We start from the raw sequence: 57,671 nt of genomic DNA, 5'->3' as shown, positions 1-57,671 counted from the left end.
GTGGTTCTTCGGATCATGCGAGTTTCTGGAAACGTGGCTATAAGGCGATGCTCGGGATTGAACGACAATTGACACCGACATATCACACTACGGGTGATACGCTTGGACCTCATCTTTATACCAACTGTGGAGTTAATCATCTCCCCTTTGCCACCCAGGTGATAAAGACCGGTGTTGCTGCCCTCGCAAAACTTGCGGTGCCGATCCATGTCGTAGGTATTAATGAAAAGAAACCTTTATACCAAGCGGCAATTTTAGTTCAGCCAACGATTGGGAGGCGTTTCTTAATTCGTGAGCAAATGTCTAAAGAAAAAGGGGAGGTGCTATTCATATACAACGCCCTCGGGCAGGTTGTCCGAAAGTTTGAAGACTACACCGGTGATGTGATATGGAGCGGCGACGATGATAAAGGGAATCCACTACCCACTGGAGTTTATTTCGTGGGTATAAATAACGAAAAGAAATCGGTAGTTTCGCGATTAATTCTATTCCGCTAAGCAGTTATTTAATAATCAATATCTTACCTTTTTGCTCAAAGTCTTCGTTCTTAAGTCGATAAAAATATACGCCACAAGGCAGATTTCGTATTACCAGTTGCTTATGAGGTAAGATTAATTTCTGGTAGTAATTGAGCCTTCCTATTACGGAGTATAACCTTATTTCGGTCCCAGCAGGTACATCTTTCAATATCAAGTTTTTCTGGATCACAGCGATCTGAATAATTGGTGGTTTGATTTCTTTTTTCTCGAGAATCCCTATAATGGTATCTGAAAAATTATAGGCAATTACACAAAACCAGGGTACCGAATCTATGCCTGTGCGGAGCATCCAGTTGGTGGTGTGATTGGTCCCAATCAATTTGGTAGAACTTATAATATTACCTGCAGGGTTTAGTTTGCTAATCAAAAGAGAATCGGCATGCCATTGGGTATAATAAGAGACACTCTCTACTTGACAGGGCGTGATGCCCCAATTTAACATTCCCTGGGTTTTTGTCTGTTCAACCCATATCATATTTGTATTCTCGGCCCGGGCTAAGGCACTGACGAGAAATGTTTGTTGGTGAAGTGTGCTATCAATTCTGGTAAATCCGATTACGCCATCACTGTTTCCAATTACCTTTATACCTCCCAAAACCACAGTATCCCCGGCTGTCCTCCCAGCAAATATTTTGGTCCCCTTTGAGTTAACCTTAAATATCGCTTTTTGTGAATTCCAGTGAAATTGATTGAAAATTCGATCCCGGGGTGAACTCGGTATCGATCTGCTCCAGTAGTTTCCGGCGTAGATATCCCTTATTATTTGCTCCAAATTGAAACTCGTCCAAGGAGTTCGTTCCAGATCTTCAGGATGGATATCACGTAAAAAGGCGAGTGCTGCCATTCTTAATAAAACAAAATGTATTGGTTGCCCAGCAGCATCAAAGAAAGGCCTTATTCGGTTATTAGAAAAGCCCCCTTCAGAATGGGCAAAAGCAAAGTTAATGATTGCATCATAATCCCGGAGCGCGGCATAACTAGCAAAAGGTAAGAGGGTCACATAACGTGATTCACAGGGTGCCGGATGTTGCCATTCGGTTATTATCATTGGTTTCTGTAGTGCAGCACATTGATTCATATAGGTAAAAAACCACTCTCCATTACTACCTTCGCCAAAGTATGAATTTGTTATCCGGAAATCAAGGGTATCCCAAGGTTGGTTGGGAAATGTGGGATGGTCAAAATAGGGATGGGCATCCAAAACTGGGACGATATTCGCCCAGGTGTACTGATGGAGCTGGTTCGCCCAGAAGTATGATGAGGTAATCAACGCTTGGACATGGAGGGTATCATTTAGCAGGGCAGATATCCTTTGATAAAATTTGCTCTCTTTTTCATAAAAGAATCTTATCTGATCAAAATAACGGTAAGGCGAATAATCATACCGATTACTCCAGCGCACCAGTCTTATGTTTCGGGTTGCCAGACTTTCGCCCGGATCTAATATTATGCTAAATGGTGCCTTCCGCAACTGCACGTCATCAATCCAGACCCGTCCGGTATCCAGTCCGAGATTAAAAGTTAGCTGGACTGTATCAGAGGTTCCTGAATAAAATGGCAAAATGTAATTTTGGCCAGAGGTTGTGAGATTCACTGTTGTTGAATAATAGACGGTCCAGGGTGTTCTATTCCTTTGGATAACAACATCCATACTCCGATTCCTGCTCGACTTCGCCTTAAAACTGAGACGATAAGTGGAATCAAGAGTGATGGTGAATCCCGATTGCAGCAACTGGATATGCCAGGAATACTGCCCAGGCGAATAAACATGGACAAAAACGGCTGGCTCCTGGCTTAAACCGGCATTCTGCACACCCCAGTAGGAATTTCCACTGAATTGATTTAACCACCAATATCGTGGAACACCATTTAGGGTATCAGAAAATTCACCATTGATTATCTTATTAGGACCCGTGGCTGTATCACCGCCTGACCAGACGCGAATTAGGGTGGAATCCCAGTGGTATCTATTATATAACCAGTCATTCCACTGGTTCTGGAGATCAGTTTTATAAAATCTTGGGAGATAATAACTTGATTGTGGGTTATCCCAGTTATCCCAGAAATAATGGTCAATGAGAGTTCCTTCATTCATTGGATTGATAAAAACTAAGGCAGGTTCATTTTTGTAAGCGATGCCAGTATAAGGATTTATATGATTGAGCAGGCTATCGGGATAATCACGAAATAATGCATAGGCCGGTTCATAAAACATATATATCCTTTTTACAACATCCAGGGAACGGTTTACACTATCGTAATAGGGGATACCATCACCAGATTTAAAATAGCGGATACTGTAAAGATCAATGGCTGAATATATCCCTTTTTGTTTCAACTGATAAAACAGATAATCAAACCTATCCAAAACTTCATGATTAAGCCTTCGGGTAGTATTAGAACCGGGTGCGCTCGTCAGGGCACCATCAATGTGATGGAAACGGATCATATTGAAACCCTGCTTGGCAATATGAGAGGCAATTTGATTGCTCACCGATGGGGTAGGATAGGTGGCGGAAAAGCAAAAATTCGTTCCGAAAAATTTTGCACGGACACCATTGGCGAAATATAGATGGCCATCAGGCTGGGCAATGACCCGGCCGTGGACACCGGCTGGGGGCTGGAGGATAAATCTTCCTATGTGGGTTATGTTATTAACTGTATCCGGAAACGGGGTTACAAAATTAAACCAACCCTGTTTAGGAGTGATATACTGGGCATAAATGAGATTTATGAGAACAAAGAAAAATATCCAACACATTTTCATCGTTCCTCCTTACAAGGAATTATAAAAATTATTATTGCAGTGTCAAGAGTTGCTGTTGTAGTTTGTGGGAATATTTCCATTAGGAAGTTGTATTAATTAATAAAAGGAGGCTAAAATGAAAATACTAATTTTGATTTCAATCATACCAATGATAATGCTTTTTGCCCAAAAATCGGACTCGGCGATGAAAGATTATCTTGATCGGCTTAAGATCGGAAAGCCAATAGAATACAAAAATCTTAAAATTTATCCGCTGGAGATGACAATGATAACAGGAACGAAAGGTTTTGTTACCCTTGATGAGGCGACGGATAAAGGGTGGATTAAGATAAGGGAAATCGGTTTGGGAAATGTAAATCAGGTAGAGATAAAGAATTACGGTGATGAGCCAGTATTTATTTTAACGGGTGAGATGATTACGGGTGCGAAACAAGATAGAATGATAAAAGAAGATATTCTTTTGCCGCCAAATAGCGGTTGGATAAAAATAGAGGTTTATTGTGTGGAACACGGCCGGTGGGTTGAAGTATCAAAAGAATTTAAAAGCAGTGGGCTGGTGGTTCCAAATATTGTGAGGCAGCGGGCAAAGTTGAGTGAGAGCCAGGGAGAGGTTTGGGCAGAAATTGCTCGGACCCAGGACCGACTTGGTGTTGTTTCTGGAACTGGGACTGTCAGGGCAAATTACGAAGATAAAAAAGTTCAGCAGACAATAGAAGATTATGTAGAAGGTTTTGAAAAGATACCGAAGTTATCAGACTCCACAATCGGGGTGGTTGTGACCACCGGGGATAAAATCATCTGTTTAGATCTTTTTGCCTCTAATGATTTGTTGCATAAACTTTGGAAAAAATTAATAAAATCCTATGCCATGGATGCAATTGGTAATGCAAAGAGTAGAATCACAAAAGAAAAGATAGAAAGATTTATCGATTTGATTAGCGCGGTACGATTGGTTTCGAAAAGCAATCCGGGTTTAGGCGATTTGTTCTCATTAGAGAGTGAGCATGGCAAGGGTGCCGCACTTGTCTATAAAAATTTAATTGTCCATATGGATTTTTTCCCGGCGATCAACAGAGACCAGGACTCGGATTTAAAACTGGATTTCCGCCGGCAGCAACGAAACACAGATTAGTGGGGGTTAAGTTGGTTAACCGGATTAGTCGGTAGAATTTTTTCTTGTCCAGAGAAAATTCGTTTCATTTATTTCATTTGGTTAGCTTATTAAATTTTTATAGTTGAGAGAAATAAGGTTGGAGAGATGATATTAGCTTAGGAGTTTAGGGAGTGCAAATATTTATAACTCCAGCAGAATGTATAAAATCTTCATAGCCAGTTGAAATGTGTCTGTTTAGAAGAGGGAGTGAGCTGGCATTAAAAATCGTGATGTAAATGGATTAATTCCAACTTGACATAGTATACAAAATCGCTATATTTAAATATGTTTAAGCGAATCAAAGAGGATATCGAGACAGTATTCGCACGCGATCCGGCAGCAAGAAATTTTTTTGAAGTTTTGTTCTGTTATCCTGGATTGCATGCGATCTGGCTGCACCGGGTGACGCATTTCTTATGGTGTCACAATTTCAAATTTCTTGCTCGCATTCTATCCCACATGAATAGATTTTTGACAGGTATCGAAATCCATCCGGGTGCTAAGATTGGAAGGAGATTTTTCATTGACCACGGTGCAGGTATTGTAATTGGTGAAACTACTGAGATTGGCGATGATGTATTAATATACCAGGGTGTCACCTTAGGTGGTACGAGTCTGGAAAAGAAAAAACGCCATCCGACAATCGGCAATAATGTAATAATTGGCGCCGGGGCAATTGTGCTAGGACCAATCCGGATTGGGAATAATGTGCGGATTGCCGCGGGTTCAGTGGTGGTTAAAGATGTGCCCGATAATGCCACGGTCATCGGCGTGCCGGGGAGAATCGGTTTAGGTTTTACAGCTGAAGAGATTCAGAAACTGGAACACGGCAAATTACCTGACCCGATTGCGGATGCTTTACAGTTTGTAATGAAAGAGCAGGAAAAACTCCACAAAAAAATTAAAGAACTGGAAAGAAAATTAGATGAAATACTGAAGTGATTGTTGGGTATTTTTGTTTAATCCATGCTCGTCCTTTAACCTTCTTTACAACATCCCGCAAACCATCGACAAGCTACTGCTATATTTTGATCAGGGTAAAATTTTTTCATCGTTTGAATTTAGGGGTCAGAAAATTAGTACACTAATGGTTTAAGAGGAATTTATTTGTAATACGGAAGATAAGCCTTTTTAATGTTAAAAATCCCATTAAAAATACTGCTGTAAACATCCGGGTATTCTTTTGTCAATTCCATCAAAAAGTGTCGGACTTTTTCTCGTTTGGAAAATTGATAATATGGACATTTGTTAATATTTTCGGGAATTTTTAGGGACTGGGCAATTTTGATGAGATATTCTTTTTTGAGATAATAAAGCGGCCTTATGAACAAAAAACGCCCCTGAATTACTGATTGGGCGGGTAGAAATGTTGATATCTCGCCATTATAGATAAGATTTAAAAGCAAAGTTTCCACAACGTCCTCAAGGTGGTGGGCGAGAGCAACCCTGAAGATATTTAAAGAGTCTGCGTATTCCAGGAGACGATGGCGGCGTTCTCGGGCGCAAAAGAAGCATTTCTTTTCTAACGACTGCAAACGCTCCTCAATTTTTACTTTTATAATTTTGCATGGTAAATTTAATTTCTCGCAATATTCCTCAATATAGCTTGTATTCCAATTCGGAAAATCAGGATAGATATGACAGGGTTTGATGTCCCAGTTTTGATTAAACCTTTTGTTGTATTCGTTTAAAAGGAACAAAAGGACAAGACTATCAGTACCTCCGGATACTCCAACCACTACTCCGGCTTTTTTCTCTAAAATCTGGTAATGAAGTATCAACCGCCTTATAGCGGTGAATGCCGGGCTTAACAGGTGAGTTATGTCAGACAAAAATTTTTATTTGAGAACGATCAATTGTTTTATCAACACACCCTTTTTGGTTTCCAGCCGATAGAAATAAACACCGTTAGGTACCGGTAATCCTTTTTCATCATCAGCATTCCAGGGGATGGTGTATGTCCCTTTGTTATAAAATCCGTGAGCGAGAACCTTCACCGGTTTCCCGATGAGATTATAGATCGTGAAGGTAAGATACATAGGCTCGTTAAGGGTGAATTCGAACTCGGTGTAATTTTCCACAGGATTCGGTCGATTTTTATGCAAAATCACGATCTCCGGAGAGGCGGAACGGATAGGAGAGAATATGATCAGTTTCTTCTCATTCGGATTGAAGAGGAGGAGGTTATTATTGGTGAGATAAGGGTAAATTCGTGCCTCAGGCGTGATGGATTCATGGACGATGCTGACTTCGCGTTCACCCTTGTCATTGAGTACAATGATGGAATCTTTAACCAGTATGTAACTTTTCTCGTCGAAACCGGTGGTAAAGTCTAAGATGTTTTCCGGAGCACTGTATAATAACTCGTTTTTAAAGTCTGTAGGTGCTTTCAGATCCTTACCCGTCCAACGATGTATCTGATTGTTATTCATGGTATAAATTACGATTTCACCTTTTCCATCAATCCGGGGACGAATTGAGAATTTTTTGAGGTTGGTGGTCAAACTTCCAATGATTTCATTTCTCTCAATGAAGATAATCCGGTTGGGTTCGCCGATTGCCAGCACTTCCTTACCACCGATCTTCAATAGTTCTGCCTGGAGCGGATTGAGCAAAGGCACGGGAATGTTATTCACCTCGCCACTGGGGGAAAGCACCGAAATCTTATTGTTGGCATCCACAATAAAGAAGTCGTCATCCACGGCGAAAAGCTTCGCTTCCCGAATTTCTGAGAATAGGCTGAGATTTCTCTTCCCGGGTTCAAGCCGAGAAATCGAAGATTTGGTCAAAATCCAGATATTACCATCAGCTCCGACTTTTATGTCATTTATCTGGATTCCTTTGGGTAAGCTAAATTCATCCCGCTTCTGCCATTCAGCACCGGCCAATAAAAAAATAAAAGCGATCACGATTAATTTTTTCATAAACCTCCTTGTTAACCCAATGTTTTTTTGTTTTCTTGACGCGGAAGTAATTGTTGATAGTCTCCATTTATGGAATATTATAATTAATTTTTTCCCGTTGTCAAGAGGACTTCTTATTACTAAGGTTTAAAATCAAACGGAATCTGGATCGTCTGTTCAAATGGTTCGCCATCCTTGGTAGCAGGTTTAAATTCCCATTGTTTGGCCGCCGCCAGTGCCGCTTCCTCACATGCTGGATTGCCGAAACTGGAATAGATAGTGGCAGATTTAACCTTGCCATCAATGCCAACAACGACTTTCACTATCACTTTGCCGGTAGCACCAATTGCCCGTGCTGCCTCCGGATATTTAGGCAGTACTCTTTTGATTGGTTCCGGACGGGTAATTACTGAAGGTTTAGGCGGGGTCACAGGAGGGGGAGGGGGTGCGGCAACAGTGGTTGTTTCTTTAGATGCTGCAGCTTCTAAAAGTTTTTCTGGCGATACCGTAGGAGGCGGTTTGGGGGTTTCCTCTCTCCGGGTAGTGGGGGGTGGAGTGACAGGAGCGGGAGTGGTAGTGGCAGGAGCTGCTGGAGGAGGAGTAACTCCGGGAGATGATGTGGGAGGAGTGATTTTTGCCACGACAGCCACGCGCCTTTCTGCTTCAGGAATCCAGTAAGTATAGGCATTGGCAAGGGAAATTCTTTCTTCAATCCCTTTTACCCTTTTATAATTCGCAGCGACATCGTTGGGAACCACAAGGAAGGTATAGGGTTGATCTTCATAGATGATCCTCTGAAACTCGCCCCAGATTTCTTTAGCCTTTTTCCGGTTCAACACCAGTGTTCCAACTTCAATGAGTGAATCGATCACTGGATTCCGATAGCCAACGAAGTTGAATCTACCCCGATTCGGGTCCGAGTGCCAGTAAGGGTATGGATCGATTTTATCTCCCACACTCCAACCCATGATGAAGCCGTCAAACTTCCGACTTATCAGGGCAGAGATGAAGGAAGATACATCCATTGTTTGAGCGTTCACTTTTATACCGAGTTGGGAGAGATAGGTTGCGACAAAGTTAAGAATCTGGACGCGTTCCGGATTTTCAACATTGGTAATTATTGTCAGGGTAAAATCTTTGCCATTTTTATCGATGATTTTATTGCGGTTACGGTCTTCAAATCCCTTGCTGGTAAGAATCTCTTTCGCCTTTACGGGATTGAATTCTATAGGATTGATATTCTCATTGAATGCCCAGGATGATGGGGGTAAAGGACCTAGTGAAATCTGTCCCATACCTAAAAGCACATCGTTTAGAATCTGGGTTCTATTTATCGCCATGGTCAAGGCTTTGCGAATTTCTTTATCCCTCAGAAACTCATTCGCTAAATTCCATCCAATGTAAACATAACTATTTCCAGTTTGCGAAACGATATTGATATTCTGATTGCTGGATAATCTTTTGGCATCCGCTGGAGTGAGATTCAAGATTATGTCAATATTCCCCTGTTCAAAATCTGCAATCATTGCGGGTGCATTATTATAGTATTTGATCGTGATCTCATCAAGAGGTGGCCTTCCACGGTAGTAATTTTCATTAGCAATAAGAACCAGACCTGACCCGGGCACCCATTCTTTAACCATATAGGGACCGTTGCCCACAATTTTGGTCGTTCCGAACTCAGCACCATATTTTTCATAAATATGTTTTGGAACCGGCATGATATCCGAGTCGGTAAGCAAATCTGCATAGACCTGGCTAAAGGTGAATTTTATGGTGTATTTATCAAGCAATTCCACCTTTTTGATATATTTGAGTGAAGCGATGAAAGGATAATTGGTTTTGGGGTCTTGCATTTTTTCATAGGTATAAAGAATGTCTTCAGCCGTCACTGGTTCACCGTCCCACCATTTGATATCTTTTCTCAAATAATAGGTGATGGAGGTGAGGTCTTCTGAAAACTCCCAAGAGGAAGCTAATTCGGGTTTCATCCTTCCGGTATGCGGGTCCTGACGATGTAATCTCATGAATAGCAAATCAAGAATCTCATTGGATCCCAACATTGAGGGTTGCAAAGGAGAGAGTACACTGGGTAAATCCATTGTGCCGATTATGAGCTTTCCACCCTTTTCGCCTTTTAATAGTTCCTCTTTTTTTGCACAATAAAACACCAGACATAAAGATATTATCAAAAGACAGGGCTTTTTCATCCGCTACCTCCTGGTTATATATACATTATATTCCAAATTTTATTTCCGTCAAGGCAGAGTTTTAAAGAAGATGAAAATCAATCATTGAAGAGAGTGGTTTTGAACCAGGCGATAACTCGTTTAAGTCCTTCATCAAGATCTACCACCGGTTCCCACTTGAGAATTTTTTTAGCTTTAGTGATATCCGGGTTTCTCCGATGCGGGTCATCTTCGGGAAGGGGTTTGTGAATAAATGTGCTTTGACTGTTACACAGAATTTTTATCTTCTGGGCAAGCTGGAGGATGGTGAACTCTTTGGGATTGCCCAGATTGATGGGCAAGGGATAGTCAGTTTCGGCCAAACATGCAATACCTCTTATCAAATCACTGATATAGCAGAAACTGCGGGTTTGGGTTCCATCGCCAAAGATGGTAATTGGTTCATTTTTCAATGCCTGTTCGATGAAGGTTGGGATTACCCGGCCATCGCCCGGACGCATCCGCTCCCCGTAGGTATTGAATATCCGGACAATATTTATCCGCAAGTGATATTTCCGATGATAGGCAACGGTCAGTGCTTCCGCGAATCGTTTTCCTTCATCATAAACCGAACGCACTCCAACCGGATTGACATTTCCCCAGTATTCTTCTACCTGGGGATGGATTAGAGGGTCGCCATATACTTCGCTCGTTGAAGCCAAAAGGAAGCGTGCGTTTTTGTTCCGGGCGAGTTCCAGCATATTGATCGTCCCCAATGCGGCGGTTTTCATCGTCTCTATCGGATATCTTAGATAATCAAATGGACTTGCTGGCGAAGCGAAGTGGAGGAGTAAATCGATATCCTCTTTTAAGCCCGGAAAATCGCAGACATCGCCTTTTATAAATCGGAATTTTTTATTCGAAAAGTTGTGTTTGATATTCTCCTCGCGGCCGGTAATGAGATTATCAAGGGCGATGACCTCGGCACCTTGGTTTAAGTAGTAATCGACCAGATGAGAGCCGATGAAGCCGGCACCTCCAGTGATCAATACTTTCATCGACCTATCCCAGCATATATAAAACCGATTTTTCTCATTTCTTCCGGCTCAAAGACATTCCGGCCGTCCAAAAATACAGGCTGCCGCATCCGCTCTTTTAATTTTTTTAAATCTAATTTTTTAAATTCGTCCCATTCGGTGACCAGAATTATCCCATCGGCATTTTCTGCTGCTTCGTACGGATTTCGTGCATATTCGATATCGGGTATTATTTCTTTGGCTTTTTCCATGGCTACCGGGTCATAAGCTCGGACTATGGCACCTTCTTTTCTTAGATCGTTGATGATGGTTATGGAAGGCGCAAATCTCATATCATCGGTATTGGGTTTGAAAGAAAGTCCAAGAATACCAATTTTTTTGTCCCGCAAATTCCACAACAGGTCTTGGAGTTTCTTTGTTACTCGGTGCATCTGTTCTTCGTTGATTCTTTCTACTTCCCGCAATAACCGAAAATCGTAACCAAGTCTTTCCGCAATCCCGATGAATGCCTTCAAATCTTTAGGGAAACAGAAACCGCCGAATCCCACACCGGCATTCAAAAAATCCCGGCCAATCCGTTTATCAAGCCCGATGCCTTCTGCCACTTTGAGAATGTCGGCACCCGAACGTTCACAGATGATGGAGAGGGCATTGATGAAGGAGATTTTCATTGCGAGAAAAGAATTAGAGGCATGTTTTATCAACTCGGCACTTGCCAGGTCGGTGATGATTTTTGGGGCGTTAATTGGTCGGTATAATTCTAACAATAGATTTTTGGCTTTTTCACTTTCCACACCCAGTACAATTCGGTCTGGCTTTAAGAAATCCTCAATTGCTGAACCTTCTCTTAGAAATTCAGGATTGGAGGCAACATCAAATTCAACCTTTCGTTTATTGAACCGCTCTACAATTGTCCGGATCCAACGCCCGGTTTGAACGGGAACGGTGCTCTTTTCCACAATCACTTTGTAATCTTCCATTGCTGCTCCAATTTCACTCGCCACTTTTTCCACACTGGAGAGGTCGGGTTCGCCATTTTCTTTTGGGGGGGTACCCACGGCGATGAAAATAAAGAGCGATTCGCACACACCTTCAGCAATGGAGGTTGTGAATTTCAATCTTCCTTCTTTTACATTTCTTTCCACCATCGGAAGCAATCCCGGCTCATAGATGGGAATTCCTCCACTCTTTAAAATCTCAATTTTTTTGACATCGTTGTCGACACATATCACCTCATGACCTATTTCGGCAAAGCAGGTTCCTGAGACAAGACCGACATAACCCGTGCCAATCATACATACTTTCATATTCCTCCTTTTTTCTTCAGATTTTCAGAAGTTGGAGGCTTTCTATAAAAAATAAAAAATATTCCACCCAAAAGCGACCACAAGAATGCTAAAAAAAATGAGACAAGCGAAACGGTAAGGGATGTTTCGCCATTCAAACCCGCCCGACTGAAAAGCAAAACATAGGCATTTTCCCGAACCCCGAGGGCATTAAAGGAAATCGGGAGCATGGAGATGACATTTATTATCGGCAGATAGATAAAAAAGGGGAGAATGGAGACTTGAAAATTACCCATACTGCGCAGGACCAGAAAAGGAGAGAAGGCAAGGAGTGCTTGGATAATGATTGATTGCAACAGGCAGATAAAGATTACCTTGTAGGCACTGCCGAATTCGGTCATCGTCCGGTGGAGGTTATTTATTTTTTCACCTAACCCGAAGACTTTTAAATGAGCCAGGACCGGTTGGAGAAGAGAATAAGCGCGCTCTGAGAAGAGGAGGGAGGTGAGAAGAGTAAGTAGGATGAGCCCTATCACCATGAGGGATAGAAATTCACTTCGTTTCTGCATTAAATAAAGATAAAGCACGGCAAAAAGTCCAAAGATGAACAAACCAATAAATCCCAGCATGCGGTCGGCAATTACTACTGCAATTGCATCGGTTTTATTATTTTTCATTGTATAAAAGACCCTCATCACATCTCCCCCTACTGTGGTGGGTAGAAAGTTATTAAAAAAAAGGGCAATAAAATAGATGATTAAAGAATCTTTGAAGCGAATATTGATTTTTCGATACTCAAGCAGCACCTGCCAGCGCCAGGTAGAAACGATGATGAATAAGAGATAGGGGATGAGCGCAAGGAAAAGATAAATCATTCGCATATTTTTCAAATTGGACAGGATTTTTTCTGCATCAAGCTTTATGAATAGAAGAATGATTAATCCACAGCCAATCAAAATCCGCAGGATTGTCCAGAGGATGCCTATGTTTTTCTTTTTTTTGTCCCCTTTATCAAATTCACTCATTAATTATTGCGTGCCTCAATTTTCTCTAAGCGGTCAATTATAGCTCGGATTGCTTCTCCGATGAGGCCCAAGGCGAAAAAGAGGATACCAGAGACGATAAGAAGAATTACTAAATAAAGCAATGGACGGAAACCATGTCCGAAGAGCCGGAGAATGATGGCAACAATACCAATTAGGATTCCCAGAAGAGTTTGAAACATCCCGGCAGTTCCAAAATAAAGCAGAGGTTTTCTCAAAAAGGATAATTGGAATTTCACCGCAAGCAGATCAAAGAACCCAATGATGATGCGGCTCTTTTTTTGATACTTGGGTGTACCATATAAGCGGGGTCTTAATTTTACCGGTATTTCTTTTATCAAAAATCCGTACTCCGAAGCCAGCGGCACGATATATCTATGCCAATCCCGGCGCAGGGGGATTGTTTCGATTACCTCGCGACGGAAAGCCTTGATTGCATTCATATCATGCACTTTCAGATTGAATAATTTTCGACCACACCAGTTATAGATGCTGGAGACGAATTTTTTTTCATATTTCCCCTGTTTCCATCCGGTAGCAACATCCGCATCTTCTTTTACAATCAAATCTACTAACTTAGGAACATCCGCAATGTCAAATTGCATATCGGCATCGTAAATCACCAGAATGTCAGCATCGGTAGATTGGGCACCGGTGATGAGGGCCTGGGTTTTGCCTAAGTTCCTTTTGTGTCGGACAACTGTAAGATAGTCTCTTTTATATCCTTTTAAAACTTCCTGGGTTTCATCCGTGGAACCATCGTCAACGAATACAATCTTATAATCGGGGTGTTCTTTTATAAAAACGTCCAACATTGCGATAAGGTGTGGTATATTTTCTACTTCATTATAAGCCGGGATGAGAATACCTACCTTCATACCTTTCTTATTATATCTAATCAAAGACAAAAGTCAAATAGTTTATAGCACATCCATAGCTGGTGGTTTTGAATTTGCTAAAAAATTACTGATTTTTTTCCACTTTTGTCAAATTATTTTTATGCACTGGATTATTAGAGGTAGCCGCACCCTTTAGGGTGCGAGATACCCTCAGATTTAAAAACATTTATCCGCAGGCTAAAGCCTGCGCCTACCATTTTACCGGTTAACACCCAAAGAATTTCAGGTTGGCATTTTTTATTTATACAATGCGAAAGCCTTTCACAACGCTAAATCATTGATTACCATTACAAATGCTTTATAGATGGAGAGTACTCAGAAAAAATTAGGATTGACTTTTTGACAAAATTGGATTATATTATATAATGCAGGTTTATATTGAAGAAATCGGGCGATATGAAGGTAAAGAAGTAGAAATCAAGGGTTGGCTTTATAATAAAAGGTCCTCGGGTAAGGTTCGCTTTCTGCTCATCCGTGATGGAACAGGTATCATCCAGTCGGTGATCAGCGCAGATGAAGCCAAACCAGAAATCTTTGAAATTGCTGATAAAATTACCCAGGAATCTTCGCTAATCATAAAAGGTTTAGTGCGTCAGGATAGTCGTGCACCCGGAGGATTTGAGATTGTTGCTACCGATTTGAAGATTATCCAGCTCACGGAGAATTATCCTATTACCCCCAAACCCCATTCGGTAGAATTTCTTTTACCCATTCGCCATCTCTGGCTCCGTTCCAAGAAACAAAATGCCATCCTGAGGATAAGACATACCGTGATCAAGGCGATAAGAGATTTCCTGGATAACCGCGGATTTATCTGTGCTGATACTCCAATACTGACTCCCGCTTCAGTGGAAGGAACGACCACCTTGTTTCCGGTTGATTACTACGGAGAAACTGTTTATTTGACTCAGAGTGGTCAGTTATACAATGAAGCAACCGCCGCCGCCCTCGGGAAGGTTTATTGTTTTGGTCCGACCTTTCGGGCAGAGAAATCGAAAACCCGGCGGCATCTCACAGAGTTCTGGATGGTAGAACCGGAGGTAGCTTATCTGGAACTTGATGGCTTGATGGAGCTTGAAGAGGATTTTGTGGTCTATATCGTAGCACGCGTCCTGGAACAGAGAAAAGAAGAGTTAAAGATTCTTGAGCGTGATACGAGCAAACTGGAAAATATCAAAAAACCCTTTCCGAGGATCACCTATAAAGAGGCGGTGGATTTAATTCATAAGAAAGACCCGACTTTTAAATATGGTGAGGATTTTGGTGCACCCCAGGAGACCTTGCTTAGCGAAAGCTTTGACCGCCCGGTGCTGGTTCATCATTATCCAGCCCAATGCAAGGCATTCTATATGAAGAGGGATCCTACCGATGAGACACTTTCGTTGAGTGTTGATATGCTTGCTCCAGAAGGGTACGGTGAAATCATTGGAGGAGGGCAGCGGGAGGATGATTATGAAATTCTCTTAAAAAGAATTAAGGAATATAATCTGCCTGAGGAGGCATACCGGTGGTATCTGGATTTGAGAAAATACGGAACTTGTCCCCATAGCGGCTTTGGTTTAGGTTTGGAGCGGACTGTTGCTTGGATTTGTAAAATTCCACATGTACGCGAAGCTATTCCTTTCCCCAGGATGCTGGAAAAAATATATCCATAAGAGAGGTGGCATGGTCTTTATAATTTTGCTTTTTTCAATAATCCCCTATCCCAATCAGCCAAACTGGGAATCTATTGATTCTGATTATTCAACAGGTGGAGCACTTGTTGATGTTGATTTAGATGGTGACCTTGATTTTATCACCGGAAATGGCAATGACATGGCGCAGAATAGAAATAAAGTAAACTATAACTATAATGACACACTCCAGCGGATAGCGGGTTGGCAATCTTCTGATGTAGGCTATAATGCCCATATCAGTTTGGGCGATATAAATTACGATGGTTATCCGGACTTGGCAGTAGCCAATTATGGCGACCCTTATACTCCACAATATGACAAATTTTATTATAATTTTTCCGGAACTTTCCAATCCAGTTCTTCATGGCGACCTCACGACCGCGATAATTCATTCGCCTGTGCGCTCGGGGATATGGATGGAGATGGAGATTTGGATCTGGCAGTGGCTTGTGGCGAATCGTATGGTGATAGCGCCCAGAAGGCTAAAGTTTATCTAAATCAAAACGGTATTTTTGATACCATGGCGATCTGGGAATCAAATATCGCTTCTTACTTCTATGATGTCGCCTGGGTGGATATTGATAATGATGGTGATTTAGATTTGGGACTTGCTGCAGAATTGGGTCCAAATTTGATATATCGTAATACCAATGGTATTTTAGAATCCATGCCCTATTGGTACTCAGCCAATTCATTAAATACCTTAAAGCTTGCTTTTGGCGATATAGATAATGACGGAGACTTAGATATGGTATGTGCCAACAATGGGCAGCTCGGCGGGCAGAGCAATTGTCAGTTATATCTTAACAACGGAACAAATTTATCACCAAATCCTTCCTGGACCAGTCAGAACCTAACTTATTATTCTTGTGTTGCCTTGGGCGATGTAGACCAGGATGGCGATTTAGACCTTGCGGCTGGTGGCTGGTGGGAATCAGTGAAGGTGTTTGAAAATCTCGGTGGCACATTCCCTTTGACACCATCCTGGCAATGGAGTCCATCAAATCCATATCAACTGGTCTGTGAAAACATTGTTTTTGGCGATGTTGATAATAACCAACCGGCAGCAATCATAAATGAACCGCATATTGTGACACCAACGAGGCGAGTTTTCTATCTAAACAAACGCTGGATAAGGAATATCACAAGAGTGAGAAGATCAAGTGGTGACTTGAATAGAAATCAGTACTGCTTTTCATATACGGATGGCTGGCTATCAATTGCGAATATTATTACTCAACCAGAAACAATCTGGGTTGATTATACATATTCAAAAAACCTTGATCTGCTTGTTACCAACTGGCATCAAACCAGGGGTAATTTTTTATTCTTGAATACGTTGAATCAAGGTATTGCTCAAACCCGTGATAGGGAATTGACGGATTTTCATTTTTCCAATCCTAATAACGGAAATTTTGTGATCAGAACAGATCTACCTGTAATAAGAATTCAGGTATTTGATGCTTCGGGCAGAATGATTCAGGAACAGAACGGGAAAAAGGTGGAGATAAATGCACCGGGCGTTTATTTTATTAAAATATATTATCCGGATAACCAAATATGGACTGAAAAACTGGTGGTAATAAAGTGATTTTTTCTGAAGGCGGCAATTAAATTCCCGCGCAATATTTTAATCAAAATTGAAAAGTTCGTGGAAGCGGAATTCAAAATTTTCGGGATGGTATTCACCCCGTTCTTTATTTAAAATATAATTTCCTCGATATTCTTTTTTTATGATTTTTTGTAACATTTCAATGAGATAGTCTATTTCCTCTTTGGTGTTGTATATTCCGAAACTTATGCGGACTGCTCCAGGAACTTCGGAACGGTCACGATTTATTATCATCTGTTCAATCTTTTTTGCCTCTTCTGGTGTAACACCAAGCAGACATTTGACATATGGATGGGCGCAGAAACAGCCGTTGCGCACCCCGATTCCCCCTTCGTAACTTAAGATGGCAGCGACCAGGGCATGGTGCATACCTCGGATGTTGAAAGATATCACCCCGAGGCGGTTATGGGCATTTTTGGGATCACGGTCACCATAGATGATTATTTCAGGTATTTCATTCAATTTTTCAAGGGCATAAGCCGTCAGTTCCGTTTCATGAGCAATGATCTGGTCAAAACCCACTTTTTGAATCAATCTTATCACTTCTGCCAGAGCGACGACACCAATTATGTCTGGGGTTCCAGCTTCTTCCCGTTCCGGCAGGTCTTTCCAGTAGGCACTTTCCAGATCCACGATATCGGCCGTCCCACCTCCGACATCATCCGGGGTGCCATACAAAAAGGCTGATTTATCACCCACCAGCACCCCTATACCATATGGCGCATACATTTTATGTGCCGAAAAGGCAAGATAATCAATGTGTTCCGGATCGCTTTTAGGTTTCATGTCAATAGGCCGATGGGGAGCCAACTGGGCGGCATCTACGGCGATCTGGGCACCTATTTCATGGACTCGACGGGCAAATTCATGGATGGGATTGATATATCCGGTGACATTGGAAGCGCCGCTGACTGCCACAAGTTGAATCCTACCCGCATATTTCTTTAGTTTTTCATAAAAGTCATTCTTGTCGATCGTCCCATCGGGATTTAATTCCACATGAATGACTTGAGCAACCTTGCGCCAGGGTAACTCATTAGAATGGTGTTCCATAATCGTCGTCAGGACGATAGGCTTCTCTTTACCTAATGCTGGACATTGTAACCGACTGGAAAGCTTGTTTATCGCTTCGGTGGTGTTTTTACAGAATATTACACAACAGTGCTCATCGGCTTTGACAAAATCAGCAATGATATTTCTTGCTTCTTCGAAAACCCAGGAAGAGATTTGCGATTTAAAACCGGTGCCACGGTGGACATTGGAATACCATTTCAAGAATTCACCAACTTTTTTCTGGACCGGCAACAGTGCTGGTGTGCTCGCTGCATTATCAAAATTTATATACCTTCGTCTTGAACCATCTAAAAGTGGAACTTCTTCATCTATACCAATGATCTGTTTTGCTAATTTTTTCAATGATAATTTATAATTTTTGCCAGACATCTTTATCAAGACTCCGGTACTGGATGGCCTCAGCAATATGAGGCACTTTAATTTCTTCGCTTTCCTCCAAATCCGCAATAGTCCGAGCCACTTTCAGAATTTTATCATAGGCACGGGCAGAGAGTCCAAATTTTTCTATGGCCGTTTTGAGCAGATTTTGACACTCCTCATCTATTGTGCAATACTTTCTAATTTCTTTTGCTTCCATATGGGCATTACAGAAGATTTTCCTTTTGGTATCTTTAAACCTTTGAAGCTGAATCTCACGGGCCCGGGTCACTCTCTTTTTGATCTCTTCCGAAGTCTCCCCGCTCTGTGCGGATTTCAATTCATCATATTTCAGAGCCGGAACTTCAATATGGATATCAATACGATCCAGAAGGGGACCGGAGATTTTGGCTCGATAGTGTTGGATTTGGAGTGGCGTACAGCGACATTCGTGATATGGATCGGTAAAATATCCGCAAGGACACGGATTCATCGCCGCCGCGAGCATAAAACGGGCCGGATAAGTTAGGGTCACTTTGGCACGACCGATGGTTACAAATCCATCTTCAAGTGGCTGGCGCAATACCTCCAGCACATTTTTATGGAATTCCGGAAGCTCATCAAGGAACAACACGCCATTATGGGCAAGCGAAACCTCTCCTGGTTTAGGGATATGACCCCCACCGATGATTCCCGCATCCGAAATGGTATGATGAGGTGCCCTAAATGGCCGGGTGCCAATGAGTGATTCGCCCGGTGGCAGAATTCCAGCGACCGAATGGATTTTGGTCGTTTCCAAGGCTTCCTGTAATGTCATCGGGGGGAGAATTGTCACCAACCTCCTTGCTAGCATCGTCTTGCCAGTACCAGGCGGACCAATCATTAAGATATTATGACCACCGGCGGCAGCGATCTCCAATGCCCTTTTGGCATGGTATTGACCTTTGACTTCTGCAAAGTCTATGGGATATTTGGAGACGGCTTTAAATATCTCCTCGCGGTTGACCGTAACAGGATTGACCTGGAGTTCACCATTCAGAAACGCTACGACTTCAATAAGATTGTCAAATCCATAGACATTTATTCCTTCCACAATCGCTGCTTCGCGGGCGTTGGCTGAGGGCAAAATCAATCCTTCAAGTTTGTTTGCTTGTGCCGCAAGCGAAATAGAGATTGCCCCCTTTATAGGCCTCAATGAGCCATCAAGAGATAATTCACCTAAGATAGCGTAGCGTTCCAATCCACTGGTGCGAATGGTTTGGGAAGCGGCAAGGATACCGATAGCAATTGGTAAATCAAAACTTGAGCCCTCTTTTTTTATATCTGCCGGGGCTAAATTCACTGTGATCCGCTTTGAGGGAAAACGAAAACCAGCGTTTTTGATCGCTGCATAGACCCGGTCTTTTGATTCTTTAACTGCGTTATCGGGAAGGCCAACGGTGGTAAAAGCCGGAAGGCCACCCGATAGATCTACTTCTACATTTACCAGATAGCCTTCGATCCCAAATGTAGCACAGGAAAGCACCCGGGAAAGCATGGGTGATTATAATCAAAAAAGATATTATGTCAATTATTTGAAATCTTCCGGCAGTGGGTCAATAACCAACTGGACAGTGGTCCGCCGGGCACGGGAATAATTATTGTAACTTGAAAATTCATATTCGCCAGGGTTCTGAACCAGTCCGCGGGTCACCGGCTGCATGTGGATATACTCAAGCCGTTCTTTTAGTTCATTCATATTTTCGACAATCTCTGCTTCAAAACTCTGCGCCCACACTGTTCCTTCCCGTTTTTTGACTTCGTTATACTTGCGGGCAAAGTTCCCTTTGATCAATTTCATGATTTTAGAGACACTGAACATCTTTCCAGGTTGGATTATTACATAAAATGATTCAGGCATGATAAGATACCCGAAAATTCTGTAATTGAGCATATAGCGATGATAACCGATGGATAAGAGTAAAAACCGTGCCCAGTGGGGATCGTTGAAAATTTCCACACAGTCCTTGGTCGTGGTCCAAATGTAATATATCGCCCCTGGTTTTATTACCCGCTTGGGCATTGCTCCTCCTATTTTAAAATCTGTTCCAACACCTCGCGGTTTAAATTTTTGATGATGAGGATGATTAAATTTAGTAACCGCACATAATCTTCATAAGATATGATACTCGATGCGGTATGGACATATCTTGTCGGTATTCCTAAGGCTAAACTGGGAACACCAAAATTGGTTAAATGGATCGCGCCGGTATCATATCCTCCTTTGATGGAAGTGAGATGGTAAGGAATATTATTTGTCTCAGCGAGTTCAATAACGAAGTCTCTTAAATTTTTATGGGGTATCATCGTGCGGTCATAGATCAGGATTGCAACCCCTGCACCAAGTTTTTCGCTCACCTCAGCACCATTCCCGGGGGTATCCCGACAGATGCTTACATCTAAGGCAAAGGCAACATCCGGTTGAATTAAAGAGGCCGAAGTCCGGGCACCCCTCAATCCTACTTCTTCCTGAACCGTCCCCACGAGATAAACCGTGTTGGGGTGGTCAATCGCCACCAGTTGTTCAAGGGCATCGACAAGGAGTGCACAACCGACCCGGTCATCCCAGGCTTTCGCAAGAAGGAGATCGGTATTCGCCATCGTCTCGAATGCACCCACGGGTGCTATCGGATCCCCGGGCTTTATGCCGAGTTTTTCCGAAACCTGGAATTCCTTCGTTGCTCCCACATCAATATACATCTGCTCGATATCGGGTAATTTTTTACGTTCTTCTGGGGATAATTCGTGAATAGGTTTTAAACCGATGACCCCGGGGATCAATTCACCCTTTTTGTTTTTTATGTGTACCCGCATACCCGGTAAACTCCCATCCCACCAGCCGCCAATGGGTAGAAATTTGATGAAACCTTCTTTGGTTACTTCTTTAACAATAAAACCAATCTCATCCATATGGGCAGCAAACATAATCTTGGGACTTTCGCTTGTTCCTTTTTTCTCGGCAATGATGCTACCGATACGGTCGCGCAAAATGCGGGCATGCCTTTCAAATTTGCTTTTTAATATTGCGACGACATCGTCTTCGTAGCCCGAGATACCAAACGCTTCGGACAGCTCCTTTAAACTTTCTAAATGACTCATTCGTCCTCCCTAAATATCCAGATTTTCCACAAATTTGGCATTTTCTTCAATAAATTTTCTCCGCGGCTCTACTTCATCCCCCATGAGGATGGAAAATAATCGATCGGCTTCGGCAGCGTCTTCCATCGTTACCCTTTTTAATATCCTCCGCTCTGGATCCATAGTCGTTTTCCAGAGTTGCTCAGGATTCATTTCACCCAGACCCTTGTAGCGCTGAATTTCATATTTTTCTCCGGAATGTTTTTTCAAGAATTTCTGTAATTCTTCGTCAGAGTATAAATATTCCTCTTTTTTATCGTAGCGCACTCGATAGAGGGGTGGCTGCGCAATATAAATCACACCCGCATCAATCAACTCTTTCATAAACCGGAAGAAGAAGGTCAAAAGCAGGGTCCGGATATGGGCACCATCGACATCGGCATCGGTCATGATCACAATCTTTTTATAGCGTAATTTAGAGATATCAAAATCTTCCTCCCCGATACCGCAACCGAGGGCAGAGATTAAAGTTCGGATTTCTTCATTGCTCAAGATCTTATTTAAACCACTCTTTTCCACATTGAGGATTTTGCCGCGCAATGGTAATATCGCCTGGAACCGACGGTCCCGACCCTGTTTTGCACTACCTCCGGCTGAATCACCTTCAACTACAAATATTTCACTTTCGTTTGGATTTTCTGAAGAACAATCTGCGAGCTTACCCGGAAGAAATTCACTATCTATAAGGGATTTGCGCCGCGTCAATTCCCGTGCTTTGCGCGCGGCTTCTCTGGATTTTGCTGCCGTGAGCACTTTATTTATGATCACATTGGCAATTCGAGGATTTTCTTCAAGAAAGGCATAGAATTTTTCGTTCATCAAGGATTCGACTGCGCCTTTCGCTTCAGGATTACCTAATTTGGTTTTGGTCTGACCTTCAAACTGTGGTTCTTTTATTTTTATTGATATCACCGCGGTCAAACCCTCGCGGGTATCCTCACCGGTGAATACGAGGTCATCCTTTAATTGATTGTGTTTGCGGGCGTATTCGTTCAAAGTCCTGGTTAATGCCGATTTAAACCCGATGAGGTGTGTTCCCCCTTCGTGGGTGTTTATTGTATTAGCAAAGGTGAAGATATTCTCCAGATAAGAATCGTTGTATTCCATCGCAATTTCAATTTCAATACCGTTTTGTACCTCATGGACATAGAAAGGTTTATGCAAGCGCTGCCTTCCTGAATCAAGGTATTTGACAAGATCCAGAACCCCTTCGGTAGAGTAAAATCTTTCTTTGGTGCCGGATTTCACATCTTCAAAGTCAATCTTGAGTCCTTTATTCAAAAAGGCAATTTCTCTTAGCCGCTGGGCGACAATTTCTTTGTTAAATTCCACTTTCCGAAAGATTTCTTTATCGGGTTTGAAGCGTATCTTGGTTCCGCGCTTTTTGGTCTTGCCAATGACCTTTACCGGCTCTTCGGGTTCACCCCGGTGATAGCGCTGGAAATAAATCTTGCCGTCCCGATAGACCTCTGCTTCCAGAAATTCGCAGAGGGCATTCACCGCCGAGACCCCAACCCCGTGGAGTCCACCGCTGATGCGATAGACTTTATCATCAAATTTTCCACCCGCATGGAGCATGGTCATCACCACTTCAAGGGCGGACTTTTTCTGGGTAGGGTGGATGTCGGTAGGAATCCCCCGACCATTGTCCTCAACCTCCACGATATCTTTATCGATCTTCACAATGATATGATCGCAATGACCGGCGAGTGCCTCATCCACACTATTGTCAACGACCTCAAAGATGAGATGATGTAAACCCCGGATTCCCACATCGCCGATATACATTGCCGGACGGCGCCGGACAGCTTCCAAACCTTTTAAAATTTGAATTTGCGAGGCATCATATTTTTCTTCAACTTTATTTTTCTTTTCTTCTTCCATAATTGCTCCTTAAGTGGCATCCTCCTTTTTAAGGATAAATTTAACATCTTTTAAATGCGCACCTAACTCGTTAAATTTCTTGATGATGTTATTCTTTAAAAGAAATAATTCTACCTGCCATAGAGGGTTATCTACTGCCACATAGAGATTTGCCTGGTTGATATTTATAGCCCGGGCATGACGCGCAATCTTTTCACCTACTATAGCGGGCCACTGTTTCAAGATTTCTATCTCTTTAAGCCGTTCCTCTAAATCGAGCGTTCTCAAAACCCGGGGTAGAATTTTATCCATCTTTTCAGGATATCGCAATTGCCCCTCGCTTTAGCACAATTTTTTTTCTTTCAACAAATGGTAGATCGTCAAGATCCTGAACGGTGGCGAAGAAGATTTGGCCTCTTATCAATTCAAAGATTTTTTTCCGGTGCGCGTGGTCAAGTTCACCAGTTACTTCATCAAGGAGATATACTGGTTCTTGATTTGTCTTTTGTTTTATTATTTCACACTCAATCAGTCTCAATAGGATTGCCAGTAACCGGCATTCACCCTGGGAGGCATATTTTTGTGCCGAACGACCATTTATTTTAATTATGAAATCATCGCGATGGGGACCAATGGTGGTTTCACTTCTTTCCAGGTCTTTACTTTCATTCTTTTTCAGGTCATCAAGGGTTATTTTCAAATCCGGTGCGGAACTGAAATATTCAAATGAAATCTCATCAAGCCCGAGCATCCTGCCTATGGTTTTAATTTTTTCCTGGAGATAAGGGAGGATGCTAAGTCGTTCCTCATAGATTAGATTTGCCCAATGGACGAATTGGTGATTGTAGATTTCCAATAAATCCCGGGAAGGATTTTGCCGGAGCAAGGCATTCCGCTGGCGCAGGATTTTCCGGTATTCACTGAGATTAGCTCCATAAACTGGATGGATTTTGATTAAAAGCCAGTCCAAAAAATTTCTTCTTTTCACTGGGGCACCCCGGATTATCCAGATATCGTTGACCGACATGACCACACAGGGAAGCCAGCCGATGTATTCGCTCAGCCTTTGTTTTTCGTTACCGTTTATTGCCAATTTCTTGGTGCCGTTATAAAAAATAGTTGCCATCGTGGTTGGCGCAAATCCCGTTACCCGCATAAAAGGCGCATTAAATTTAACCATATTCCGGTCGTCATGGGTGCGGAATGAAGTTCCATAAGCGGAAAAGAAAATCGCCTCAAGAAGATTGGTTTTGCCGGCACCATTGTCCCCGGTGATGATGTTCAATCCGGCACAGAAAGACAATTTCGCATCCATCAGATTGCGAAATCCTTCATATTCTAACTCCTGTAGTATCATTGATAATATTATATATATTTTCCCTTAAAAGTCAAGAAAATTTTTGTGTCAAGTCTTGACATTTTGATTATTATTTGTATAATCAACCATGCCTTGGGAAAAGTTCAAAATAAAAAAAATACGCCAGCAGAAGATACGGGAATTGATTGAAACAAAGGAAATTGCTACCCAAGAACAACTTGTTAATGAACTTAAAAAATGCAGTATCCCAGTTACTCAAGCAACACTTTCACGGGATTTACGCGAAATCGGAGTTATTAAGGTCGCGAAAGGGCTGGGGAACTATATTTATAAAATTGCTGAGGAAGTAAATCCCCCAGAAAGGGAATTGAAGAATAAGTTTCTAAATCTGGTCCGGGATATCAAGGATACAGGAAATTTGATTTTGATTAAAACCCCTCCAGGAGAGGCACAGGGTGTAGCACGAGTCATTGACCTTGCTGAGATGGAACACATCCTTGGTACCGTTGCCGGCGATGATACAATTTTGGTTGTTGTTGATTCAGCCGATAATACTAAAAAAGTAAAAAAGCGATTTCAAGATTTGTTGGTGAAGCCAAAGACTGAGTAATATCTCTATCTTCTGATCATCACCATTTTGGCATTTTCATCCCAACATTCACAGGGTTTGAATCGGCCTACGCTGACCTCGTGGTGGCACCTTAACTGTTCTTTTTGTCCTTATGCTAATTCGCCTTTATTAGTAGTATTATTCCGCAAGGCTAAAGCCTTGTCCTACATTGAAATTGTTTTTTAGCATGTAGGGCAAACCTTTAGGTTTGCAATTATTCTTGCATTTTCAATAGAACCACCGTAAATTTTTTGTATTTCATTTCTCCCTTGACATTTCCCCAATTTTAAATATAATTATTCACTTTTTATGAATAATTATGCAAAAAGGAGGCATAATGAAAAAGGTCTTACTCGCCTATTCAGGCGGTCTTGATACGACGGTGGCAATCAAGATGATAGAAGAGAACTATCAGACACAGGTTGCCACCCTGACTGTTGATGTGGGTCAGAATGAGGACATACAGGAGATAAGGGACAAAGCCTTAATGATTGGTGCGGTTCAGGCATTCATCTATGATGCCAAAGAAGAATTTGTCCGGGATTATATCATTCCGGCACTAAAGGCAAATGCCTTGTATGAAGGAGCCTATCCGCTTGCCACTGCACTTGCCCGACCATTGATTGTTAAACATCTTGTAAAGATTGCTGAAAGGATTGGTGCTGATTACATCGCCCATGGTTGCACTGGCAAAGGGAATGACCAGGTACGTTTTGAATGTGGGATTGCCGCATTGAATCCAGATTTGAAAATAATTGCGCCGATGCGGGAATTCAATCTCAAGCGCGATTATGAGATAGAGTATGCAAAGAAGCATAATATTCCGGTTGAAGAGAAGAAATCGGTTTATTCAATAGATGAGAATCTCTGGGGGAGGAGTATTGAATGCGGACCCATCGAGGATGAGACCCGGGAACCACCCGACGAGGCATTTTTGTGGACAAAATCTCCGCAGGAGGCACCAGATGAGCCTGAATATATTGAGATAGAATTTAAACAAGGAGTGCCAGTTTCTTTAAATGGTGTCGCGATGAGCCTTCTTAATCTGATAATACAATTAAATGAAATTGGTGGAAAACATGGTATCGGCAGGATTGACCATATTGAATCGCGACTCGTTGGGATAAAATCCCGTGAGGTCTATGAGGCACCCGCTGCAGTCATTCTCATCAAGGCGCACCAGGATTTGGAAAAACTGGTTCTGACCAGGGATGTCTTACATTTCAAGCCAATGCTTGAGAATTTGTTTTCGGAGCTGGTTTACAATGGTCTCTGGTTCAGTCCGTTGCGCCAGGCAATCTCGGCATTTATTGAAGAAACCCAGAAAAATGTCTCTGGGACAGTCAGGATGAAATTGTATAAAGGTTCGGCAACGGTTGTGGGTCGTTCATCAGAAAAGGGGCTTTATTTAAAGAATCTCGCGACCTATGAAGGGATTGATGAATTTGATCAGACACATTCCAAGGGATTTATTGAGATATGGTCATTGCCGCTTAAAGTTTATTCAAAGGTCTCGGCAGAACAAAAAGTGTTTTCAGAATCAGGAAAACCAGTTGTCCAGGTACCAACAATATAGGAGAAAAAAATGTCTGATGAAAAGAAAAAATCAAAAATCCCGGACATAAAGCAAAGGGTTCCGGGAAAGAACGGAAGTAAGATTATTGAAATGGAAGAAAAATATCTTGCAACCACGACCAAACATCTTCCTCTTGTGATAAAAAAGGGGAAAGGTTCAATCGTAGAAGATGTTGATGGGAATAAATTTATCGATTTTACGACCGGCGTTTGTGTGACAAATATTGGCATTGGACATCCGAAGGTTATAAAGGCGATCAAAAATCAGATCAAAGATTTTATTTATTTTGCGGGAACCGATTTTTCGTATGAGGTGCAGGCAAATCTTGCTAAACGGTTGACCGAAATCACCCCGGGAAAATTTCCCAAAAAGGTCTTTTTCGCCAATTCCGGGGCAGAGGCGGTTGAGGCAGCAATAAAGATTAGTAAGTGGTCAACAAAACGGAACCAATTCATAGGTTTTATTGGTGGGTTCCATGGCAGGACCATGGGTGCAAATGCATTTATGGGTTGTAAGGTGGTCCAGCGTGAAAGGTATTTTCCAATGATGCCAGGGGTCTGGCAACTGCCTTATGCCTATTGCTATCGGTGTGCATACCATGAGGAGTATCCCAAATGTGATATCTGGTGTGCAAAGATAATTGAAGAGGTATATTTCAAACAACTCGTCTCTCCTGAAGAGATCGCGGGAATACTTGTTGAACCGATACAGGGTGAAGGTGGATATATCGTGCCACCGGATGAGTTTATCCAGGAATTGAGAAAGATTGCGACAAAATATGGGATTCTTTTGATTGATGATGAGGTACAGACCGGGTTGGGAAGGACCGGGAAATTCTTTGCAATAGAGTATACGGGTGTTATCCCGGATATTATCACGATGGCAAAAGGACTGGCATCAGGTCTACCAATCGGTGCAGCGATCTACGATGCAAAATTTGATTTCAAGGTAAAAGGTGCCCATTCAAATACCTTCGGCGGCAATCCAGTATGTTGCGCTTCTGCGCTTGCAACACTGGAAGTGATAGAAGAAGAACAACTGGTTGCTGCAGCAAATGAAAAAGGAAAATATATGAAAAAGCGTCTTGAGGAATTGAAGTCAAAATATGAATTCATCGGTGATGTGCGGGGGCGGGGAATGTTTATCGCCTGTGAATTTATTACCGACCCATTTACCAAGAAACCGAATGCAGAACTTGCTGACTATATAACCGAATACTGCTTCCAGAAAGGGCTTGTCCTTATGCCCTGCGGATTTTCTTCCATCCGATTTGTTCCTGCTTTAAATATTCCGATGAGCCTGCTTGAAAAAGGATTTGGTATCTTTGAATCTGCCTGCGCTGAGGCCGCAAATAAATATGCGAAAATCAAGAGTGCCTAAGAACAAAAAAAATCCCGTCTGGCAGAAAAGGGTCAAAAGGAGAGTATGCCGACAGGTTCTGCTATTTACTGATTCAACTATGGATGACCAAAATCTTGTTGAATATGATATAGCCTGTTCTTTGGCCCATGCCGTAATGTTGCGGAAGCAGCGGATTATCTCAGCATCTGAATTCTTAAAGATTAAGACCGGACTCAATAAAATATTGAGTGACTTTAAAAGAGGGAAATTTAGATTAGCAACGGAACTTGAAGATGCCCATATGAATGTGGAGTTCCAGTTGAGGAAAGAAATCGGTTTGATTGCGGAAAAACTACATACCGCGCGGAGCAGAAATGATTTGATTGCGACTGAATTGCGGATGTATTGTCGGGATGCGGTTAAAAAGATATTAAAAGGCATTGTTGGTTTGCAAAAGGAAATCTTAAATCAGGCAGTGAAATACCAGGATGTAATCATTCCTGGTTACACCCATCTCCAGCAGGCGCAGCCCATGCTCGTTTCTTTCTACCTTGCCAGTTACTTCTATAAATTCCAGCGTGATTTTGAACAATTGGCGCTGCTCAATAAATGGATAAATGTTTCACCATTGGGTAGTTGTGCATTTGCCGGGACATCAATTCCAATTGATAGAAGGTTCCTTGCAAAGAGACTCGGCTTCAATAAAATTTGTGAGAATGCCCTTGATGGCGTGTCAGACCGGGATTTTATGATAGATGTTTTATACTACATTACGCGGCTGATGCTCCATATCTCCATGCTGGCTACTGATTTGATAATCTTCAGCACTAATGAATTTAAGATTGTGGAATTTGATGATGCGGTTGTCACCGGTTCAAGCATTATGCCTCAAAAAAAGAACCAGGATGTATGTGAATTATTGCGGGCAAAGTCCGCAAAGGCAATCGGAAATTTGACAGGTGGGCTGGTGATTATAAAAGGGATAACATCATCTTATAACCGTGATTTACAGGAATTGAAGCCGATACTCTTTAATCAAATTAAAGAATGCCTTGACTGTCTGAATATTCTAAGGGTGGTCTTGCTTAATACAAAATTCAAATCCAATAGAGACTGGCTGAAAACTCCAAATTTCATTTGTGCCACGGATCTCGTTGAATTCTTTGTAAAAAATGGCTACCGATTCCGCGACATATATAATCTCATTGCTGAATGTATAAGGGAAACTAATGGTGAGGTCCAGAATTTTATACGCCTATTAAGTCATAAGACAAAATTTTCACCTGAGATAATTGCTGATAAGATGAGACCTGAATTCTCGGTACGGGCAAAGATTTCTGAGGGTAGTACTGGTTTAAAGAATGTAACACAGTCCATTAGTGAGATAAAGAGATACATCGCCAAAAATTTACAATGGGTGAGATATAATGTCTGATACATAATACAGAATTTATTTGCAAGGCTGAAGCCTTGTCCTATATTGAGTATGCAATAAGGAAAAATGTATGGCAAACCTTTAGGTTTGCATAAAAATTTATCGTCTACGCATTGAAACAGATAATGGATAATACCGTTTAAGAACCTGGTGCTTGAAATAGAAAACATTGTAAATATAATCAATGCGAAAGGAGCATTTGATGAAAAATATAAATGTAGCTATTCTGGGTGGTGGAAATATTGGTTCGGCAATCGCTATTGGTCTTGTGAAGTCTAAAAAATATAAGCCAGAGCAGATTGTGATAACAAGACGTAGGATTGATGGTCTGAGTGATTTGAGAAAAAAAGGCTTTAATGTAACTACCGATAATCGAAATGCAGTTAAAAATGCTAAATATATTTTTCTCACGGTACGGCCTGATGAAATAATGCAACTGCTTGGCGAGGTTAAAACTGTTCTTCAATCCAGCCACCATATATTAATTTCGGTGGTGACCGGAGTTCCGATTAGTGCGATTGAGGAAAAAATTGGCAAGAAACTACCAATTATCAGGGCGATGCCTAATACTGCTATTGCCGTGCAAGAATCGATGACCTGCCTTGCCTTCAACAAAAAAGCCGAACCGCACATTAATTTTATAAAGGAACTTTTTGATACACTGGGTAGGACTAAAATAATTCCTGAAGATGATATGATTGCGGCGACCGCCCTGTGTGCCTGTGGTGTTGCATTCTTTTTAAGGGGGATAAGGGCAGCGGCACAGGGCGGGATTGAAATAGGTTTTCATCCTGAAGACGCAATATTTATGTCGGCACAGACCGCACTCGGTGCGGCAAAATTATTGCTTGAATTTAATCATCATCCAGAGCAGGAAGTGGATAAAGTAACAACCCCGAGGGGCTGTACAATTGCCGGATTGAATCAAATGGAGCACGAAGGATTCAGTTCTGCAATTATCCAGGGGATAAAGACCTCTGCGGAAAAGGCAGGGCAGTTGTTTAAAAAATCATAAATCAAAATCTGGGATTCACGATATTGCTGTATATTGAGCCGAATGTGTAAGAGAGACCAATTGATGCATAATAAGAATATTGGGTCGCAAGTAATCTTTTCTGCAGGATGATTTCTTCTTCAGTCAATTCTTTCTTAGGCAACGATAACTGGTCGTGAATCATTGAGACATAGGAATAGACCTTGAATGACAAACCTTTAACAATGGGAAGGGAGATATCGGTAAACAGTGTCAGGCGATTTTTTTTGAAATCGTGGAAATAATGGGAACCCTTTAGACGGAGATTGATTGAGCCCCATTTTTGAATAATGTTGGTTTCTATCGAGGCTGATTCTTTGAATAACTTTTCTTGGAGTTTATTGAATATCGTTGTATCATAATATTCATAATAGACATATCCAATATCATAAAGGATCGTTAATTTTCGTGTTGAGGATTCTCGGTAAGGATAGATGTTATACTCAACCGCCGGTGCAACGCCACTGCTTATCAGAACATTTTCGTAGGTTGAAGAGTAGAAAGACAGATAATAACCTGCAGAAAAATGGTCACCCAGACTGATGACAAGGTTTGTTGAGCCATCATAACTTTTTGACTCATTGATAATCGTTGTGGTATCGTTCAATTTGTAAATGTTTTTTGTGTAATAATAACTCAGGTAATTGAGAATCTTCCATTCTTCCAGCACTTTATTTGCCGAGAATGTGGAATATAGATTATTGAAATTATATTTTTGCTGTCCGCTAAAATAACCGTTAAGACTGATACTGAATACCCAGTTGTGCCAGGGGTCTTTGGGTTTTAATGTAATCTTTTTTTCTGGAACTAATATCTGTAATTTCTCACCGATGGGTGTTCGGGCAAGATAACGGACAAGGCCTAATTTCAATCTTTTTGTAATTTCTCTTCGGATTGTATCATCCGAATCGGATATCAACGCAATATACTGCAGGGTATCAGCCATTCCGGAGTAATTCTGTTGACCCGTAAAATAGATACTATATTCTGTTCCTTCCCCTGCGGTTGCCCTTTTTGTTATCAATATATAAATATCCGCATCTTTACGTTCAATCACATAATTCACATAGGGAATTTCTTGTTTGATGAAATCCATGTCTATCCATTCACAATCAATAAAGACCCGAGGTGACTCTATTTCGGTCAAGCTATCAGCAACCTGGGCAAATAGGGGAAAGATTAATAAAGTGGTAAGTGCCAGATACTCTAAATCTTTCAGCATTGTGCCTCCATTTTAATAAGGTATATTACACAAAATTAGTATAATGTCAATAAAATAATAATATTTGTTATTATGACAGTTCACTTAACGGCAATATTAAACTATTTGTGGGTGAAAAATGAAGCATTTTTCCATCTAAAGCAATTTTCAAAAATCAACTTTGTCTGCTCGGCAGAAAGAGTGTATTCTTGACATCTTGAAAATTTTTATTATAATTAGAATTAAAAGCGGCAAAGGCAAAGGATGTAAGGAGGTATAGATGAAAGTCTTAAAAATACTGTTACTAAGCAGTGCACCGGTCATTCTTGTATGGGGGGGGTATACGTTTGATTACTCTCCTGGTGAATTTTCTTTTTATAAAGAGAATGGGTTTGACCGGATAAGTGCACCTAAGTTCAGCCTTTGCTGTAAACCCGGGACACCTGAGTTACCCGCAGTCTATCTTAATTACATCATTCCACCCAATGCAAAGGCTGATTCTATAATTGTTTCCCAGTTCCAACTCGTTCAGATCCCTAGTGAGTACTATATTTATCCTACGCAATCGCCGCGGGCCATTGGTGAATCTGTACCCTGGGTTCCCCCTGATACTTTGATCTACAATTCTGATAGTCTCTTTCCTGGTAAATTTATTAGCATTATTGGTAGTGGAATTATGGATGGTGCGCGGATCATTACGGTGGAAGTAAAACCACTCCAATATCGTCCAAAGACAAAACGACTTTTTCTTGCAAGGCAAATCAGTTTTGAATTTTCTTTTGGTCCAAATGCGCTACCGGAATTAAGACCGCAAGTCAGGGGAAGGTATGAACAGTTGGTCTATGACCAAGCACTCGCAAAAGTTGTTGTAAATGATTACGAAATTTCTGCTTATTACATGAGACCAACATTGGTTGATGAGTCCGCATTAATGACGAGCAATTTCGCACCATGAGTGATAATTACGCCCGAGTGGTTCAAACCTTATTTCCAACCTTAGGCTGATTGGCTTGTTGACCAGGGATTGCCAACTGTAATGGTCACACCAGAATGGATATATGAGCATTTTTCAGGTTGCGATAATGCTGAAAGGATTCGCAATTACATAAAATACTGTTATATGGAATGGGGTGGAACTTATTTCATCCTCGGGGGAGATGCTGAATTTTTACCGGTGAGATATGCAACATCTACGGATAAAAATCCTGGCGAGCCTATCCCAGTGTCTGATTCTATTCCCTGTGATATGTACTATTCTGACCTTACCGGAAACTGGGATGTAGACGGTGATTATGTGTGGGGTGAATTGAGTCAGGATCAGGCTGATCGATTCCCTGAGGTCTTTGTCGGTAGAATTCCTGCGTGTTGTCCCAATGAGGTTACCAACTGGGTATGCAAGGCACTGAACTATGAGATTGCACCGGGTTTCCAACCAGATAATCTTATAACTGCCTTATGGATCTATAATCATGAAGTAGGTGAGGGTTTTGCTTATAATGAGTTTCCGTCCTATTTTTCCCATCGTAATTGTGAAGACCAATATGCCTCTGTGGTGATAAATGAATTCAATTCAGGATATGGTATTGATAGATTGCCATGGCGATGTGAATCTGTTTGCTTCCAGATGGCCTCAGCCTCGCTCCTATATCTATAGTTATCTCCAGACACCAAATGGCCATGCTGGTTTGAATGAATTGAATAATTACAATAAGTATTTTGTTTGTTATTCAATAAGTTGCTGGAATGGTGCTTATGACACACTTGCTCACGGGGATTTGCTGATTACTGACACCTGTATTGCGGATGGTTTTGTCGATACCTATGCAGACAAAGGGGCCTGTGCTTATCTTGGTAATACAAGGGATGGTCAGTTAGACTATGCTGATGTCGGACCATCTCATGCAATTCAGCATAGCTTTTATGATGTTTTGTTTACCCAGAACAATAGTCCATTTAATGATAATGCGTTTTCCAGATTAGGTATTGCAGAAGCGCTTTCAAAGAGTCTTTTGCCGGATACTAATTGGTTGTATCTATGGCGATACCGGTATGTCTGCTATTCCCATAACCTCTTTGGCTCACCGTATACAGAAGTCTGGACGAATACACCGCGTAATCTTATTGTTTTTCATCCCATCCAGATTCCAGTAGGACAACAAACACGATTTAGAGTTCGGGTTAGGGATGCTATAACAAACAGTCCTGTTCCTTTTGCCAAGGTTTGCTTGAATAAGCCTGGGGATATTTATCTGATTGGTTACACTGATCTTACCGGATTGGTTACCTTTAATATTACACCTCAGACAGTAGGGATACTAAAAGTAACGGTCACCCGCTCTCATAATCTTAGCGATGATTATATTCAGTATTTACCTTCCAGGACTACCTGCCAGGTTGGTTGGCCTGGTGGTGAACAGAGTTCGGATGCACAAGAGATTATTCCTGCGACCCTCGGTATTACCGAGTTACCAACCGTGATTAAGGATAATATAACAATAAAATACAGGGTTCCGATTCAAAATAATATTTCAATCTCAATTTATAACTCAATCGGTGCATGCGTGTGGGAATGCAATCAAAAGGTATCTTTCCCTGGTTATTACACACAGCGAATAGATTTAAAAAATTTGACAAGTGGCATTTACTTTCTTGTCCTTACACAGGGTAAAGAAAAAGTGAGCAGAAAAATTATTATTACAAAATAAATGAAAAACAAAATGCCATTGCCGCTCTTCATAAAGGAGTTAAGATGAAAAAATGTTTGATATTCTTTATCTTTGTATTGGGGTCTGGACAGGCTATGTGGGAAAGAGAAGTGATTGATACAGTGAGTTCGCCAAGTAACTTTGCTGTTTTTAACTCTCTGGCACTTGATACCAGTGGTATTCCTGGTGTTGTTTATTGCGACGATGCTATACACAAGATTTTTTATGCACGCCGGCTTGAAAATGAATGGCAAAAGGAAATTGCTGATAGCGGATTCTCTGTTAGTTTTGGATATTCACTCATCTACGATAACAATAACATTCCCCATATGAGTTATTACCGGGTAAATGACCAGAATTCCCAATATACCCTTTTGTGTTATGCATTTCGGGATTATAATGGCTGGCATATTTCGGTCATTGACACAATTTGGTATAGATTCCCGGGTTGGACTGATATTAAGAGTTCTATTGCCCTTGATACCCTGGGATTGCCGGGCATTGCCTATATTCAACATGATTCCATAGAGGCGCAGTATATCAAATATGCCCATTATAATGGCGTCATCTGGGAGATATCAACGGTAGAGTATAATGGACAGTCAGATTCCCGTGATTGGAGTCCGACATTAAAATTTGACAAACACAATATACCGCATATTGCATTCAGGGAGCAGATTGGTTATGGGGTTAACTCCTTAAAGATATACACTTATGATAGTCTTAATAACTGGGTAATGAAGTGGATAGAGTATATTGATTTAAGTGCGCCATCCTTGGATTTTGAACTTGATAAAGACCAATATCCCCATCTTGCATATGATGCAGGTGGTGACCTTGAGTATAGGTGGTGGGATGGTTCAACCTGGCATATAGATACACTTTTGACTATTGGCTGGGTAGGTGTGAGGATAGCGCTTGAACTGGATAATTATGATCGTCCCCATATTGCCGTTAAGCCAGCGATGCAGTCAAAAGCCATCTACTATTATAAAGATATCACATGGCATGTGAGTTTGCTTTGTGATTCATCAGACGGGGTATTTACTTGTGACCTCGGCTTGGAGATGGACAAATATAATACCATCCATGCGGCATATTCGTGTGATTCATTTATTACGGGATTTTTCAAGCACGCTTGGCGCGGGCTTGTAGGAATAGAAGAAGTGGGTACAAGATACACGATGCAGGATGCAGGGTTAAATATGAAGGTCTATCCGAGCGTTTCATACGGGTTGTTAAGCATTGAATACAATCTCAGAAATGGTTGTGATGCTGAACTTATAGTATATGATATAACAGGTGCAACGAGAAAATCAATAAAGATTGGCGAAAGTGAGTCAGGAAATTATCGGAAGATATTAAACTTAACTAACCTTTCTGGTGGTATCTATTTTCTTGTTATCAGACAGAATAATAAACAAGTTTCAAAAAAATTCATTCTTGTAAAATAATATACACCAATAGCGGAAAGCATGAGATTCGGATTTAATTGAAAGATAATCCATAATTACGATAATAACCGTCTATAAGAAAGCCTGTCCTAAGATTATTTTTTTATTCAAAAATGGACAAGTCGTGAGGTAGGATTAATTTTCTGACCCGTATTGCTTAAATTTAAAATCTGGATATAATTACCAGAAACTTAAAAATATGTTGATATTATTGATTTTAATAAGCGATTTTATTACGGTTATACCTGATATGAATCTTGATTCGGTCTTTATGGGTGCAAAGACCAAAGATACAGTTTTTATTAAAAAAGGAGTTTTTAGTGCCCGGGCAGAACCATATATAGAAAAGATATGTGGGAATTGTGTCGAGCCTTTGACCGAAGTAAAAACCACGGCTGGATTTCATATTAAAAGTAAATCGCTGGTAATAATCGGTGAAAAACGGGATAGCACTGTCTTGGTCACAAATGCGGGTTATGGCTTACTTTTTGAAGACTGCGAAAGTGTCTATCTTTCAAATCTCACCATAACCGGTGGCAGAAGGAGCCCTGATGGCAATGCGACCGATGCCGGGATTGTGGTCAAAAATAGTAAGGTACTCATTGATAATGTGGCAGTGATTGATAATACCCATAGAATTGATACGGTGGTCGTTGGGATTGGTGGCATATTCGGCAGGGAAGGGGCAGAGATTTATATCCGTAATTGTTATATCTATAACAACACCTGGGATGGAATTGCCCTTTATCGTGGGGCGAGTGCAGTAATAACTGATAATATTATTAAAAAAGGCAGGGGTGCAGGGATCGGGATAACCTGGGATGCGAATGCCTTGGTCTATCGCAATTTTATCTCTGAATACTGGAAAGGGATAGGTTGTTTTGGAAATTCAAGTGCGGTGGTGATGAATAATGCGGTATATGACAATTTAGGCTGGGGGATCATTGCCACCGGCAGTTCATATATGAAGGTTGTGAATAATGTGATTTATCATAATGGCAATTGTGGATTTGCGGTATGGGATTCAAATGCGACCGGTATTTTTGAAAACAATATCGTTGCTGAGAATGGTTGGAAAGAAGAATGGGTATGCCCCTGTGTCGGTGCCTGGATGAATGGGGTCTCAGAAAAATTCCCCATCAGATTTAATAATTTCTGGAATAACAAAGCAGGGAATTATCAGGGAATGGATGACCAGACTGGTAGCAATGGGAATATCTCTGTTGACCCGAAATTTGATGGAATGACCTTTATCTTGAAGAAAGACTCGCCCTGTATTGATGCGGGTGATACATTGATTATTGATTTGGATGGTTCGCGTTCAGATATGGGAATATATGGTGGACCAAGGGCAAAGAAAATAGAATAATATGCGTGAATTGCTTGCTCTAAAAAAATACTTCAAAAAATACTCGTGGCAGATTCTAATCGGCGTTATTGCCCTTGTCATAATTGACCTTTTGCAGTTATTCGTTCCGAGGGTTTTAAAACTGGCGATAGATGCCCTTGCCCAGGGTAGGGCAACACCTAATTTGCTTGGTCATTATTTCTTTTTGATAATGGTGATAGCGATCGGCATTGCATTTGGTAGATTCTGGTGGCGCTATCTACTCATCGGCTCGGCACGAAGAATTGAAAAAGAACTACGAGAAGATTTTTATAACCATTTGACAACCCTTGATACAAGTTTCTTTGATACCCATAAGACCGGTGATTTAATGGCGCATGCGGTGAATGACATAAATGCAATAAGAATGTCCATCGGCTTTGGACTGGTTATTTTAGTTGATATATTTGCATTGGGTATTGCCTCATTGGTGATGATGATTCTGATCAGTCCACGCCTTACGCTATATTCACTTTTACCATTTCCATTTATTGCGTTTTTCTCTACTTATTTTGGCCGTTTCATCCATAGGCTGTTTGAAAAAGTGCAGGCGTCTTTTTCTGACCTCACCGAACGGGTGCGTGAGAACCTTTCTGGAATCAGGGTAGTAAAATTATTCGTCCAGGAAGATGCTGAAATAGAAAAATTTAAAAAAGTAAGCCAGGATTATGTGGATAAGAATATGAAGTTATGGAAGATACTTGCATTATTCTTTCCAATTATAATGGGATTGGCAGGTATTGGCGAGGTGATTGTTTTAGGACTGGGTGGTAGATATGTGATTATCGGTGCAATCTCAGTGGGTTCTTTTGTTGCATTTATGGTCTATTTACAAATGCTGGTCTGGCCGATGATGGCGATCGGCAGGGCGATAAATATGTTCCAGCGTGGTGCTGCATCCCAGGGAAGGCTGAACCGGATATTCAGGACACAGCCAACGATAAAAAGCGGCACTCATTCAATAACTAATGCCGAAGCGAAGATCGAATTTAGAGATATAACTTTTACCTATTCTGGTAAAGAAAAACCTGCATTGAGTAATATCAATCTTGTTATAGAACCGGGTTCTTTCATCGGCATCACCGGTCCGATTGGTTCTGGAAAATCAAGTCTTGTCCATTTGTTGTTAAGACTTTATGAACCACAGCATGGTGTAATTCTGCTCAATGGCATTGATATAAAAGAATACAAAATTGATGAACTGCGTAAGAATATTGCCTTTGTTCCTCAGGATACATTTTTATTTTCTGAGTCAATAAAAGATAATATCCTGTTTGGTAATCAAAAGGCGAGTTTGCAGGAAGTAGAGAATGTGGCAAAGATTGCCGAAATCTATGATGAGATAATGGAATTTCCGGATAAGTTTGAGACGATTGTGGGGGAGAGGGGTATTACCTTGAGTGGTGGGCAGAAACAAAGGATTGCCCTGGCACGGGCACTGATTCTTAAGCGACCGATTTTGATTCTTGATGATGCGTTTTCTGCGGTAGATGCAAATACCGAACAGAAGATTGTGAAAAATCTAAAATCAGAAATGGCAAATCGCACGACAATAGTTATCTCCCATCGACTTTTTGCGATAAAAGAGGCAAAGTTGATTGTTGTGCTTGATGAGGGTAAGATTGTGGAAAGAGGAACCCATCAGGAATTGATCAAACAGCGTGGTCTGTACTATAGTATTTATAAAACCCAGCAACTTGAGATGAGACTGGAGAAGATATCAGCCCCTCACCTGTCCTCTCCCTTGAAGGGAGAGGATAAAGGTGAGGGTGGAAGTAGGACGGTGTCTAAATGATACACGAATTCCATACTGAAGAAAAAGATCTCGGCAGGGTATTTGACCGAAGACTGATTGCCCGATTACTGGGGTTACTCAAACCTTACCTCAAATATCTTATCATTTCTTTTGTCCTTCTAATCATTGCTGCCCTCGTTGAACTCGTCTTTCCCAATATTATGAGATTTACGATTGATAGATATATAACCAAGACCGGATACAAACTTTATGTTGAATACGATAAAAAATTGCCGAAACTTGGTGAGAATCTTTATTTCATAACCCAATCCCAACTCTCCAAAGTCTCACCCGACACCGTTCACAAATGGCAGAAAGAAAATCTTCTATCAAAAGAACGATATTATTACTTATATAAAAATGAGATTGATAAAGATGCCCAATCGTTGATAAGTAATAATCCCGAAGTCTTTGAACAATATGAAAATTTGATAATTGCACCCTATGATAAATTTGCAAAGATAAATTCATTGGATTTGCTGAAAATTAGAAAGAATGATTTGAACGGCGTGTTTAGAATGGCACTTATCTTTCTTGCCATTATCTTTTTAGGCGTAATTGTCAATTTTAGCCATCTCTATCTGATGCAATATGCCGGCCAACTCTTTATGCATTCGTTGAGAATGAAGGTCTTCCAGAAACTCCAGGATTTAGACCTTGCATTTTTTGACCATAATCCGGTGGGCAGGCTCGTTACCCGTGCAACAAACGATGTTGAGGCGATAAATGAGGCGTTGACGAGTGTCTTTGCAACACTCTCAAGGGATATATTACTATTAATTGGAATTGTTGTTATTCTAATTGCGATAAATATCAGACTTGCCCTGATTACATTTATTGTCGTGCCCCTGGTTGTAGTATTGACTTCATACTTCAGGATTAGAGCCCGAGAGATTTATCGCCTTGTGCGCCGGAAACTTGCCCGGTTGAATGCGACATTACAGGAAAATATTTCAGGTATGCGGGTGATAAAGGTATTTGCAAATGAGAAAGAGAGCCAGCAAAAGTTTGATGTGATTAATCGGGAATATCTATCAGCAAATTTAAAAGAAGTTACACTTATGTCATTCTTCAGACCGCTGATTGAAGTTATAAGTTCGCTGGGGATAGGGCTTGTTCTGTATTATGGTGGAGGAAGGGTAATCACCGGCAATCTTTCGCTCGGTATTCTTGTGGCATTCTTGACCTATGTAGAGATGTTCTTCAGACCGATAAGGGAATTGACCGAATCTTATACAATACTACAATCCGCAATGGCATCAAGTGAAAGGATATTCCAGTTGCTTGATGAAGAGATAAAGATAACTTCATTGCCTGGTGCTAAAGAACTGACTGAGGTCAAAGGCGAGATTGAATTTCAGAATGTTTGGTTCAGTTATGATGAGAAAGAATGGGTTTTAAAAAATGTGAGCTTCAAGATCAAACCCGGTGAGAAAGTAGCATTTGTGGGTCCAACAGGTGCAGGCAAGACTTCAATAATAAGTTTGCTCTCCAGGCTTTATGAGATACAAAAGGGAAGAATATTGATTGATGGTGTTGATATCAGGGATATAAAACTTGAATCACTACGTTCAAAGATTGGTGTGGTGATGCAGGATGTATTCTTGTTTTCCGGTGATATAAAATCAAACATCCGATTGAATCTACCGATTGAGGATGACCGGGTAAAGGAAATTGCCGCATATATCAATGCGGATAAATTCATTGACCGGTTTCCCCATAAGTATGACGAAATGGTGATGGAAAGGGGAGTGACACTCTCTACTGGCGAGCGCCAGTTGCTCTCATTTGCAAGGGTTTTAGCATTCAATCCGAAAATCTTGATTCTGGATGAGGCAACAGCAAGCATTGATGCGGAGACCGAGCAGTATATCCAGGATGGATTGAAGAAATTGATTACAGGCAGGACTGCAATAATCATTGCCCACCGATTGAGCACAATAAAGGATGTGGATAGGATATATGTCCTACATAAAGGAGAGATAAAAGAAGTCGGAACCCATCAAGAGTTGCTGGCAAAGAAGGGTGTATATTATCACCTTTATCAATTGCAGGCAATGCAGTAAATAATCGCAGGAAATGCAGTATCGCCCCGACGGTGTCGGGTCTTGCAGTATCGTTCCACTTGCAGAAAACGCAAAAAAAGAATATGAGGATTAAAGTTAAAGTACTGTAGTGGCAGAGATTGCTCTGCAAAATGGAGTACATCAACTTGTGGATGAAGAGTAGAACTGGAGTGCACCAGCTTGCTGATGCGTTGTTTAGTCGTTTAATTAAATCGGCTTGCGTAATATAGTTTATTTTTCTTCTATTTTCGGTGGTACCGGTGGATTAAGGTCAACGACAATCGGTTTTAATATAACCAGAAAATCCTTAGCGGTATCAACCTCATATGTGCGTGAGAATAGAAATGGCAATATTGTGCCGAGAATCGGAGTTTTTCTCTTTATTTTCACTTTTTCTGTTTTCTTAAAACTGCCCAGCAGGAATTCCTGACCATTCTTTACTATTACCGTGTTTTGAACTTGCTGTCCAAGTTCGCTCGGACTCCCACCAATAACCTCACCCAGGCTCGTGATTTTTGCTTTTACATCAAGTCTTAAGTAGTCATTATCACCTAAAGAAGGGGTTACTTCAAGATAAAGACCAGCATTCAATTCCGAAGTTTCATAGATATTAGCATAACTTGAATAGCGTGCTACATAGGTCACCCGTGAACCATCTAATAGAATACCGGTCTTGTTGTTGATCGTAACTATTTGTGGTGTATTCGTTATTTTGCCAATGTCATTTTCCTGAATAATTTTTAATAGGTCACCAATAGATATGGTATGCTGGATAAAGCCGTTTAACGCAGTATGAATGCTTTTTTCTTCTGCTTCGTTACCCTGATATTGCCTTTTCACTTGATATGCATCAACTAATAGTTGCTCGCTAATTCTTGTGTTATCCAAAAATTTCTGCCAATCAAAACCCAATTCCTTCATTCTTGAATTATTGAGTTCTACTATTTTGGCTTCGACCACAATCTGCCTTGGTGCCACATCTAAAAATTCAATCATATTTTTTGCTTCAGAAATCGAAATTGAGTCTCCGGTGAGCAATAATTGATTTGTTGAGTTATTGACAAGAAGTTTGACATCACCCTGTTTTGTTTTAAGAATATAATTATCATCCAATTGTCTTTGTTTTAGAAGATTATCAACAAGTTCATCCGGTGAAATGAATTTTAATGATGCAATCTTAGTGTGTAAATTCTGTTTTTGGGTTTGCGATTGTGCAGAGTTTATGAAGACTACAATCAGTAGAAAAATGAAGGTTTTTAGAAAATGTTTACTCATTTAAACCTCCCTGGTTAGAGTTTATACAAGATTTTTTGCTGTCAAGTGGAGAATAAGGCAATCACAATATAGGAAAGAAAGAGGAGAAATTAAATTAATAGCCTTTTCTACACAATCAAACCACTTTTTAGTTGATTATAACTATTTTTTTAACTATTTCTGCAGAACCTGTTTTTAGGACTATAAAATAGACCCCACTTTTTACTTTATTCAAATTCCATACAGGTTCAATGTTTGTGGGAAAATCATATACAAGACTTCCCTGCACATCATATATTTTTAATGAGAATTTTTTGCTTTTTATTAACTCTTCAGGCAGGAGAATTTGCACCCTATCTTTGGCAGGATTGGGTTGGCAGGAAAAGATTGGTGAACTATGATGGGATATTGAAAATTCTTCCTTTATACCGCCTCCTGGTTTCACATACATAGAATCAACCTTCCAGTATTGACCATCAGGACCAAAAAATCCAGACACCGGCTCCTTTTCTATTATGAACAATCTATCATCAGCCCAACTCCGAGAATAAATCTTGCCATACCCTTCTTTCTTTGCTCTTATTCTTAACCAATAATTGAAAGAATCACGCGGAGCAAGACGGACAGAATAAGGGTAGCCACCTCGCCATTCAATTATCTCATAACCAGAAAGATTAGGTGTGTGTATAACCTCGCCAATGCCCGGACCAGTCCCCTGCCATCCGATAATATCAAACTCAAGTGTATCCACTGCTGATAGTATTCCAAACCTATAAGGCGAAACAAGACCTGTATTGCCCAACCAGAAACTCAAATTTGTATCAGTATTAACATATGTGGTCTCAGGAAATATAGGCTTAATAGCTAAATTACAGGGACCTAATTCATAATCAGGATAATTAACATAAATGGGATTTGTGCAGTATTCATAATCACCTACAACACTTCTTAACTCCACACGCATAAAATTTGTGTCATTGGCAGTGTAAGTTCTCTGCCATTCGTAATCGTAATCACCACCAAAAATAATTGTATGACTATAAATTTCACCTTCTTTTGAAAATACCAGAACTCTGTCAAAGGGGTCGGCGTCGTCAACCTCAAGTCTAAATTTAATTGTTTTACTGCCAGTTTTGATTGAAACATTCTCTCCCATAATCAGGTCCATAACATTGTTATTATTCGTGTCCGCATAAATATACAATCTGGAGTCATCCATTTCATCACAAGCCATCACTCTGCCTAATTTCAATGCCTTCAATATTGTATCAGGATGGTTTGAACGGGCAAAGACAGCAGAATGAGATGTCAGTGGGTGTTCTCCAGGAATATTGCCGTGATAATCAGAATTCCCAACACCTGCGATTCTTTTTCCACCGCATAATAACTGCTGCCACCAGGCTACAGCCTCTGGATCACTACGGTATTTTTTTTCAGGAAACCAGGTGAAATTATTGAATATTTCAATTACATCAATACCTGGGTCCAAAATCGGATACCGGTCCCAGCCCATTCCAAGTTCATCGTCACAGGGATGGTTTATTTGCACTAAACCACCGCGATATGTAGCATCGTCAATCATTTGAAAGATTGAACCATGATAAAAAGTGTTTGCACCTTCAGGTCCTAAAATATTTGCATGACCAGAGTCGGTCGTCCATTCGGTGCCTCTTATTGGCTCACAATTTCCTGTTCTATGAAAGGCAGTATCATAACACGCTCCCAGTGTATCATGGTCAGTGATAGCACAAAAATTTCCGCCTTCGTTATTCACGAGATGCAGAAGTTCTGATACGGTATGAACACCATCAGAGTATGTTGTATGGATATGCAAGGTTCCAAAATGCCAGTTAAAATCAGACTGCCATAAGAGATAATAAAAATCAGGAGTATTTACAGAAGCTTGGATTTCTATTCTATTGACTTTTTCCAGAGTATGTTTTACTGCATTCAAATTGAGCGTCACTCTATTTTGATTGTGGAATTCAGAAAAAAATGAACCATTTATATAAACCTTAAATGAAGGTAATTCCTCAATGTTAAGAAATAAGCCATTCTTTGTTTCAGGAAGAGAGAATTGGATAGTATAACTTCCGCTTTCTTCAATTTTTCCAGTGCCTTTCATTAATACTTTATCAGTCTCAAGGGGTAAGAGACCGACTGCTAAATAGATAATTCCCATAACATTTATAAAGACCGCCATAAAACCTCCTTTATAACATACCTTTTTTAGAAATTAAATTATGTCCATAATGCTGTAAAATTCTATATATTAAATGGATTCTGTCAATACACAAATTTTCAGTCTTCGTAGATGTTCCGATATTCAATTTTATTGCGACTAAAAGCCGATTCTGCAAATACTGGACACAAATGTTGCGAATATTGGTTTGGAATATTCTCTCATAAAGTGATAAATTTATATCTTAAACCCAAACTTAATTTTTCAAAACCCCAGGTTTGAATACGATGGTGAGTTATTCCTAAACTATCTGTCCACCACCATTTATTATCACTGTATAACTGACTTTCAAAGACAATTTTGAATTTAAGCCCTAATTGGCATGTTAGGCCATAACCAAAATGGAATTCATGATTAAATATATCCAAAAAAGTATCAGGTTGGACGTGATAAAAAGATGCCCATATTTAATTCCACAATATACGAAAGGTTTCACGCGGTATCTAATTGGTATTTGATACTTCAGATTCATAGCGAGATTTGATAATGCTACACACTGAATTTCACCTGTGTATACATATTTGCGGAGTTCAATAAGTTCCAAGCGGCAATATAAATTGTTGAAAAAAAACAAAGTAGACCTTCAGCATTCGTACCTAAACAGTTCTCTAAAATCCATATTTTAAAGCACCGCCGTTCTGTGACAAAAGTAGTATTAAATTTTGTAAATTTGCATCCTAATTCAACACAGGGTTGGGTGGTTTGCTAAAATAATAGCACCAGAAGTGCCATCTTCTGTTGCTATAGTTTAATTCTATAACCTAAATTTGCCCGTCCAAAACCAATTGTTCGACCCGAACCTCCATAAAGCATATCCGTTGGAGCAAATTCACGCCAGATCGTAAAATCATTGAACAACTGGATTTCTAAAATAATCTTGCTCTGCTTGTTCAATCTATAAGTAATACCACTCCCAAGATAATATTCATGATGAATATGTCCATTTCTTGGGTCATTAAATGGTTTATTATCATATCGCTTATATTTTATTCCAGCATATACTAAAGGGGAAATTTTGCGACCGATAGGAATAAAATATTCGATATCTGTAGCCAGGTCATAGAATATGTTAAATCCTGTTCCACCATTACCTGTATACTTACGCGCCTCAATCATTTCAAATCTAAGATACAAATTTTTTACCAGCCCTGCAAGCACTTCAATGTTGAACCCCCAATATGGCTCATACCACCAGTCCACATTCCAGTATCCTTCTGAATAATAAGTAACACAATGGGTTGCAAATCTGGTTATCTTAATCCCTACTTCCACACTTTGTTCAGCGGAAACCAGTGTGATTGTAATGGCTATTAATGTAATGCATTTTATATTCGTTTTTTTCATTTTTCACTCCTTTTTACTGTGCAGAAGGAGGAAGGTTTAATATCCCTTCCTCCTTCTGCCATTAAACTAATACTGTTTTACTACATTCGTCACATACGGAGTTTGATCGACACTGTACTTATGCCACCCCTTTTGTTGCCATCTCGCAGTTGTCCCTGTAGGATATTGCCTTATTATAGTCCACTGAGTATTATAACCCCACGCCGGATGGTATGTAGAGTCGGGTTTAAAGAGTACTCTTGGGAATATGATATTTGGATTATCATCCCACAAGCATGCATTGCGTGCCATCAAGAATAACTTCCCTGGAACCCATGTTCTGCCGGTCCTTGAACCACCTTCAGCATATTTACTATTATTTTTGGTGTATGTTGTAATCCAGGAAGCGTAAGAGTAACCTTCTACAGTACCTGCATCCACACTGCCCCCTAAACCAACTTATATTCTACAGGCTGTGGACCTGGTGCATTCGGTGATTGTGTTGGGTTGCCGACGTCACCTTCTTTTATGAAATAGTATGTGCCAGCAAATCCCAGCATCACCACTGTATATAGACACAGCAAAGTTTTTATTTTGTTCGCCATAATAACCTCCTTATTTTATACACTTCATGATTTTTGTCAACACCCACCCCGGTCCCCGAGGAGCACGACTTTTTCCAGGACCCTTCTCGCTGCGGGATGGAAATAAATTTTTATTATTACAGGCTGACATGCCCAAAGACCAATAACCATGCCTGTCTAAACAACAGGGTGGTGAGAAACTGCCTCTATTGAATTTATTGCAAGTCTTAAGAAATACATTAACTTTTAAATATATTTTACGTCATTAATCTTGTTTCAAAAATTGCTCATCATAAAGATGTCTATAAACCGCACAGGTACTATACAATTCTTCATGCCTTCCAATACTAGCAATCTTGCCTTCATCTAAAACCAAAATCTTATCCGCATTTCGAATTGTTGATAATCTATGGGTAATGATAAAAGTGGTGCGGTTTTCTAATAAGTTCTTTAATGCCTCTTGAATCGCCTTTTCTGATTCTGAATCCAATTGTGAAGTCGCCTCATCAAGAATTAAAATCTTGGGATTTTTTATTAAAGCCCGCGCTATTGCAATCCGCTGTCGCTCACCACCAGAAAGATTAACACCACGCTCACCTACCTTTGTTTCATATCCTTGCGGCAAGTTTTTAATAAATTCATCTGCGTAAGCCAACCTTGCCGCATTTTCTATCGCACCATCTTTTGCCTCGGGATTGCCAAATTTTATATTCTCCCTTATTGTATCTGAAAATAAAAATACATCCTGTGAGCATATACCAATTTGACCCCTTAATGATTTTAATCTTACATCTTTTATATCCTCACCATCAATCAATATCCTCCCCCTTTCTGGCTCAAAGAATCTTGGAAGTAAAGAGACTAATGTTGTCTTACCGACACCGCTTCGACCCACAATCGCAACTATCTCACCAGGGTTTACCTCAAATGAAATATCTTTTAATACTTCCTCAGCCCCATTATAAGAAAAAGAGACATTTTCAAATATAACCCTGCCCTCTTTTATCTCAATCTCTTTTTTGCCGTCTTTTTCAGGTGCTAAATCAAGCATTTCAAAAATTCTTTCTACTGCTGTCAGTGAGCGTTGAACATTAAGATTTAAATTATACAAATTTCTCGTTGGTCCAAATAGATAGCCAATAAAAGAATTGAATGCAATCAAACTACCAACCGTTAAATTCCCCCTCATTATCTCTGCACAACCATACCAGATTAAGACAATCGGCCCTGCCGCAGAGATTAATGCCGAAGAGATAGAGGCAATCGTGGCAGTAATATCTAACCTGACCTCCTTACGGATTGCCTCACTTATCTTTTTAACCATCTTTATCGTTGCTCGCTTTTCTCCAGTAAATGCCTTAATCACCGAGACCCCGGATAATAATTCCTGTAGGTTTTTATTCAATAAGGCATACCTTTCCCTCACCTCATAACTCATATTTCTAATTCTCTTATTAAATACCATTAATGACAGTAGATAAAATGGCAGAATCAAAAAGCAGATTAAAGCAAGTTTGGGATGGATATATAGCGTGCAACCAACACCAGCGATAAAAGTCAAGATATTCTGTCCTGCGGAGACCAATGTATCCGCAAGCAATCCCTGAACTGCATTGACATCATCACTCAATCGGGACATTAGATAACCGGTCTCTTCTTTATGGAAGAATGTTAGTGATAATTTTTGTATGTGCTCAAATAATTTTAGTCTTATATCAAACAAGACTCGTCCACGGAAAGTAGTTAATAAGAAACTCTGTAAGAATGTTGAGACCGCATATATAAAAAGAACGCCAATCAAGACAAGCCCGATAATATTCAGTAATTGAAAACTTTTAAGAACGATTACCTTATCAATAAGAAACCTCGTCAAAAATGGCATTGGGAGTTGTAGTCCTACTGATAGAAGCATAAAAATAAAGGCAAAAAGCCCCTTACGCCAGTAGGGGACGAGAAATTTTATAAATCTCCAGAAAGGTATTCGTTGAAGCAAAAAGGTATCGGCATCAAAATGAAAAAGACTATTTCTGTCAGGAAAATTCGTATCTCTCAACATAATATATTGCCAATATGAATAATAAAAAAACATATATTGCCAAAGAAAAGACATCAAATATAGAAAGCGAATGTATAATAAGGCTATTCAATGGCGGCAATAAAAGTCCGATAATGATGTATACTTTTCTAAAATAACCATTGTAAGAAAACAGATTGGCTCTTAATAAAATAGCGACAACATTAAAGAATATAAAAGCAAATAAAGGGAGATATAATGTCCGGGAAAATGAGAATATCGTTATGATGTTCAAAAATATAATTAACTCAAGGAAAGTGTAAATAAAGGGTTCAATAAATATTCTTCTCATCCGAAATTGTGTGGTGATAAGAAACAATAATAAGAATAAACCGAAATAAAATAAAAGCGAAACCCACTTTGCGATGAAAATTTCCTTTCTTTTAAAAGGAAAATGAATTAAGAAAGGAAATTCATACTTCTTATTAAAAAAATCCCACATTATATCTAAATTCAAAAATGTAACTAAATAAATAAATATACTACTAAAGAATGAGATATTAAATTTAGGCGCAGTAGTATTATGTCTAAAAATCAAACTAAAAAATAGTAGAATGGGTAAATTAATAATAATGCGCCACCTGCGGAAATAAGAGATGAACTCATAACGAAATAATTTAATGAAATTCATAACTCAATATTTTTTTGCCCTAATATGAAAAGAACTAAAAAGGCAATAAATTGCATTAAATACAGTGCAAGTGATTTAAGAGACGGATAGAGATCGTATAAACCAAGAGGGACATTAAAATACCTTGCCGGGAAATACATAACTAAACTTATCACATTAGGAAATTGAGTTAACAGTTTCTCTAACCTGGGTGATATTTGAAGGTTTACGAAAGGAGTCAAAAGTAAATGCGCTGTTCCTATAAAAAATAATATTAGTGATGCAAAACTTGCCGAAATGGGCGGAAGATGAAGACCAAAAAATAGCGGCACAGATAAAAAGAGGAAAAAGAGTAGATCACCAATCACTGAAAAAATGAGAACTTCAATGGTGGATAATGTTTTTAAAGGAATTGTTGAAAGTGTTAGAGTAATATTCCAGACAATAAAGAAAATTGAAATGAATAATACAAATCCTAATGCCCTTAGGGCTAAGTAGGTACTTCGTTTAAGAGGTAAATACAAAAAAGATAGTTTATCCGAAAAAGAATATTTTGAAAAAGCGAAGGAACCTAATACAGAAATTACTATCCCTTTCCATATAAAAGAGAATAAAAAAAGACTGCCCATGTAAGCGTACTTCTTCACATTTATTATTTCTATTGATTTAACCCATTGTATTTCCTTAAATGCATATGTTGCAGAAATTGACTGAATTAATCCGATTGCCATAATGGTTAGAATGACGTAAGAAATATTCCCGCGCCATAGTTCCATAATTGTGTCTTTAATTACGACCCGCTTCAATTATGGACCTCCAAATAAATCTCTTCAAGGGTTTTGCCAGTCTTTAATATATTATCAATTCTTTCATTTATTATCAACTCTCCTTGTTTTATTATCATTACCCTTGTGGCTATCTTCTCAACTTCCGTCAGGATATGGGAAGAAATAAGAAATGATTTTCCGTTTTTTGCTGATTCTTGTATGAAGTCGCTGAGTTTTTTTCTGATTATAGGATCAAGATTTTGTGTTGGTTCATCCCACAAATATAGGTGGCTTGAAGAAATTATGGAAACAATCAGAGATACCTTCTGTAATGTTCCTTTTGAAAGACTCCCTATATATTTATCGTTGTAATCAATTAGTTCAAAGTATTCTATTAATTTTGATATTTCTCCTTCTAAATTGCTCCATTTTATTCCTCGTAGAGTACAAGCAATTTTTATTACTTCTTTTACTTTATAGTAGGGCGGTAAAAATGCGTTTTCGGGTAGGTAGCCAATATATTTTTTAAAATCCGGATTTTTATTTTCTATCCCAAATATTTTAACTGAACCCTTCTGGGGAAAAACCAAATTCATTATACATTTCATCGTTGTCGTTTTCCCAGCACCATTATGTCCTAAAAATGCCACAATCTCGCCTTTATGGATGTCAAAATTTAATCCTTTTAATATCCACTTATTCTTTTTATAATATTTCCACAAATTTCTTATCTCCAGCATCTATCCACCTTTTGCTAAAGTAAAACTAATCAGATTTTCCCCAAAGAATGGTGGTATGAATGAAAGAATCAAGTAAAAAGAATTTATTTTTATTTTTTGTCTAAGGATTATGTATAATAGCATATATTCAAATATCTTGAAAATTTCGATTGAACTTAAAAGAAACTTAAGTAAGGGATTTCCTGGATTTAATAGTAAAAGCCCATTAGATACAAAGTTCTTGTTGAAAAAGATAATAAAGATAAATTTCAAAAAAATCAAAGTATAAACTGGAACAAGCGAATTTAATAAGGAAATTAATATAATCTTTTCTTTCTTAAAAACTCCTATCATTTCAAAAAGAGATATAAAATATCCCCATTTGGCAAAAAACCACATCCAGAATATTGTTAGGGATACAGTTACTGACAAACCCGTCCGCCATAGACTCTTAATAAAGTTAACAAATAACTCACCACTCTCACGCTCTTCCCAATGTGAAACAACTTCTGGAACATATCGTATTCTATCTTCTATAAATAACACAATGCAATGCAAAAGAATATAAAAAATTATAACTTTTTTCAGATTTTTCTCTGAGCAAAGCAAATTCATTTTACGATTCGACAAAAATCTCGCATTTGAAGCATATAATTGCTCTCGTCAAATTTTAAACTTGGATAACGATAGCGGAATTCTACTGTAAGCCTATGAGCAACGAGATCATTAATTTTCATAATTATATTATATCGAAGCGTAATCACTAAGTCAAGCATCTCATCTGACGATGTTCTTAAATTGACAATGGGTATCTTTTCTTCATAACTTATGAGTTTTCTTTAGTCGTTCTAAATTCGCAATTAATGTATTCCATCTAAATTCATCTAACCTTAATTTGGCGAGGTTAAGTATAACCTCTTCTATGATAGCTCTGTTAAATTCGCATAAATATTGATTTGGATAATTCAGATTTCCTTGACTCATTAATATTGCTCCAATACATGAAGAGCAAAGCCAGCGTGCCCAGCAAGATCTACAACTTTCGTATTTTAACTTGGTATATAGATAGTCAAAATTTAAATATATTAGTTCTTCAGGTTTAATAGCAAAAACATTACTAATTCTGAAAAATTTATTCCCCCAAAACATAAAACATGGGTAAATGTCACCATTATACCATACTGCAAGAGTATCGAGGTAAGCTGGACAGAGTAAATGCATTTTATTTTTTTTCAACAAAGCGTGCAAATATCTATCTAAAAATGAGAAACTTACAGGTTGGTTGTCTCCAATCCATGTTTTAAAAGATTTATTAATAGCCTCTCTGTAATTTTCTATACATTTCTGAGTCATTTTGGGAAATATACGCCACGATGAATTTTCATTTACACCAGCTGAAACGGGAGGTATGTGAATTGAGATAGGGCCAAATTTCTTATAAAAATATTCAAGAATATCGAAAACGCCGATATTTTCTTCAATATGGATGTTGGTGTAAGTTGCTTCGATTTCTACTCTGATATTCTCTTTTTTCAACCTATAAATATTTTGTTCAACTATATTTGAAGTTTCCAAGCCATTTTTGTATTTTCTAAGTTTATTATTTATATCAGCCCATCCGTCAAGACTTACAGTTATCGCAATGTCATACTTCTTTAAGATTTTTAATTTAGTATCATCAAGAATACTGCCATTAGTAGTTATACCAAATCTTGGCATTTTTTTTATAATGTTTTTCTTATAAAGCATGCTTATATAATTACACGCATATGTGATTGTTTCAAACGCTAAAAATGGTTCCCCGCCAAAAAATTGAATCGTGTTTATTTCGGTGAATGCCTTATAAAATTTTTCAATCGTTTCCTTGACAACGCTAAAATCCATGGTTCTCTCATCAGAACCGTAATTGCCATGCCCAGCATAGCAGTATTTACATGCAAAATTACAAGCATTGCTTATTCCTAATACACACCGATTGAGTATGAATCGTGTAGTGGTAATAAATTTTTCAATGTGGTTCTGGTTTAGGTAAGATTCTTCTAAACTAATTTCCTCATCGATAAGTTTCTTTAAATCTGATTGATAATCGTTACTATGTTGGTTTGAAAAAATTCTAAAACTATTCGGTAAAAAAATTATGTCTGAATTGTTAAATAAAATTAACTTACAATATCTATCATCCATTATAGTAGAATATTATCTATCATAGTCCCCCACGTGCTTAACAAGTGGGGGACTATGATGTTTTCCTTGGTGTTCGATATCATTAGGTTACAGGACACTGACTATACCCACAGAAACCGCCGGGACAAGTTCCACCACAAATCACGCCATTGCAATTATCTCCGCATCCAAAACCAGCGTTTGGGCTGGGGTTCCCCGGAGAAATGAGATTTATCAATCCTTTAAAATCTAATTCAATCATATTTTTCCTCCATCATTAATAAGATAAAAAGTAAATCCAATTTTATTCCACCCCGGTCCCCGAGGAGCACGACTTTTTCCAGGACCCTTCTCGCTGCGGGATGGATTCCAATCTGTCTGGATTCCGTGTCAAGCACGGAATGACAAAAGGAAGCCCCACAGGGGTCAGGACCGGAACCACTACAATACGCCGTTTCCTGCAAGCACACCAGGATGTATAGCGAAGCGATACTGCGAGTTCCGTAAGGAACGATACTGTGTCTCCTGCATCCGTATATCCGTCCTCATCCGTTTATTCAGTCTCATCATTACCATTATGCCCAATTTTATCTAAAGACTCTGAATTTTCAGCACCCTGTTTTTGGTTATGAACATTTTCCATATACTTACGCAATCGCTCTTTTCTTCGGTATCTTCGCCAGTATTCATTTAATTGCTCCTGATGTTGCTCACGGTATCTTCTAAAATAATCCGGGTCTTTCTGAATACGCCGACGATAGTAAAGTTTATAATAATCAGGATGTTTGCTATGCCAGGCAGAGATTTGTAGTTTATAGACCTTGCCCCGACGGTAAGCCCTTAAATATCGGAGTCTCTTTTCACTAAGCCCTTTATACTCCCCCTATAAGAGCTTTTGGAATTAGATGGTTTTCTATTTGAATTTGTATTATTTTTCATCTTTGCTCCTTTAGTAAAAATTTTTATGTAAAAGAAAAAAGGTTTAAGAGGTCCATTCAGGGCTGTTATACCCTGTGGGGCCATCTTAAACCTCTATGGTGATTGTATCCAAAAAAAGTAGTATGTCAATGGTTGATTGATGCACTATTGCAGTTAGAAATCATTTTACAGATTTTTTGTCAAGCAAGCTTGACCACTACAAAAAATGGTTGTTGGTTTACGGGTTGGGATGCTGGTAGGGTAATTGGGATTGGTGCGCTATTCCTATCGCGGTTGGGAAGATTGGTAAATAAGCCTACTCTATCAAAATGACCTTCTTTGTTGATGAGTAGCCACCCGTATCCAATCTCACAAAATAAACACCTGCAGGGAGTCTGCGACCAGAATTATCATTACCAGACCAGATGATACCTGATGCATGATTCAGGATACCGGATTCAGGATTAAAGGATTTTACAACACGACCTGCAACATCATAGATCTTTAAAGACATTTCGGATTTCGGATTGCGGATTTCGAAATGGTTTGGAATTTGGGAATTATAATTTGTTTGGTCATTGGGATTTGGGATTTGGAATTTAATCAAGCAGTGATTCCTGAATGGATTCGGATAAACCTCTAATATTTTGTCCTTCAAATCCAATTTTGAAATTTCTTCTATTCCTAAATCACCAATCACCGAAATACTGGAGGAAAAGAAATTTGCTACATAAATTTTGCCTTGAATAAAGTTCCAGGCAATACCACAGGGCCAAACTCCAACCGTTATTACTTCTATTATTGAATCTGTTAAACCATCAATCACATACACCTCATTGCTACCATCAGCAACATAAATTTTGTTACTGATCGAATCCCAGACCATTGGGAGCGGGTTATTATAAGGTTCTAAATCATAGGTCGTTACCACTGAATCGCCTGCACCATCAATTATAATCACTCTGCTTTCCCAAACATCACCCCAATAGATTTTATTATTGCTGCAATTATAGGCAAAGATGTCGGGTTTCCCACCTACTACAATTCTTGTAAGAACAGTATCGTAATTACCGTCAATGACTGTAACATACCCACTATCAAGATTTCCACAATAGATTTTGTTGTTTACGGGATTCCAACCTAAAGTTCCATGTCGCCTTGCTACAGCGATATTCTTTATCAGAGAATCACTTGTTCCATCAATTACAGATATATAATAATCTCCAGTTGCACTGCTATAAATTTTGTTTGTTGGAGTCACCCATATTAGAGCATATGGATAATTGCCAACGACGATATTTTTTATTACGGTGTCACTTGCACAATCAATAACAGATACCGTATTACTACCTTCATTACTACAATAGATCTTATTGTTGGTTGAGTTCCAAACCAGAGCATTAGGGTGAATCCCTACAGAAATGTTGGTTATAACTGAATCTGTAAGACAATCAATCACTGTCACTGCGTTTGCATGGTAATTAGCAAAATATATTTTATTATTTGTTGAATTCCAAACCAGACCATATGGAATGATAGTCTGAAATGGTCCATCCACTATTATATTCTTTATCACCGCATTAATTCCACAATCAATAGCACTCATTATCTTGCTATTGCCATTCGCACAATAAAGTTTATTCATCGTTGCATTCCATACCAAAGCAAATGGTCTAACGCCTACAACAATATCGGTAAGAATTGAATCACTTGAACCATCAATAATTGTAACGTTACTCGCCTCAAAAGGTTCCGACACCATTCCTATATCTCCATACGCACAATAGACTTTATTGTTTACAGGATTATAACACAAAGCTGTGGGGTCATCACTTAGCGGAATTAATCTAATCACTGCATTCGTTACGCCATCAATTATCGTCACATAATCACTATTCTTACTACCCGCATAAACCTTATTATTGGTTGGATTCCATAATAGAACACAGGGTCCACTTCCAACTGTTATCGTCGCTATCACTGAATCACTATTGCAATCAATGACCGATACTGTATTGCTATTACTATTGGCACAATAAATCCTGTTATTCGTCTCATTCCAGCATAATGCATCAGGTCCATTTCCGACAGGAATAGTCTTGATAACCGCATCCGTTACACAATCAATAACACTGACCGTATTGCTATTTCTGTTAGTACAGTACACCTTATTGTTGGTAGCATTCCATACGATTGCTGATGGCGAACTGCCTACACCGATTGTTTTAATTACTGAATCAGTATTTCCATCAATTACCGATACAAAACCGCTGTAAAAATTTGTGCAATAGACTTTATTATTTGTTGCATTCCAGACCAAACGCTGCGGACCTTTTCCGATCAAAATATTTCTTATTAACGAATCGCAAGCCCCATCAATTATTGATAGCGTTCCGTTTATTATCGGAGAATCCCCTTCATTAGCGCAATAGATTTTATTATTCGTAGCATTATAAGTAAATGCCAAGGGTCGACGATTTCCCACAGGAATTTCAGTTATAACCATATTTGTTGGACCATCAATTATGGTTATGGTTTGGTTGGTATAATTGGCCGTGTATACTTTGTTATTCACCCAATTCCAGCAAAGGGCAAAAATCTGCGAGCCGGTATTGATTCTTGCAATCTTTGAGTCTGTCATACCATCAATTACTACAACCGCATAGCCCGCAAGTCCTGCGACATATACTTTGTTGTTTATTGCGTTATATGCTAAAGTCTTGGGAAAAAGAACTCCGCTAAATTCATCTGGAACATATATAGTATTTTCCAACCATTGAGCAGTACAAAGCGCAATACAACTTATTAATATTATAAGCGACAACTTACCCATCCAACCTCCTTGGTAGAGCAATTGTATGCAGAATTCCTGTGAGGTCAAGAATAAATTTCTGATGTAAGAATACGGTTGGAATATTTGGTATCCCACTGGTAGTATTTTTTTGCGAAGGGGGCAGGAATTATCTGCCCCCTTTTGATTATCTTCTTAATAACCAGCACCATCAGGCGGCGCACCACCAGGATATACTGTTATATCAATCCGTCTATCTGCTGTAAGTGTATCGTCAATTATGGTTTCGCCCGAGTAGTAGGTGGTTCCGACATAGAATCCGCATCTTACTTTATAGAAGTAACATGGAGCATCAAAACTCCATTTATACCAACTGTCTTCGTTGCCTGACCTAGTCTCAACATACCCGAGATAATGGTCTGGACTATCATAAACATATACTCGCTTGCCCGGACCGACACCATTACCATTACTGTAATGAACGTGACCATAGAGCCAATTATTGCGATCTCCTGCAATTATCTGTGTTGGCGTGAGCGATACGACAAAGCATACAATAATCAGCGACGGGATTAAGGCAACTAGAAGTTTCTTCATTGTTCCTCCTATTGTTTATTATTTATTTTTTATTAAAGCAACACCCACCCCGGTCCCCGAGGAGCACGACTTTTTCCAGGACCCTTCTCGCTGCGGGATGGATTCCAATCTGTCTGGATTCCGTGTCAAGCACGGAATGACAAAAGGAAGCCCC

Annotated in this window: 48 protein-coding genes (1 of these 48 running past the window's edge); 17 read left to right on the top strand and 31 right to left on the bottom strand. The window is 39.8% G+C overall.

Translation table 11 applies throughout. The annotated features are described in order from the left end of the window. A protein-coding gene (locus tag ABIL39_03015; GenBank protein MEO0165089.1) for a M20/M25/M40 family metallo-hydrolase crosses the window boundary here: on the top strand, positions 1 to 497 show its 3' end. The gene continues 1,096 nt to the left of window position 1, outside the view; 497 of the gene's 1,593 nt are visible here — the last part of the coding sequence; its start codon lies beyond the left edge, outside the window; it ends in the stop codon at positions 495 to 497. A gap of 4 nt (positions 498 to 501) precedes the next feature. Here ABIL39_03015 and ABIL39_03010 read toward each other — a convergent pair whose 3' ends face one another. Continuing rightward, positions 502 to 3,306: a carbohydrate binding domain-containing protein gene (locus ABIL39_03010; protein ID MEO0165088.1), complete on the bottom strand. Its 2,805-nt coding sequence runs from the start codon at positions 3,304 to 3,306 to the stop codon at positions 502 to 504. A 115-nt stretch (positions 3,307 to 3,421) separates the two neighbouring features. Between ABIL39_03010 and ABIL39_03005 the strand changes: the two genes are divergently transcribed. Both ABIL39_03005 and cysE read left to right on the top strand, forming a co-directional pair. Continuing rightward, a complete protein-coding gene (locus ABIL39_03005) occupies positions 3,422 to 4,438 on the top strand; it encodes a DUF6569 family protein (protein ID MEO0165087.1) in 1,017 nt (338 codons plus the stop codon). A gap of 306 nt (positions 4,439 to 4,744) precedes the next feature. Continuing rightward, a complete protein-coding gene (cysE, locus tag ABIL39_03000; protein MEO0165086.1) occupies positions 4,745 to 5,401 on the top strand; it encodes a serine O-acetyltransferase in 657 nt (218 codons plus the stop codon). A gap of 161 nt (positions 5,402 to 5,562) precedes the next feature. On the opposite strand, the gene ABIL39_02995 is transcribed toward cysE, so the two are convergent. The 7 genes from ABIL39_02995 to ABIL39_02965 form a co-directional block, all read right to left on the bottom strand. After that, positions 5,563 to 6,291, bottom strand: coding sequence for an ATP-binding protein (locus ABIL39_02995; GenBank protein MEO0165085.1), 729 nt, complete (start codon positions 6,289 to 6,291; stop codon positions 5,563 to 5,565). A 6-nt stretch (positions 6,292 to 6,297) separates the two neighbouring features. After that, the gene (locus tag ABIL39_02990; GenBank protein MEO0165084.1) at positions 6,298 to 7,383 is read right to left on the bottom strand and encodes a T9SS type A sorting domain-containing protein; all 1,086 of its coding nucleotides are present in this window, start codon (positions 7,381 to 7,383) and stop codon (positions 6,298 to 6,300) included. Between the two features lie 119 nt (positions 7,384 to 7,502). After that, entirely contained in the window at positions 7,503 to 9,572 is a 2,070-nt protein-coding gene (locus tag ABIL39_02985; protein MEO0165083.1) for a TonB family protein, read from the bottom strand. Between the two features lie 77 nt (positions 9,573 to 9,649). Continuing rightward, the gene (locus ABIL39_02980) at positions 9,650 to 10,588 is read right to left on the bottom strand and encodes a UDP-glucuronic acid decarboxylase family protein (protein ID MEO0165082.1); all 939 of its coding nucleotides are present in this window, start codon (positions 10,586 to 10,588) and stop codon (positions 9,650 to 9,652) included. Beyond that, on the bottom strand, positions 10,585 to 11,874 hold the full coding sequence (locus ABIL39_02975; protein ID MEO0165081.1) for a UDP-glucose/GDP-mannose dehydrogenase family protein: 1,290 nt from the start codon (positions 11,872 to 11,874) through the stop codon (positions 10,585 to 10,587). Before ABIL39_02975 ends, ABIL39_02980 begins: the two co-directional genes overlap by 4 nt. Continuing rightward, a complete protein-coding gene (locus ABIL39_02970; GenBank protein ID MEO0165080.1) occupies positions 11,871 to 12,878 on the bottom strand; it encodes a lysylphosphatidylglycerol synthase transmembrane domain-containing protein in 1,008 nt (335 codons plus the stop codon). The genes ABIL39_02975 and ABIL39_02970 overlap by 4 nt, the downstream gene beginning before the upstream one ends. Then, complete coding sequence (locus ABIL39_02965) at positions 12,878 to 13,774, bottom strand: glycosyltransferase family 2 protein (protein ID MEO0165079.1); 897 nt, start codon at positions 13,772 to 13,774, stop codon at positions 12,878 to 12,880. The genes ABIL39_02970 and ABIL39_02965 overlap by 1 nt, the downstream gene beginning before the upstream one ends. A gap of 386 nt (positions 13,775 to 14,160) precedes the next feature. Here ABIL39_02965 and asnS point away from each other — a divergent pair, with 386 nt between their 5' ends. Further along, complete coding sequence (gene asnS, locus ABIL39_02960) at positions 14,161 to 15,450, top strand: asparagine--tRNA ligase (protein ID MEO0165078.1); 1,290 nt, start codon at positions 14,161 to 14,163, stop codon at positions 15,448 to 15,450. A gap of 10 nt (positions 15,451 to 15,460) precedes the next feature. After that, a complete protein-coding gene (locus tag ABIL39_02955; GenBank protein MEO0165077.1) occupies positions 15,461 to 17,062 on the top strand; it encodes a T9SS type A sorting domain-containing protein in 1,602 nt (533 codons plus the stop codon). 39 nt (positions 17,063 to 17,101) lie between these two features. Here the strand turns inward: ABIL39_02955 and ABIL39_02950 are convergent, their stop codons facing one another. From ABIL39_02950 to recF, 7 genes are read right to left on the bottom strand one after another with little or no spacing between them, the layout of a single operon-like run. Then, positions 17,102 to 18,526: an aminotransferase class V-fold PLP-dependent enzyme gene (locus tag ABIL39_02950; protein ID MEO0165076.1), complete on the bottom strand. Its 1,425-nt coding sequence runs from the start codon at positions 18,524 to 18,526 to the stop codon at positions 17,102 to 17,104. Further along, positions 18,507 to 20,051 carry a YifB family Mg chelatase-like AAA ATPase gene (locus ABIL39_02945; protein ID MEO0165075.1) on the bottom strand — a complete coding sequence of 515 codons (1,545 nt, stop codon included), beginning with the start codon at positions 20,049 to 20,051 and terminating at the stop codon, positions 18,507 to 18,509. The genes ABIL39_02950 and ABIL39_02945 overlap by 20 nt, the downstream gene beginning before the upstream one ends. 33 nt (positions 20,052 to 20,084) lie before the next feature. Next, on the bottom strand, positions 20,085 to 20,576 hold the full coding sequence (locus ABIL39_02940) for a transposase (GenBank protein MEO0165074.1): 492 nt from the start codon (positions 20,574 to 20,576) through the stop codon (positions 20,085 to 20,087). 8 nt (positions 20,577 to 20,584) lie between these two features. Next, complete coding sequence (locus ABIL39_02935; protein ID MEO0165073.1) at positions 20,585 to 21,652, bottom strand: M42 family metallopeptidase; 1,068 nt, start codon at positions 21,650 to 21,652, stop codon at positions 20,585 to 20,587. A gap of 9 nt (positions 21,653 to 21,661) precedes the next feature. Further along, positions 21,662 to 23,575 (bottom strand): DNA topoisomerase (ATP-hydrolyzing) subunit B, encoded by a 1,914-nt coding sequence (gene gyrB, locus ABIL39_02930; protein MEO0165072.1) that lies wholly within the window; start codon positions 23,573 to 23,575, stop codon positions 21,662 to 21,664. A gap of 9 nt (positions 23,576 to 23,584) precedes the next feature. Next, complete coding sequence (locus ABIL39_02925) at positions 23,585 to 23,866, bottom strand: DUF721 domain-containing protein (protein ID MEO0165071.1); 282 nt, start codon at positions 23,864 to 23,866, stop codon at positions 23,585 to 23,587. Positions 23,867 to 23,870: 4 nt separating this feature from the next. After that, positions 23,871 to 24,911, bottom strand: coding sequence for a DNA replication and repair protein RecF (gene recF / locus ABIL39_02920; GenBank protein ID MEO0165070.1), 1,041 nt, complete (start codon positions 24,909 to 24,911; stop codon positions 23,871 to 23,873). 88 nt (positions 24,912 to 24,999) lie between these two features. On the opposite strand from recF, the gene argR reads away from it, so the two are divergent. The 5 genes from argR to proC all read left to right on the top strand — a co-directional run bounded on the left by argR (position 25,000) and on the right by proC (position 30,849). Further along, a complete protein-coding gene (gene argR / locus ABIL39_02915) occupies positions 25,000 to 25,482 on the top strand; it encodes an arginine repressor (protein MEO0165069.1) in 483 nt (160 codons plus the stop codon). Between the two features lie 337 nt (positions 25,483 to 25,819). Continuing rightward, entirely contained in the window at positions 25,820 to 27,058 is a 1,239-nt protein-coding gene (locus tag ABIL39_02910) for an argininosuccinate synthase (protein MEO0165068.1), read from the top strand. Between the two features lie 9 nt (positions 27,059 to 27,067). After that, entirely contained in the window at positions 27,068 to 28,438 is a 1,371-nt protein-coding gene (locus ABIL39_02905) for an acetyl ornithine aminotransferase family protein (GenBank protein ID MEO0165067.1), read from the top strand. Beyond that, positions 28,431 to 29,834, top strand: a complete 1,404-nt coding sequence (gene argH, locus ABIL39_02900) for an argininosuccinate lyase (GenBank protein ID MEO0165066.1) — start codon at positions 28,431 to 28,433, stop codon at positions 29,832 to 29,834. The genes ABIL39_02905 and argH overlap by 8 nt, the downstream gene beginning before the upstream one ends. 202 nt (positions 29,835 to 30,036) lie before the next feature. Continuing rightward, the gene (proC, locus tag ABIL39_02895) at positions 30,037 to 30,849 is read left to right on the top strand and encodes a pyrroline-5-carboxylate reductase (protein MEO0165065.1); all 813 of its coding nucleotides are present in this window, start codon (positions 30,037 to 30,039) and stop codon (positions 30,847 to 30,849) included. 1 nt (position 30,850) lies between these two features. On the opposite strand, the gene ABIL39_02890 is transcribed toward proC, so the two are convergent. Next, positions 30,851 to 32,089: a hypothetical protein gene (locus ABIL39_02890; GenBank protein ID MEO0165064.1), complete on the bottom strand. Its 1,239-nt coding sequence runs from the start codon at positions 32,087 to 32,089 to the stop codon at positions 30,851 to 30,853. A gap of 259 nt (positions 32,090 to 32,348) precedes the next feature. On the opposite strand from ABIL39_02890, the gene ABIL39_02885 reads away from it, so the two are divergent. The 7 genes from ABIL39_02885 (at position 32,349) to ABIL39_02855 (ending at position 41,475) form a co-directional block, all read left to right on the top strand. Continuing rightward, entirely contained in the window at positions 32,349 to 33,023 is a 675-nt protein-coding gene (locus ABIL39_02885) for a C25 family peptidase propeptide domain-containing protein (GenBank protein MEO0165063.1), read from the top strand. Between the two features lie 81 nt (positions 33,024 to 33,104). Then, positions 33,105 to 33,722: a C25 family cysteine peptidase gene (locus ABIL39_02880; GenBank protein ID MEO0165062.1), complete on the top strand. Its 618-nt coding sequence runs from the start codon at positions 33,105 to 33,107 to the stop codon at positions 33,720 to 33,722. Next, complete coding sequence (locus ABIL39_02875; GenBank protein MEO0165061.1) at positions 33,646 to 34,773, top strand: T9SS type A sorting domain-containing protein; 1,128 nt, start codon at positions 33,646 to 33,648, stop codon at positions 34,771 to 34,773. The genes ABIL39_02880 and ABIL39_02875 overlap by 77 nt, the downstream gene beginning before the upstream one ends. A 44-nt stretch (positions 34,774 to 34,817) precedes the next feature. After that, a complete protein-coding gene (locus tag ABIL39_02870) occupies positions 34,818 to 36,227 on the top strand; it encodes a T9SS type A sorting domain-containing protein (GenBank protein ID MEO0165060.1) in 1,410 nt (469 codons plus the stop codon). 199 nt (positions 36,228 to 36,426) lie between these two features. Continuing rightward, entirely contained in the window at positions 36,427 to 37,596 is a 1,170-nt protein-coding gene (locus ABIL39_02865) for a right-handed parallel beta-helix repeat-containing protein (protein ID MEO0165059.1), read from the top strand. 1 nt (position 37,597) lies between these two features. After that, positions 37,598 to 39,409 (top strand): ABC transporter ATP-binding protein, encoded by a 1,812-nt coding sequence (locus ABIL39_02860; GenBank protein MEO0165058.1) that lies wholly within the window; start codon positions 37,598 to 37,600, stop codon positions 39,407 to 39,409. Continuing rightward, positions 39,406 to 41,475, top strand: a complete 2,070-nt coding sequence (locus ABIL39_02855; protein MEO0165057.1) for an ABC transporter ATP-binding protein — start codon at positions 39,406 to 39,408, stop codon at positions 41,473 to 41,475. The genes ABIL39_02860 and ABIL39_02855 overlap by 4 nt, the downstream gene beginning before the upstream one ends. Before the next feature lie 231 nt (positions 41,476 to 41,706). Here the strand turns inward: ABIL39_02855 and ABIL39_02850 are convergent, their stop codons facing one another. The 15 genes from ABIL39_02850 to ABIL39_02780 all read right to left on the bottom strand — a co-directional run bounded on the left by ABIL39_02850 (position 41,707) and on the right by ABIL39_02780 (position 57,517). Next, positions 41,707 to 42,750 carry a hypothetical protein gene (locus ABIL39_02850; GenBank protein MEO0165056.1) on the bottom strand — a complete coding sequence of 348 codons (1,044 nt, stop codon included), beginning with the start codon at positions 42,748 to 42,750 and terminating at the stop codon, positions 41,707 to 41,709. 127 nt (positions 42,751 to 42,877) lie between these two features. Next, the gene (locus ABIL39_02845) at positions 42,878 to 44,932 is read right to left on the bottom strand and encodes a CehA/McbA family metallohydrolase (protein ID MEO0165055.1); all 2,055 of its coding nucleotides are present in this window, start codon (positions 44,930 to 44,932) and stop codon (positions 42,878 to 42,880) included. Between the two features lie 780 nt (positions 44,933 to 45,712). Continuing rightward, positions 45,713 to 46,315 carry a hypothetical protein gene (locus tag ABIL39_02840; GenBank protein MEO0165054.1) on the bottom strand — a complete coding sequence of 201 codons (603 nt, stop codon included), beginning with the start codon at positions 46,313 to 46,315 and terminating at the stop codon, positions 45,713 to 45,715. A 66-nt stretch (positions 46,316 to 46,381) separates the two neighbouring features. After that, positions 46,382 to 46,735, bottom strand: a complete 354-nt coding sequence (locus ABIL39_02835) for a hypothetical protein (protein ID MEO0165053.1) — start codon at positions 46,733 to 46,735, stop codon at positions 46,382 to 46,384. An 8-nt stretch (positions 46,736 to 46,743) separates the two neighbouring features. Next, positions 46,744 to 46,899, bottom strand: a complete 156-nt coding sequence (locus ABIL39_02830) for a hypothetical protein (protein MEO0165052.1) — start codon at positions 46,897 to 46,899, stop codon at positions 46,744 to 46,746. A 244-nt stretch (positions 46,900 to 47,143) separates the two neighbouring features. Further along, positions 47,144 to 48,934 carry an ABC transporter ATP-binding protein gene (locus ABIL39_02825; protein MEO0165051.1) on the bottom strand — a complete coding sequence of 597 codons (1,791 nt, stop codon included), beginning with the start codon at positions 48,932 to 48,934 and terminating at the stop codon, positions 47,144 to 47,146. Then, on the bottom strand, positions 48,909 to 49,244 hold the full coding sequence (locus ABIL39_02820; protein ID MEO0165050.1) for a hypothetical protein: 336 nt from the start codon (positions 49,242 to 49,244) through the stop codon (positions 48,909 to 48,911). The genes ABIL39_02825 and ABIL39_02820 overlap by 26 nt, the downstream gene beginning before the upstream one ends. 335 nt (positions 49,245 to 49,579) lie before the next feature. Beyond that, on the bottom strand, positions 49,580 to 50,368 hold the full coding sequence (locus tag ABIL39_02815; protein MEO0165049.1) for a hypothetical protein: 789 nt from the start codon (positions 50,366 to 50,368) through the stop codon (positions 49,580 to 49,582). After that, positions 50,365 to 51,051 carry an ABC transporter ATP-binding protein gene (locus ABIL39_02810; protein MEO0165048.1) on the bottom strand — a complete coding sequence of 229 codons (687 nt, stop codon included), beginning with the start codon at positions 51,049 to 51,051 and terminating at the stop codon, positions 50,365 to 50,367. Before ABIL39_02810 ends, ABIL39_02815 begins: the two co-directional genes overlap by 4 nt. An 18-nt stretch (positions 51,052 to 51,069) precedes the next feature. After that, positions 51,070 to 51,594, bottom strand: coding sequence for a hypothetical protein (locus tag ABIL39_02805; GenBank protein MEO0165047.1), 525 nt, complete (start codon positions 51,592 to 51,594; stop codon positions 51,070 to 51,072). Positions 51,595 to 51,867: 273 nt separating this feature from the next. Continuing rightward, positions 51,868 to 53,232, bottom strand: a complete 1,365-nt coding sequence (locus ABIL39_02800; GenBank protein ID MEO0165046.1) for a radical SAM protein — start codon at positions 53,230 to 53,232, stop codon at positions 51,868 to 51,870. Positions 53,233 to 53,465: 233 nt separating this feature from the next. Further along, positions 53,466 to 53,681, bottom strand: a complete 216-nt coding sequence (locus tag ABIL39_02795) for a hypothetical protein (GenBank protein MEO0165045.1) — start codon at positions 53,679 to 53,681, stop codon at positions 53,466 to 53,468. Next, the gene (locus ABIL39_02790; protein ID MEO0165044.1) at positions 53,653 to 53,778 is read right to left on the bottom strand and encodes a hypothetical protein; all 126 of its coding nucleotides are present in this window, start codon (positions 53,776 to 53,778) and stop codon (positions 53,653 to 53,655) included. Before ABIL39_02790 ends, ABIL39_02795 begins: the two co-directional genes overlap by 29 nt. 667 nt (positions 53,779 to 54,445) lie before the next feature. Beyond that, positions 54,446 to 56,962, bottom strand: a complete 2,517-nt coding sequence (locus ABIL39_02785; protein ID MEO0165043.1) for a beta-propeller fold lactonase family protein — start codon at positions 56,960 to 56,962, stop codon at positions 54,446 to 54,448. A gap of 153 nt (positions 56,963 to 57,115) precedes the next feature. Continuing rightward, positions 57,116 to 57,517, bottom strand: coding sequence for a hypothetical protein (locus ABIL39_02780; GenBank protein ID MEO0165042.1), 402 nt, complete (start codon positions 57,515 to 57,517; stop codon positions 57,116 to 57,118). Positions 57,518 to 57,671: the final 154 nt, after the last annotated feature.

The sequence above is a fragment of the candidate division WOR-3 bacterium genome (assembly GCA_039802205.1).
Classification (GTDB): Bacteria; Hydrothermota; Tepidihabitantia; order SM23-42; family JAOAFX01; genus JAOAFX01.
The sequence above is the reverse complement of the archived record's forward strand: the minus strand, read 5'-3'. Positions and strand labels throughout refer to the sequence as shown.

What these genes read in the sequence shown, in the direction of transcription:
- ABIL39_03010 (MEO0165088.1), bottom strand. Translation starts at nt 3,306, where the DNA reads ATGAAAATGTGTTGGATATTTTTCTTTGTTCTCATAAATCTCATTTAT.
- ABIL39_03005 (MEO0165087.1), top strand. Translation starts at nt 3,422, where the DNA reads ATGAAAATACTAATTTTGATTTCAATCATACCAATGATAATGCTTTTT.
- cysE (MEO0165086.1), top strand. Translation starts at nt 4,745, where the DNA reads ATGTTTAAGCGAATCAAAGAGGATATCGAGACAGTATTCGCACGCGAT.
- ABIL39_02990 (MEO0165084.1), bottom strand. Translation starts at nt 7,383, where the DNA reads ATGAAAAAATTAATCGTGATCGCTTTTATTTTTTTATTGGCCGGTGCT.
- ABIL39_02985 (MEO0165083.1), bottom strand. Translation starts at nt 9,572, where the DNA reads ATGAAAAAGCCCTGTCTTTTGATAATATCTTTATGTCTGGTGTTTTAT.
- ABIL39_02980 (MEO0165082.1), bottom strand. Translation starts at nt 10,588, where the DNA reads ATGAAAGTATTGATCACTGGAGGTGCCGGCTTCATCGGCTCTCATCTG.
- ABIL39_02975 (MEO0165081.1), bottom strand. Translation starts at nt 11,874, where the DNA reads ATGAAAGTATGTATGATTGGCACGGGTTATGTCGGTCTTGTCTCAGGA.
- ABIL39_02970 (MEO0165080.1), bottom strand. Translation starts at nt 12,878, where the DNA reads ATGAGTGAATTTGATAAAGGGGACAAAAAAAAGAAAAACATAGGCATC.
- ABIL39_02965 (MEO0165079.1), bottom strand. Translation starts at nt 13,774, where the DNA reads ATGAAGGTAGGTATTCTCATCCCGGCTTATAATGAAGTAGAAAATATA.
- asnS (MEO0165078.1), top strand. Translation starts at nt 14,161, where the DNA reads ATGCAGGTTTATATTGAAGAAATCGGGCGATATGAAGGTAAAGAAGTA.
- ABIL39_02955 (MEO0165077.1), top strand. Translation starts at nt 15,461, where the DNA reads ATGGTCTTTATAATTTTGCTTTTTTCAATAATCCCCTATCCCAATCAG.
- ABIL39_02950 (MEO0165076.1), bottom strand. Translation starts at nt 18,526, where the DNA reads ATGTCTGGCAAAAATTATAAATTATCATTGAAAAAATTAGCAAAACAG.
- ABIL39_02945 (MEO0165075.1), bottom strand. Translation starts at nt 20,051, where the DNA reads ATGCTTTCCCGGGTGCTTTCCTGTGCTACATTTGGGATCGAAGGCTAT.
- ABIL39_02940 (MEO0165074.1), bottom strand. Translation starts at nt 20,576, where the DNA reads ATGCCCAAGCGGGTAATAAAACCAGGGGCGATATATTACATTTGGACC.
- ABIL39_02935 (MEO0165073.1), bottom strand. Translation starts at nt 21,652, where the DNA reads ATGAGTCATTTAGAAAGTTTAAAGGAGCTGTCCGAAGCGTTTGGTATC.
- gyrB (MEO0165072.1), bottom strand. Translation starts at nt 23,575, where the DNA reads ATGGAAGAAGAAAAGAAAAATAAAGTTGAAGAAAAATATGATGCCTCG.
- ABIL39_02925 (MEO0165071.1), bottom strand. Translation starts at nt 23,866, where the DNA reads ATGGATAAAATTCTACCCCGGGTTTTGAGAACGCTCGATTTAGAGGAA.
- recF (MEO0165070.1), bottom strand. Translation starts at nt 24,911, where the DNA reads ATGATACTACAGGAGTTAGAATATGAAGGATTTCGCAATCTGATGGAT.
- argR (MEO0165069.1), top strand. Translation starts at nt 25,000, where the DNA reads ATGCCTTGGGAAAAGTTCAAAATAAAAAAAATACGCCAGCAGAAGATA.
- ABIL39_02910 (MEO0165068.1), top strand. Translation starts at nt 25,820, where the DNA reads ATGAAAAAGGTCTTACTCGCCTATTCAGGCGGTCTTGATACGACGGTG.
- ABIL39_02905 (MEO0165067.1), top strand. Translation starts at nt 27,068, where the DNA reads ATGTCTGATGAAAAGAAAAAATCAAAAATCCCGGACATAAAGCAAAGG.
- proC (MEO0165065.1), top strand. Translation starts at nt 30,037, where the DNA reads ATGAAAAATATAAATGTAGCTATTCTGGGTGGTGGAAATATTGGTTCG.
- ABIL39_02890 (MEO0165064.1), bottom strand. Translation starts at nt 32,089, where the DNA reads ATGCTGAAAGATTTAGAGTATCTGGCACTTACCACTTTATTAATCTTT.
- ABIL39_02885 (MEO0165063.1), top strand. Translation starts at nt 32,349, where the DNA reads ATGAAAGTCTTAAAAATACTGTTACTAAGCAGTGCACCGGTCATTCTT.
- ABIL39_02880 (MEO0165062.1), top strand. Translation starts at nt 33,105, where the DNA reads ATGGTCACACCAGAATGGATATATGAGCATTTTTCAGGTTGCGATAAT.
- ABIL39_02875 (MEO0165061.1), top strand. Translation starts at nt 33,646, where the DNA reads ATGGTATTGATAGATTGCCATGGCGATGTGAATCTGTTTGCTTCCAGA.
- ABIL39_02870 (MEO0165060.1), top strand. Translation starts at nt 34,818, where the DNA reads ATGAAAAAATGTTTGATATTCTTTATCTTTGTATTGGGGTCTGGACAG.
- ABIL39_02865 (MEO0165059.1), top strand. Translation starts at nt 36,427, where the DNA reads ATGTTGATATTATTGATTTTAATAAGCGATTTTATTACGGTTATACCT.
- ABIL39_02860 (MEO0165058.1), top strand. Translation starts at nt 37,598, where the DNA reads ATGCGTGAATTGCTTGCTCTAAAAAAATACTTCAAAAAATACTCGTGG.
- ABIL39_02855 (MEO0165057.1), top strand. Translation starts at nt 39,406, where the DNA reads ATGATACACGAATTCCATACTGAAGAAAAAGATCTCGGCAGGGTATTT.
- ABIL39_02850 (MEO0165056.1), bottom strand. Translation starts at nt 42,750, where the DNA reads ATGAGTAAACATTTTCTAAAAACCTTCATTTTTCTACTGATTGTAGTC.
- ABIL39_02845 (MEO0165055.1), bottom strand. Translation starts at nt 44,932, where the DNA reads ATGGCGGTCTTTATAAATGTTATGGGAATTATCTATTTAGCAGTCGGT.
- ABIL39_02840 (MEO0165054.1), bottom strand. Translation starts at nt 46,315, where the DNA reads ATGAAAAAAACGAATATAAAATGCATTACATTAATAGCCATTACAATC.
- ABIL39_02830 (MEO0165052.1), bottom strand. Translation starts at nt 46,899, where the DNA reads ATGGCGAACAAAATAAAAACTTTGCTGTGTCTATATACAGTGGTGATG.
- ABIL39_02825 (MEO0165051.1), bottom strand. Translation starts at nt 48,934, where the DNA reads ATGTTGAGAGATACGAATTTTCCTGACAGAAATAGTCTTTTTCATTTT.
- ABIL39_02820 (MEO0165050.1), bottom strand. Translation starts at nt 49,244, where the DNA reads ATGAGAAGAATATTTATTGAACCCTTTATTTACACTTTCCTTGAGTTA.
- ABIL39_02800 (MEO0165046.1), bottom strand. Translation starts at nt 53,232, where the DNA reads ATGGATGATAGATATTGTAAGTTAATTTTATTTAACAATTCAGACATA.
- ABIL39_02790 (MEO0165044.1), bottom strand. Translation starts at nt 53,778, where the DNA reads ATGAGACTGAATAAACGGATGAGGACGGATATACGGATGCAGGAGACA.
- ABIL39_02785 (MEO0165043.1), bottom strand. Translation starts at nt 56,962, where the DNA reads ATGGGTAAGTTGTCGCTTATAATATTAATAAGTTGTATTGCGCTTTGT.
- ABIL39_02780 (MEO0165042.1), bottom strand. Translation starts at nt 57,517, where the DNA reads ATGAAGAAACTTCTAGTTGCCTTAATCCCGTCGCTGATTATTGTATGC.